The 57671-nt window shown below is 68.8% G+C and carries 56 protein-coding genes and 1 tRNA gene (2 of these 57 only partly in view); 31 read left to right on the forward strand and 26 right to left on the reverse strand.

Annotation, left to right across the window (positions count from 1 at the left end):
• A protein-coding gene (locus OG844_RS29840) for a class I adenylate-forming enzyme family protein (RefSeq protein WP_406394443.1) crosses the window boundary here: on the forward strand, window positions 1-464 show its 3' end. The gene continues 1327 nt to the left of window position 1, outside the view; 464 of the gene's 1791 nt are visible here — the last part of the coding sequence; its start codon lies off the left edge, out of view; its stop codon occupies window positions 462-464.
• Between the two features lie 12 nt (window positions 465-476).
• On the opposite strand, the gene OG844_RS29845 is transcribed toward OG844_RS29840, so the two are convergent.
• Window positions 477-1754 (reverse strand): M6 family metalloprotease domain-containing protein, encoded by a 1278-nt coding sequence (locus tag OG844_RS29845; RefSeq protein ID WP_406394445.1) that lies wholly within the window; start codon window positions 1752-1754, stop codon window positions 477-479.
• A gap of 264 nt (window positions 1755-2018) precedes the next feature.
• Between OG844_RS29845 and OG844_RS29850 the strand changes: the two genes are divergently transcribed.
• On the forward strand, window positions 2019-2681 hold the full coding sequence (locus tag OG844_RS29850) for a TetR/AcrR family transcriptional regulator (RefSeq protein WP_406396307.1): 663 nt from the start codon (window positions 2019-2021) through the stop codon (window positions 2679-2681).
• Between the two features lie 202 nt (window positions 2682-2883).
• Window positions 2884-4413, forward strand: a complete 1530-nt coding sequence (locus tag OG844_RS29855; RefSeq protein WP_406394447.1) for an MFS transporter — start codon at window positions 2884-2886, stop codon at window positions 4411-4413.
• Window positions 4414-4484: 71 nt separating this feature from the next.
• Here OG844_RS29855 and OG844_RS29860 read toward each other — a convergent pair whose 3' ends face one another.
• Window positions 4485-4997 carry a MarR family winged helix-turn-helix transcriptional regulator gene (locus OG844_RS29860; protein WP_406394448.1) on the reverse strand — a complete coding sequence of 171 codons (513 nt, stop codon included), beginning with the start codon at window positions 4995-4997 and terminating at the stop codon, window positions 4485-4487.
• 168 nt (window positions 4998-5165) lie between these two features.
• Between OG844_RS29860 and OG844_RS29865 the strand changes: the two genes are divergently transcribed.
• Window positions 5166-5948: a dioxygenase gene (locus tag OG844_RS29865; RefSeq protein WP_406394450.1), complete on the forward strand. Its 783-nt coding sequence runs from the start codon at window positions 5166-5168 to the stop codon at window positions 5946-5948.
• On the opposite strand, the gene OG844_RS29870 is transcribed toward OG844_RS29865, so the two are convergent.
• Window positions 5896-6477, reverse strand: coding sequence for a GNAT family N-acetyltransferase (locus OG844_RS29870; RefSeq protein ID WP_406394451.1), 582 nt, complete (start codon window positions 6475-6477; stop codon window positions 5896-5898). The genes OG844_RS29865 and OG844_RS29870 overlap by 53 nt on opposite strands.
• Before the next feature lie 147 nt (window positions 6478-6624).
• On the opposite strand from OG844_RS29870, the gene OG844_RS29875 reads away from it, so the two are divergent.
• On the forward strand, window positions 6625-7626 hold the full coding sequence (locus tag OG844_RS29875) for an RNA polymerase sigma factor RpoD/SigA (protein WP_406394453.1): 1002 nt from the start codon (window positions 6625-6627) through the stop codon (window positions 7624-7626).
• Window positions 7627-7740: 114 nt separating this feature from the next.
• On the opposite strand, the gene OG844_RS29880 is transcribed toward OG844_RS29875, so the two are convergent.
• Window positions 7741-8733, reverse strand: a complete 993-nt coding sequence (locus OG844_RS29880; protein WP_406394455.1) for a helix-turn-helix transcriptional regulator — start codon at window positions 8731-8733, stop codon at window positions 7741-7743.
• A gap of 61 nt (window positions 8734-8794) precedes the next feature.
• On the opposite strand from OG844_RS29880, the gene OG844_RS29885 reads away from it, so the two are divergent.
• Entirely contained in the window at window positions 8795-10351 is a 1557-nt protein-coding gene (locus tag OG844_RS29885) for an MFS transporter (protein ID WP_406394457.1), read from the forward strand.
• Window positions 10352-10460: 109 nt separating this feature from the next.
• Here OG844_RS29885 and OG844_RS29890 read toward each other — a convergent pair whose 3' ends face one another.
• Together OG844_RS29890 and OG844_RS29895 are read right to left on the reverse strand one after the other, a co-directional pair.
• Window positions 10461-11207 (reverse strand): DUF6227 family protein, encoded by a 747-nt coding sequence (locus OG844_RS29890; RefSeq protein WP_406394459.1) that lies wholly within the window; start codon window positions 11205-11207, stop codon window positions 10461-10463.
• Window positions 11208-11329: 122 nt separating this feature from the next.
• On the reverse strand, window positions 11330-12385 hold the full coding sequence (locus OG844_RS29895; RefSeq protein WP_406394461.1) for a P1 family peptidase: 1056 nt from the start codon (window positions 12383-12385) through the stop codon (window positions 11330-11332).
• A gap of 177 nt (window positions 12386-12562) precedes the next feature.
• On the opposite strand from OG844_RS29895, the gene OG844_RS29900 reads away from it, so the two are divergent.
• The 6 genes from OG844_RS29900 to OG844_RS29925 all read left to right on the forward strand — a co-directional run bounded on the left by OG844_RS29900 (window position 12563) and on the right by OG844_RS29925 (window position 18123).
• Window positions 12563-13723 carry an MFS transporter gene (locus OG844_RS29900; protein ID WP_406394463.1) on the forward strand — a complete coding sequence of 387 codons (1161 nt, stop codon included), beginning with the start codon at window positions 12563-12565 and terminating at the stop codon, window positions 13721-13723.
• Entirely contained in the window at window positions 13720-16044 is a 2325-nt protein-coding gene (locus OG844_RS29905) for a molybdopterin oxidoreductase family protein (protein ID WP_406394464.1), read from the forward strand. The genes OG844_RS29900 and OG844_RS29905 overlap by 4 nt, the downstream gene beginning before the upstream one ends.
• Window positions 16045-16050: 6 nt before the next feature.
• Window positions 16051-16653, forward strand: a complete 603-nt coding sequence (locus OG844_RS29910; protein ID WP_329210093.1) for a 4Fe-4S dicluster domain-containing protein — start codon at window positions 16051-16053, stop codon at window positions 16651-16653.
• Window positions 16650-17387: a ubiquinol-cytochrome c reductase iron-sulfur subunit gene (locus tag OG844_RS29915; protein ID WP_406394465.1), complete on the forward strand. Its 738-nt coding sequence runs from the start codon at window positions 16650-16652 to the stop codon at window positions 17385-17387. The genes OG844_RS29910 and OG844_RS29915 overlap by 4 nt, the downstream gene beginning before the upstream one ends.
• Window positions 17384-17797, forward strand: coding sequence for a hypothetical protein (locus OG844_RS29920; protein ID WP_406394466.1), 414 nt, complete (start codon window positions 17384-17386; stop codon window positions 17795-17797). Before OG844_RS29915 ends, OG844_RS29920 begins: the two co-directional genes overlap by 4 nt.
• A gap of 122 nt (window positions 17798-17919) precedes the next feature.
• Window positions 17920-18123, forward strand: coding sequence for a hypothetical protein (locus tag OG844_RS29925; RefSeq protein ID WP_351181067.1), 204 nt, complete (start codon window positions 17920-17922; stop codon window positions 18121-18123).
• Between the two features lie 22 nt (window positions 18124-18145).
• Here OG844_RS29925 and OG844_RS29930 read toward each other — a convergent pair whose 3' ends face one another.
• The 6 genes from OG844_RS29930 to OG844_RS29955 form a co-directional block, all read right to left on the reverse strand.
• Window positions 18146-18607, reverse strand: a complete 462-nt coding sequence (locus OG844_RS29930; RefSeq protein ID WP_406394467.1) for an MscL family protein — start codon at window positions 18605-18607, stop codon at window positions 18146-18148.
• 113 nt (window positions 18608-18720) lie between these two features.
• The gene (locus OG844_RS29935) at window positions 18721-19323 is read right to left on the reverse strand and encodes a hypothetical protein (protein WP_406394468.1); all 603 of its coding nucleotides are present in this window, start codon (window positions 19321-19323) and stop codon (window positions 18721-18723) included.
• Between the two features lie 248 nt (window positions 19324-19571).
• Window positions 19572-20420, reverse strand: coding sequence for an S-methyl-5'-thioadenosine phosphorylase (locus tag OG844_RS29940; protein ID WP_406394469.1), 849 nt, complete (start codon window positions 20418-20420; stop codon window positions 19572-19574).
• An 89-nt stretch (window positions 20421-20509) separates the two neighbouring features.
• Entirely contained in the window at window positions 20510-20854 is a 345-nt protein-coding gene (locus OG844_RS29945; protein WP_406394470.1) for an FmdB family zinc ribbon protein, read from the reverse strand.
• Window positions 20855-20920: 66 nt separating this feature from the next.
• The gene (locus OG844_RS29950; RefSeq protein ID WP_406394471.1) at window positions 20921-22201 is read right to left on the reverse strand and encodes an MFS transporter; all 1281 of its coding nucleotides are present in this window, start codon (window positions 22199-22201) and stop codon (window positions 20921-20923) included.
• 341 nt (window positions 22202-22542) lie between these two features.
• Window positions 22543-24111 (reverse strand): potassium/proton antiporter, encoded by a 1569-nt coding sequence (locus OG844_RS29955; protein ID WP_406396308.1) that lies wholly within the window; start codon window positions 24109-24111, stop codon window positions 22543-22545.
• A gap of 243 nt (window positions 24112-24354) precedes the next feature.
• Between OG844_RS29955 and OG844_RS29960 the strand changes: the two genes are divergently transcribed.
• Window positions 24355-27099 carry a penicillin acylase family protein gene (locus OG844_RS29960; RefSeq protein ID WP_406394472.1) on the forward strand — a complete coding sequence of 915 codons (2745 nt, stop codon included), beginning with the start codon at window positions 24355-24357 and terminating at the stop codon, window positions 27097-27099.
• A 58-nt stretch (window positions 27100-27157) separates the two neighbouring features.
• On the opposite strand, the gene OG844_RS29965 is transcribed toward OG844_RS29960, so the two are convergent.
• A complete protein-coding gene (locus tag OG844_RS29965; protein WP_406394473.1) occupies window positions 27158-27739 on the reverse strand; it encodes a 5-formyltetrahydrofolate cyclo-ligase in 582 nt (193 codons plus the stop codon).
• A gap of 105 nt (window positions 27740-27844) precedes the next feature.
• On the opposite strand from OG844_RS29965, the gene galU reads away from it, so the two are divergent.
• From galU to OG844_RS30000, 7 genes are all read left to right on the forward strand, one after another.
• Window positions 27845-28747 (forward strand): UTP--glucose-1-phosphate uridylyltransferase GalU, encoded by a 903-nt coding sequence (gene galU / locus OG844_RS29970; protein WP_406394474.1) that lies wholly within the window; start codon window positions 27845-27847, stop codon window positions 28745-28747.
• Window positions 28748-28752: 5 nt separating this feature from the next.
• Window positions 28753-30063, forward strand: coding sequence for a gephyrin-like molybdotransferase Glp (gene glp / locus OG844_RS29975; RefSeq protein WP_406394476.1), 1311 nt, complete (start codon window positions 28753-28755; stop codon window positions 30061-30063).
• A gap of 129 nt (window positions 30064-30192) precedes the next feature.
• A complete protein-coding gene (moaC, locus tag OG844_RS29980; RefSeq protein WP_351175827.1) occupies window positions 30193-30693 on the forward strand; it encodes a cyclic pyranopterin monophosphate synthase MoaC in 501 nt (166 codons plus the stop codon).
• Window positions 30690-31271, forward strand: coding sequence for a molybdenum cofactor biosynthesis protein B (locus OG844_RS29985; RefSeq protein ID WP_406394477.1), 582 nt, complete (start codon window positions 30690-30692; stop codon window positions 31269-31271). The genes moaC and OG844_RS29985 overlap by 4 nt, the downstream gene beginning before the upstream one ends.
• A 17-nt stretch (window positions 31272-31288) precedes the next feature.
• Window positions 31289-31909 carry a GNAT family N-acetyltransferase gene (locus tag OG844_RS29990; RefSeq protein WP_406394478.1) on the forward strand — a complete coding sequence of 207 codons (621 nt, stop codon included), beginning with the start codon at window positions 31289-31291 and terminating at the stop codon, window positions 31907-31909.
• 124 nt (window positions 31910-32033) lie between these two features.
• Entirely contained in the window at window positions 32034-33191 is a 1158-nt protein-coding gene (gene glpR / locus OG844_RS29995) for a gephyrin-like molybdotransferase receptor GlpR (protein WP_406394479.1), read from the forward strand.
• Between the two features lie 87 nt (window positions 33192-33278).
• A tRNA-Ala gene (locus OG844_RS30000) sits at window positions 33279-33352 on the forward strand.
• Window positions 33353-33425: 73 nt separating this feature from the next.
• Here OG844_RS30000 and xerC read toward each other — a convergent pair.
• From xerC to OG844_RS30055, 11 genes are all read right to left on the reverse strand, one after another.
• The gene (xerC, locus tag OG844_RS30005) at window positions 33426-34658 is read right to left on the reverse strand and encodes a tyrosine recombinase XerC (protein WP_406394480.1); all 1233 of its coding nucleotides are present in this window, start codon (window positions 34656-34658) and stop codon (window positions 33426-33428) included.
• On the reverse strand, window positions 34655-34861 hold the full coding sequence (locus OG844_RS30010; protein WP_351175817.1) for an excisionase family DNA-binding protein: 207 nt from the start codon (window positions 34859-34861) through the stop codon (window positions 34655-34657). Before OG844_RS30010 ends, xerC begins: the two co-directional genes overlap by 4 nt.
• Entirely contained in the window at window positions 34858-36141 is a 1284-nt protein-coding gene (locus tag OG844_RS30015; protein ID WP_406396309.1) for a replication initiator, read from the reverse strand. The genes OG844_RS30010 and OG844_RS30015 overlap by 4 nt, the downstream gene beginning before the upstream one ends.
• 136 nt (window positions 36142-36277) lie before the next feature.
• Window positions 36278-36484, reverse strand: coding sequence for a hypothetical protein (locus OG844_RS30020; protein ID WP_406394481.1), 207 nt, complete (start codon window positions 36482-36484; stop codon window positions 36278-36280).
• Window positions 36485-36578: 94 nt separating this feature from the next.
• On the reverse strand, window positions 36579-36911 hold the full coding sequence (locus OG844_RS30025; RefSeq protein WP_406394482.1) for a SpdD-like protein: 333 nt from the start codon (window positions 36909-36911) through the stop codon (window positions 36579-36581).
• A gap of 23 nt (window positions 36912-36934) precedes the next feature.
• Entirely contained in the window at window positions 36935-37090 is a 156-nt protein-coding gene (locus OG844_RS30030) for a hypothetical protein (protein WP_383800322.1), read from the reverse strand.
• Between the two features lie 18 nt (window positions 37091-37108).
• Complete coding sequence (locus OG844_RS30035; protein WP_384610380.1) at window positions 37109-37300, reverse strand: mobile element transfer protein; 192 nt, start codon at window positions 37298-37300, stop codon at window positions 37109-37111.
• Between the two features lie 14 nt (window positions 37301-37314).
• Window positions 37315-37977: a DUF2637 domain-containing protein gene (locus tag OG844_RS30040; RefSeq protein ID WP_406394484.1), complete on the reverse strand. Its 663-nt coding sequence runs from the start codon at window positions 37975-37977 to the stop codon at window positions 37315-37317.
• 79 nt (window positions 37978-38056) lie between these two features.
• A complete protein-coding gene (locus OG844_RS30045; protein WP_406394486.1) occupies window positions 38057-38239 on the reverse strand; it encodes a hypothetical protein in 183 nt (60 codons plus the stop codon).
• A gap of 77 nt (window positions 38240-38316) precedes the next feature.
• Window positions 38317-39678: an FtsK/SpoIIIE domain-containing protein gene (locus tag OG844_RS30050; RefSeq protein ID WP_406394488.1), complete on the reverse strand. Its 1362-nt coding sequence runs from the start codon at window positions 39676-39678 to the stop codon at window positions 38317-38319.
• Window positions 39679-39683: 5 nt separating this feature from the next.
• On the reverse strand, window positions 39684-40025 hold the full coding sequence (locus OG844_RS30055) for a hypothetical protein (RefSeq protein WP_351175803.1): 342 nt from the start codon (window positions 40023-40025) through the stop codon (window positions 39684-39686).
• Window positions 40026-40384: 359 nt separating this feature from the next.
• On the opposite strand from OG844_RS30055, the gene OG844_RS30060 reads away from it, so the two are divergent.
• The gene (locus OG844_RS30060; RefSeq protein WP_406394490.1) at window positions 40385-41518 is read left to right on the forward strand and encodes an XRE family transcriptional regulator; all 1134 of its coding nucleotides are present in this window, start codon (window positions 40385-40387) and stop codon (window positions 41516-41518) included.
• Here OG844_RS30060 and OG844_RS30065 read toward each other — a convergent pair.
• The gene (locus tag OG844_RS30065; protein WP_406394491.1) at window positions 41502-42293 is read right to left on the reverse strand and encodes an NUDIX domain-containing protein; all 792 of its coding nucleotides are present in this window, start codon (window positions 42291-42293) and stop codon (window positions 41502-41504) included. The genes OG844_RS30060 and OG844_RS30065 overlap by 17 nt on opposite strands.
• Window positions 42294-42803: 510 nt before the next feature.
• Here OG844_RS30065 and OG844_RS30070 point away from each other — a divergent pair.
• The 5 genes from OG844_RS30070 to OG844_RS30090 all read left to right on the forward strand — a co-directional run bounded on the left by OG844_RS30070 (window position 42804) and on the right by OG844_RS30090 (window position 45998).
• Window positions 42804-43790 (forward strand): PIN domain-containing protein, encoded by a 987-nt coding sequence (locus OG844_RS30070; protein WP_406394493.1) that lies wholly within the window; start codon window positions 42804-42806, stop codon window positions 43788-43790.
• Window positions 43791-44007: 217 nt separating this feature from the next.
• Entirely contained in the window at window positions 44008-44547 is a 540-nt protein-coding gene (locus OG844_RS30075; protein WP_406394495.1) for a hypothetical protein, read from the forward strand.
• Window positions 44548-44565: 18 nt separating this feature from the next.
• Window positions 44566-45147, forward strand: a complete 582-nt coding sequence (locus tag OG844_RS30080) for a hypothetical protein (protein ID WP_406394496.1) — start codon at window positions 44566-44568, stop codon at window positions 45145-45147.
• 311 nt (window positions 45148-45458) lie between these two features.
• Complete coding sequence (locus tag OG844_RS30085) at window positions 45459-45755, forward strand: hypothetical protein (protein ID WP_406394497.1); 297 nt, start codon at window positions 45459-45461, stop codon at window positions 45753-45755.
• A gap of 42 nt (window positions 45756-45797) precedes the next feature.
• Window positions 45798-45998 carry a dehydrogenase gene (locus OG844_RS30090; RefSeq protein WP_406394499.1) on the forward strand — a complete coding sequence of 67 codons (201 nt, stop codon included), beginning with the start codon at window positions 45798-45800 and terminating at the stop codon, window positions 45996-45998.
• Between the two features lie 106 nt (window positions 45999-46104).
• Here the strand turns inward: OG844_RS30090 and OG844_RS30095 are convergent, their stop codons facing one another.
• Complete coding sequence (locus OG844_RS30095) at window positions 46105-46656, reverse strand: flavoprotein (protein WP_406394501.1); 552 nt, start codon at window positions 46654-46656, stop codon at window positions 46105-46107.
• Between the two features lie 678 nt (window positions 46657-47334).
• Between OG844_RS30095 and pglW the strand changes: the two genes are divergently transcribed.
• From pglW to pglX, 5 genes are all read left to right on the forward strand, one after another.
• Window positions 47335-51750 carry a BREX system serine/threonine kinase PglW gene (gene pglW, locus OG844_RS30100; RefSeq protein WP_406394502.1) on the forward strand — a complete coding sequence of 1472 codons (4416 nt, stop codon included), beginning with the start codon at window positions 47335-47337 and terminating at the stop codon, window positions 51748-51750.
• 351 nt (window positions 51751-52101) lie between these two features.
• Entirely contained in the window at window positions 52102-53115 is a 1014-nt protein-coding gene (locus OG844_RS30105; RefSeq protein WP_406394504.1) for a MarR family transcriptional regulator, read from the forward strand.
• Window positions 53116-53420: 305 nt separating this feature from the next.
• Complete coding sequence (locus OG844_RS30110) at window positions 53421-54005, forward strand: hypothetical protein (RefSeq protein WP_406394505.1); 585 nt, start codon at window positions 53421-53423, stop codon at window positions 54003-54005.
• A 146-nt stretch (window positions 54006-54151) separates the two neighbouring features.
• Complete coding sequence (locus OG844_RS30115; protein ID WP_406394507.1) at window positions 54152-54514, forward strand: hypothetical protein; 363 nt, start codon at window positions 54152-54154, stop codon at window positions 54512-54514.
• A 40-nt stretch (window positions 54515-54554) separates the two neighbouring features.
• Window positions 54555-57671, forward strand: the 5' portion of a protein-coding gene (gene pglX, locus OG844_RS30120; RefSeq protein WP_406394509.1) for a BREX-2 system adenine-specific DNA-methyltransferase PglX. The gene runs 621 nt beyond the window's last position; 3117 of the gene's 3738 nt are visible here — the first part of the coding sequence; it begins with the start codon at window positions 54555-54557; its stop codon lies beyond the right edge, outside the window.

Consider the following 57671-nt stretch of genomic DNA (forward strand, 5'->3'; position numbering starts at 1 on the left):
GCGGCCAGTCCTTGGTCCGCGGCTACTGGCGCAACGAAGCGGCGACGGCCGAGGCGTTCAGCGGCGGCTGGTTGCGTACGGGGGATCTCGCCGTGGTCCGGGACGGGCGGGTCGCCGTCGTCGACCGGATCAAGGACATGGTGATCCGGGGCGGCGAGAACGTGTACTGCGTCGAGGTCGAGGCGGCGTTGCACGACCACCCCGATGTCGAGGACGCGGCGGTGCTCGGTGTCCCGCACCCGGTACTGGGCGAGGAGGTCGCGGCGATCGTCCGGCTGCGGCCGGGCGCCGAGGCCGGCGTCGAGGAACTACGGGCTCAGGTGGCCCGGAGTCTGGCCGCTTTCAAGGTTCCGGCCCATGTCCTGGTGACGCACGAACCGCTGCCCCGGAATCCGACCGGGAAGATCCTCAAGCGGGAGCTCCGGGAGACGGTCCGGGAGCATGTGCACAGGAGCGAGGGCTGAGCGCGGCGGGTCTCAGGGCCGGGTGATCCGGACTTCGTAGTTCCCGTCGGTGTCCTTCGAGAGGACGGATATGCGTAGGCCGTTGGCCCGGTCGGTGAACACCTCGCCGGGCTCGAACGGGGCGTCGGAGAGTTCGGCGTGGACGTTGGACCGCCGGGTGCAGCCGCCGCTGTCCTCGGTGCTGTCCGCGACGGACACCGGCCCCTGGCCGGTGTCGACGTCGGAGCTCACCTTGTAGATGAGTACACCGGGCCTGCACACCGCTTCGTCGTTGCCCGCCGCGGTGCGGACCTCCATCGCGTATCCGGACTCGGCGCTCAGCGGCACGAAGGCCAGCTTCGTGCCGCCGGTCGTGGCGAGCGGGCCGAGGGTGTGTTCGCTGGTGCCGGGCATGGCCGCGCACCTGATCTGGCTGTCGTCGAGCCAGCCGAGCTTCCACTTGTGCCAGCCCAGGAGGTCGTTGTTGGCGCCCCAGTCCTCGGACATGATGTCCCAGTGGCCCACGGAGCCGCCGCCCTCGATCGTGTACAGGTCGGGCAGCCCGAAGACATGGCCGTTCTCGTGGGGCAGGACCCGGTAGCCGGTTTCCGCGTACGAGCCCGACCCGTCGTCCTGGCGGCTGTAGACGAAGGACGTGTTGGCGAGCGGGACTCCGTCGGCGAGCGGGGCGTCGTCGTTGCCGGAGAACGTGACCGACAGGACGGTGTCCAGCGCGGAGGGGCCGGCGTTCGGGGTGACCAGGACGTTGACCAGGTCGTATGCGGAGAAGTCCACCTTCGGGTCCGCTGTGATCACGAGGTCCTTGACGAGCTTGCGGTAGCCGGGTTCGTACGGTGAGCCCCGCTCTATCCCGTACGCGGAGAACGGCTGGGGCATGCGCAGCCAGTCCTTCACGGGGGCTTCGGGCACATAGGTGAGGCGGCCGTAGGAGCTGGTGCGGAACCAGTCGGACGTCTGCGGGAAGAATTCCGCGAGCCGGTCCTCGGACGGTTCCGTCGCCTCCGCGTCCGGGAAGTCGATCATCAGGTTGAGGGCCTTGATCTCCCCCGTGGAGCGCGCGTATCCGGGCGGTGTCGGCATGCCCTCCGACATCTGCACGCCCATGCCGGCAGGGATCCGGCACGGGGTGAGTCCCGGGCCCCGGGGGGCGGCCACCGGTCCTGCGGAGGCGCGGCTGGGGTCGGGGAGCGTGGAGCTCGCCGACGCCACGGTCGCGATGACCAGAGCTGTTGCCCCGGTGAGGGCGACGGTGCGGCGGTACCTGCGTATCCGGTGGCGGGGCTGCTGCATAGGGCGCCTTGGGGGTCCGCGGCAGTCGGCCGGCCCTGACTGCGCTCTGGCGATCAGCCTGTGCCGGGTCCTGCGGGTCCGCTCGTTGGGTGCGCCGATGGAGGGGTTTTCACCTCCGCATGATATGTGACGCAGGTCACATATGCTCGGGAAATAACCGGGGATCCTTTCCCCGTTTGCATGGGTGTCCCCGGCGAAACGGGGAAGCGGTCCCCGGTTAGTCCGAGGGTCCGCCCACACACCGAAATGGGAAGGGCCGCTGTCGTGGAGACCGTCGCCGAAACCGCCGCCTGCGCCGTGCAGCGCCGTACGTCCCGTCCGCGGGCCGACGCGCTGCGCAACCGGGAGCGGATCGTCGCGGCCGCGCGCGAGATGTTCGTCGAGTTCGGCCCGGACGTGCCGCTCGACGAGGTCGCACGCCGGGCCGGGGTCGGCAACGCCACGCTCTACCGGAACTTCCCCGACCGGGCCGCACTGACCCACGAAGTCGTCCTCGCGGTCACCTCCCGCACCACCGAACGTGCCAAGGAGGCCGTCGCGGCGGAATCCGATCCGTTCGCCGCGCTCAGCCGCTTCGTGCACGCGGCGGCCGACGAACGGGTCGGCGCCCTGTGCCCGATGCTGTCGGGCGGCTTCGACAAGGATCATCCCGAACTGCTCGCCGCCCGCCGAGGCCTCGAAGAGGCCGTCGAAGGGCTCGTGGAGCGCGCCATGTCCGCAGGGCGGCTGCGCACCGACATCGCCGTCGGTGACGTACTCGTCGCCCTCTCCCAGCTCACCCGGCCGCTGCCAGGCATCGCCTGCCCGGACATCGACCGGTTCACCCACCGCCATCTCCAGCTCTTCCTGGACGGTCTGGAAGCTCCTGCCCGCTCCGAGCTGCCCGGATCGGCGGCGACCTTGGAGGACCTGCGCCGCAGGCACTGACGCCGACGGCACATCAGAGACTCAGCAGACTCACGGGGCCCCAGCGGCCGACAGAACACACAAGGAGCAGGTCGGGCCTGACCAGCAGGTCCGACCGCCGGCACAGTGCGCCCTTTCTCCGGCGCCGTAGGCCCGTTCCACCGACCCACGACCCTTCACGACGACTCTTCGCGTCCACGCGCGTCCTTAGGTGGCTACTCCCATGTCCAAAACAGCCGACACGCTGCTTCCGGATCCCAGTCGCTGGAAAGCACTGGCCTTCATCGCCCTCGCCCAGCTGATGGTCGTCCTCGACGCGACCATCGTGAACATCGCCCTGCCCTCCGCCCAGACGGACCTGGGCATCTCCGAGGGCAACAAGCAGTGGGTCATCACCGCCTACGCGCTCGCGTTCGGTGGGCTGCTGCTCTTCGGCGGACGCATCGCCGACCTCTGGGGACGCAAGCGCACCTTCGTGGTCGGTCTGCTCGGTTTCGCCGCGGCCTCCGCGATCGGTGGCGCCGCGCAGGGCGAGGCGATGATGTTCGGCTCCCGTGCCCTGCAGGGTGCCTTCGGCGCGCTCCTCGCACCGGCCGCCCTGTCGCTCCTCGCGGTGATGTTCACCGACGCCAAGGAGCGCGCCAAGGCCTTCGGTATCTACGGGGCCATCGCCGGTGGCGGTGGCGCGGTCGGCCTGATCCTGGGCGGCTTCCTGACCGAGTACCTGAACTGGCGCTGGACCTTCTTCGTCAACATCCCCTTCGCCATCGTTGCCGCCGCAGGTGCCTACTTCGTCATCCGTGAGCCGGCCGGCGGCCGCAACCGCTCGCCGCTCGACATCCCCGGTGTCGTCCTGTCCACCCTGGGCCTGGTCTCGCTGGTGTACGGCTTCACCCGCGCGGAGTCGGCCGGCTGGTCGGACTCGCTGACCATCGGCATGTTCGTCGCGGCCGCGGTGCTTCTCCTGGCCTTCGTCGTCACGGAGTCGCGCGTCAAGTCCCCGCTCCTGCCGCTGCGCGTCCTGACGGAGCGCAACCGCGGAGGGGTCTACCTCTCGCTGGGTCTCGCCATCATCGCGATGTTCGGGCTCTTCCTGTTCCTGACGTACTACCTGCAGGTCGCGAAGGGCTACTCGCCGGTCAAGACCGGCTTCGCGTTCCTGCCGATGATCGCGGGCATGATCGCCGGTTCCACGCAGATCGGCGCCCGGCTCATGACCCGGGTCCCGCCGCGGCTCCTGATGGGCCCCGGCTTCCTGGTGGCGGCGATCGGCATGCTGCTGCTGACCCAGCTGGAGATCGACTCCTCGTACGCGGGCGTCATCCTGCCGGGACAGCTGCTGCTCGGCCTCGGTATGGGTACGGCGTTCATGCCGGCCATGTCGCTGGCCACGCACGGCATCGAGCCGCGTGACGCCGGTGTGGCCTCCGCGATGGTGAACACCTCGCAGCAGGTCGGCGGCGCCATCGGTACGGCGCTGCTGAACACGATCGCGGCAGGCGCCACGACCGCGTACATCGCCGACCACGCCGCAGGTGCCTCCGACCCGAAGCTGCTCCAGCTCCAGGCCATGGTGAGCGGCTACGCCAGCGCGATCTGGTGGGCTGTCGGCATCCTCGCCGCGGCCTCGGCGATCGCTCTGACGCTGATCAACACCGGGCGTCCGGGCACCGGAGCCACCGGCTCCGGCGGGTCGGCCGAAGGTGCGGACGGCTTCGAGGGCGAGCTCAAGATCCCGGTCGTCGCTCACTGAGCCGGTGCGGGCGCGACGGTGTGACGCCTGAAGCCGCCTGACTCCGGCCGGATCATCTGCCCTGGTTCCGCTCAGCGGAGCCAGGGCAGATCCGCGTCCGTGTCCTCCGGCTGCAGTCCGGTGGCGATGACCTGCATGATCTCGCCGAGGTTGCGTACCTGCTCGGGGGTGAGACGGGCGAACATCGCCTGGCGCACGGCGTCGACGTGGCCCGGTGCGGACCGCGCGAGCATCTCGTGGCCCTCGTCGGTGAGGACCGCGTTCTGGCCGCGCTTGTCCTGGGGGTGCTCCTCCCGGCGGACCCACCCGTTCTTCTCCAGCCGGGCGACGGCGTGCGAGAGCCGCGAGCGGGTGATCTTGGCATCCTTGGCCAGCTCGGTCATCCGCTTCCGGCGCCGGGGAGCCTGGGAGAGGTGGACGAGCAGTCCGTAGTAGATGTGCGGCATACCGGCATCGCGCTGCAACTGGCGGTCGAGGTGATCCTCCAGGAGCGTGGTGGCCTGGAGGTACGAGCGCCAGACGCCCTGCTCCTCGGTGGTGAGCCAGCGGGGCCCGCCGGTGGATGCCGTGGTCATGTACTTCACTGTACGACCTTTTCTTGAAAGTTTAACTAAATAGAGCTAAGGTCTCCCGAGGTTGGAACTTGAAGATTCAAAGAAATGAGCCGTCGAGTTCCCGGTGCCTGTGGCAGGTATCCGCCTCCGGTGCCTGTAGAGAACACATACCTTGGTCGGCCGAGGAATGGGAGTGCCATGACTGACACCGCGGAGCGCATGCCCGCCCTCTATCTCTCGCACGGCGCACCGCCGCTCGCCGACGACCCTGTCTGGCCCGGCGAGCTGGCCGCCTGGTCGGCCGGGCTGCCGCGGCCCAAGGCGATCCTGATGGTCTCCGCGCACTGGGAGGAGGCCCCGCTCGCCCTCGGTGCCACCGAGACCGTCCCGCTCGTCCACGACTTCTGGGGTTTCCCGGAGCACTACTACCGAGTGCGCTACGCGGCCCCGGGGGCCCCGGCGCTCGCGGACGACGTCCGCAAACTGCTGCGCGGTGCGGGCATGCCGGTCCAGGACATCGGTGACCGCGGCCTCGACCACGGGGCGTACGTGCCGCTGGTGGAGATGTTCCCGGGCGCGGACATCCCCGTACTCCAGATCTCCATGCCGACCTTGGACCCGCAGAAGCTGATGGACATCGGGCGCAAGCTCGCCCCGCTGCGCGACCAGGGTGTACTGATCGTCGGAAGCGGCTTCTTCACCCACAACCTGGCGGCGCTGCGGCACCCGGGGGGCGGGATCCCCGGATGGTCGGCGGAGTTCGACGACTGGGGGCACAGGGCGCTCCAGGCGCAGGACATCGACTCACTGCTGGACTTCGAGAGCAAGTCGCCTGCGGGCAGGCTGGCCCATCCGCGTACCGAGCACTTCGCGCCGCTGTTCGTGGCGCTGGGCGCGGCGGAGGGTGAGCTCGATCAGGGGCGCAGCGTCATCGAGGGCTTCTGGATGGGGCTGGCGAAGCGTTCGGTGCAGTTCGGCTGAGGAGCGGCTTCTCGTACCAGGACACGTCCCAGTAGCGGCCGAACTTGCGGCCCACCTCGGTGTACGTGCCGACGTGGCGGAAGCCGAAGGCGTCGTGCAGCCGTGCGGACGGCTCGTTGGGCTGGGCGATGCCCGCGTAGGCGCGGTGGATGTCCTCGCCGGCCAGGGCCTCGAACAGGGCCTTGTACAGCAGTGTGCCTATCCCGCGGCCCGTGGCGCCGGGTGCGCAGTAGACGCTCACCTCGACCGACGTGCTGTACGCCGCCTTGGGGCGGTACGGGCTGCTGGTGGCATAACCCAGGATCCCGGTCGCGTTGTCAGCCGTGGAGCCCTCCTGGGCAACCAGGAGGCGGTACGGGCCGTCTTCAGGGTGGGAGCGCAGCCACGGCAGCCTCTCGTCCGGAGTGAACGCGGCCGTATCGAATGTGAGCGCCGTCTCACGGACGTAGTGGTTGTAGAGGTCTGTGAGAGCTTCCAGATCGGCGTCTGTGCCGGGCCTGACCTGCACTTCTGTCGGTATGCGTGGCATCGGTCCTCCTGCTGGGGCCGACAGGGTACTGCATGATCTCGAAAGCGAACGGTCGCGGTGGGAATTCTGTCCGGATTCCAGTCGTTGTTTCCATCGGATGCAGGGCACCCGAAAGGGTGTCGCGACCAACTGACTAAGGGAGCACGCATGGCAACCCGTGCCGTCGCCCGACGTTCGTCCGCCACCAGCGGCGGGACCACCCGGGCGAGCAGCGTTCGCGCCGTGGGCGGGGAGATCGCCGATCGCGACCTGGTCGGCATGTACCTGGACGAGATCGCCCGCACACCGCTGCTCGACGCCGCCAAGGAGGTCGAGCTCTCGCAGACGATCGAGGCGGGCGTCTACGCCCAGCAGATCCTCGACGGTGAGGTGGAGAGCAAAGCCGGCGGAGCGAAGCGCAAGGAGCTCGAGGCGCTGGTCTCCGAGGGCGAGCGCGCGAAGGACATATTCATCCGTTCCAACCTCCGGCTCGTCGTTGCCGTGGCCCGGCGCTACCCGCGAGCGGGCCTGCCCCTGCTCGACCTGATCCAGGAGGGCAACGCGGGCCTGGTGCGCGCGGTCGAGAAGTTCGACTACGCCAAGGGCTTCAAGTTCTCCACGTATGCGACGTGGTGGATCCGGCAGGCCATCACCCGCTCGATAGCCGACCAGTCCCGCACGATCCGGCTCCCCGTCCACCTCGTGGAGGAGCTCGGCCGGATCCGCAGGGTGCAGCGCGAGTTCAACCGCGAGCACGGCCGCGACCCGGAGCACTCCGAGATCGCAGCCGAGCTGGACTCCAACGCCGAGCGCGTCGGCAACGTCCTGGACTGGGCCCGTGACCCGGTCAGCCTCAACATGTCCGTGGACGACGACGGTGACACGCAGTTCGGTGACCTGCTGGAGGACACCTCCGCGGTGTCGCCCGAGCAGTCCGTGATGACGCTGCTGCGCAGCGAGGAGCTCGAGGACCTGATCGGCAAGCTCGACAACCGCACCGCCTCCATCATCCGGATGCGGTACGGAATCGAGGACGGCCGTGAGCGGACCCTCACCGAAGTGGGCAAGCAGCACGGTCTGACGCGGGAGCGGATCCGCCAGATCGAGAAGCACGCACTACTCGAATTGAAGCGAATGGCTCACGACACGGGCTTTGACGCTGCGGCGTGAGCCAATAACCCGTAACCTCCCAATCAAGCCGGTTCGCACCGGCCCGACGACCGGTCCCGTACCGGTCCCATGAGCTGAGTCCCGGCGCCCACCCCCCCCGGCGCCGGGGCTCATTCATTTCTGATCCGCCCCGGGCCCGGCCGCCGACGACGCGCGGGTCAGGCGGGCGCCCAGATCGCTCAGGTAGGTCACCAGCGACGACGGCCCGTGCGCGGTGAACTCGCAGTCCACCAGGGCCAGCCGCAGCGCCACCCACTCCAGCGAGTCCGAGGAGACCGAGCGCAGTCGGCAACTGCGCTCACCGGTCGGCTCCGGAACGCCGAGCGAAGCGGGCAGCCGCGCCGTCACGAAGTCCACCGGGGCCAGGAACGTCACGTCGATGCGCAGATCCGGCTGCATCCGGGACATCGACCGGGCGAAGAACTCCGCGGCGTCCCCGCTCTCGGTGGGCAGCTCGCGCGGGGTGAAACGGGCCCCCGTGGCGAACGGGTCGCTCACCCGGTCCACCCGGAAGGTGCGCCAGTCCTCACGGTCCAGGTCGTAGGCGACGAGGTACCAGCGGCTGCCCGTGCTGACCAGCCGGTACGGTTCGACCTGCCGTTTCGACGCGGTGCCGTCCCCGGACCGGTAGGCGAAACGCAGCTGCTCCCGCCCGGTGACCGTCGAAGCGATCACGGTCAGCGTCTGCGGGTCGATGGTGGATCCGTCGCCGCGGGTGAGGGGCACGGTGGCCTTCTGCAGGGACGAGACCCGGTGGCGCAGCCGTGAGGGAAGGACCTGCTCCAGCTTGGCCAGCGCCCGTACGGATGCCTCGTCGACGCCCTCGATGGCATGCCCTGCCCCGGCCCTCAGCCCCACCGCGATGGCCACCGCCTCCTCGTCGTCCAGCAGGAGCGGGGGCATGGCAGTGCCCGCGACCAGGCGGTAACCGCCGACCGAGCCGCGCGACGCCTCGACCGGATAGCCGAGGTCGCGGAGCCGGTCGATGTCGCGGCGGATGGTGCGCGGGCTGACATCGAGACGCTCGGCGAGCTCGCTTCCCGGCCACTCGCGCGGTGTCTGGAGAAGCGACAACAGATTCAGCAGTCGTGCCGGGGTATCCGTCATGCGTCCAGGATGCCGGTCCAACAGGACACGACCTGACCTAATGGGTCAGTAGTTTCTTCCTATGACTTCTTCCGAATCCCTGCCGTCCGCGGCGGCCGGCCACGCAGCACCCACGGAGCCGGTGGCGCCGGCGGACCGGCGCCGCTGGCTCGCACTCGCCATCGTCATGACCGCCGCCTTCATGGACCTGGTCGATGTCACGATTGTCAACATCGCCATCCCGAGCATCACGCGGGACACCGGCGCCTCGTTCTCCTCGATCCAGTGGATCACCGCCGGATACGCCCTGGCCTTCGCGGCCGGCCTGATCACCGGCGGCCGGCTCGGCGACATCTACGGCCGCAAGCGGCTCTTCCTCATCGGCATCGGCGGCTTCACGATCGCCTCGGCCCTCTGCGGCTTCGCGGCGAACCCGGAGATGCTGGTCGCCTCCCGCATCCTGCAGGGCGGAATGGCCGCACTGATGGTGCCGCAGGTGCTGTCGATCGTGCACGCCACCTTCCCGGCACACGAGCGCGGCAAGGTCTTCGGCCTCTTCGGTGCGATCGTCGGGCTCGGCGCGGTCTCAGGGCCTCTGCTGGGCGCGCTGCTCACCGAGTGGAACCTCTTCGGTCTGCAGTGGCGGCCGATCTTCCTGATCAACCTTCCGGTCGGTATCGCAGGGCTGATCCTGGGGCGCAGGTTCATCAGTGAGTCCAAGGCACCGAAGGCACTCCGTCTCGACCTGGTCGGTGTGGTCCTGGTGACGCTGGGCCTGCTCATGCTGCTCTACCCGCTGACCCGCGGTCGCGACCTGGACTGGCCGGTGTGGGGCCACGTTTCGATGGCCGCCAGCCTCCTGGTGTTCGCGGGGCTCGTCGCGTACGAACGCCAGAAGGCGCGCAAGGACGGCTCGCCGCTCATCGAACTGTCGTTGTTCCAGGTCAAGAGCTTCGCCGCGGGTGTCGCCGTGCAGCTGACATTCGGTATCGCCCTCGGCATCTTCTTCCTGGTCTGGACGCTCTACATGCAGATGGGCCTCGGCTGGAGTGCGCTGCGGGCCGGTGCGACCGGAATCCCGTTCTCGATCGCCGTCTCCGTGGCCGCCGGTATCTCCGTACAGAAGCTGGTGCCCCGCTTCGGCCGCAAGGTTCTCCAGGCGGGCGCGCTGCTGATGATCGCCGGGCTGCTGCTCTACATCGGGGAGGCGGCGCGGTACGGCATGGGCATCACAGCCTGGCAGATGGCCGCGCCCCTGGTGATCATGGGTGTGGGCATGGGGCTGATCGTTGCCCCGCTGACGGACGCGGTGCTCTCCGGGGTGCCGAAGGAGCACTCCGGATCGGCTTCCGGACTCATCAACACGGTGCAGCAGATGGGCACGGCCCTGGGGCTCGGCCTCGTCTCGGTCGTCTTCTTCGGATCGATCAGTGACCGGCTGGCCCCGGAAGCGGTGGGCCCGGCGTTCGTGGACGCGTTCCAGGACTCGCTGTGGTGGGTGGCCGGAGTGCTCGCGGTGATCTTCGTGGTGATGTTCGCCCTGCCTGCCACGCCGCAGGTGCACCTGGAGGGCGGCGGTGAGCCGGAGGCCCCGGCACCGGACGGCGGCATCTTCAAGGAGCCCGCGCTGGCGAGCTGATCCCGTCGATCCACTGACGTCCACGGCGGCCCGTACCTCCCGGCCGGGAGGTACGGGCCGCCGTGCGTGGTGCATCCGTGCCACTCGGCCGACTGCGCACGGGCGACGGTCAGCAGATTCGGGTGCGGCTCTCCATGGCCCGGCGGGCGGATTCCTCGTCCCCGTAGACCTCGCACATGTGGCGGCCGTCCGGCGTGGCCGTGTGCTCGACCTCCCACAGGCTCGTCTCGCTGCCGTCCAGGAGCAGGAAGGCGTGCTCGTAGAGCGTGAAACCGGCGTCCCGACCCTCGACGCGGCACTGGCGTCCGAAGATCTGGGTGATGTGGTGGGCGAAGGCGGCCCGGAGCAGTCCGGCCGTCTCGGCGCCCGGGTGGTCGCTGTTCTCAGCGCGGCGCAGGACGCGGCGGGCATGGTCCGCCGAATTGTCCGGAGCGTACATACGGGGCAGTGGGACCGGGGGCGCCGCCATCAGCAGCGTCGGGACCTCCAGGTCGGACTGGAGGCCCTCGTCACCGAAGGCCGATGTGTCCCAGAAGCCTCCGGCCAGCCGTGCGGCGGCGATCCGGGCATCGCCCTCGTCGTCGTACAGCTCGTGTCTGCGGGGGGAAGCGGGGTCCCGGCCGCTGCCGTGCACCAGCTCCCACAGAGTCAGTGCGGTGCCGTCGGAGAGAAGGTAGGTGTGTCTGTGGGTCTCGCGGTGGAGGGCCGCACTGTGGTGGGACGAGTGCAGCGCGCTGCTGTGCGCGAGCGCCGTCCCGAGCCGGTCGATGGTGCTGTCGGACAGGTCGAAGGAGTTGAGGGCGCATCGCAGGAGTCGCTCGAGGTGCTGCTCGGTTGTCTCGTACGGATCGCTCAAGGTGCAGTCTCCAGGCCGTCGCCGCGCGTTACTTGATGCGTGCATAACGTAGTCCCTGGGTCTGACATCGTGACCGGGGTTCGCGAAAAACGTACGGCGCACGCAGAAAGTTCCCGGCCTTCTCAGGCGGTGCCGTAGAGGTCGCTGTACGAGGGGAACGCGCCCCCCGGGCCGTCGACGCCCCGGGCCGCCCGTACGGCCTTCACAATGGCGCGGGCCAGCACGTCAGCACCCGCTGCCAGGATGTCGTTCAGCTCCGCCACGGGCTCAGGGGGCAGGGGAAGCCGTTCCGTCGACAGGGCGAAAACGGTGTCCCCGTCGCTGAGCAGATGGACCGGCCGCACGGCGCGTGCCATGCCGTCGTGCGCCGTCCCCGCGAGCTTCTGCGCCTGGGCGCGGGTGAGGGCGGCGTCGGTGGCGACGACGGCGATCGTGGTGTTGAAGGGGCCTCCTCCCTTCGCCTCCCTGAGCTCCTCCAGGCGCAACCGGGCGGCCTCGTGAACTCCGGGCGCAGGGTGCGCCGGGGGCTCGCCCGCGCCGTACTCCCCGTACAGCACCCCGGTCCGCGGATCGACCACGGAGCCGGCCGCGTTCACCACGACCAGGGCGGCGACCGTGGCCCCCGAGGCCAGCCGCACGCTCGCCGTGCCGACACCCCCCTTGAGCTGTCCGGCCACCGCGCCCGTGCCCGCACCCACCGTGCCCTCGGGGACCGCCGCCCCCGGTTCCGATGCCGCGGCCGCCTCCACCGCGGCGTGGCCGGTCGCTGCGTCGGGCCGGGCCCGCCAGTCGCCGCCCCGGCCCAGGTCGAACAGGCAGGCGGCGGGCACGACCGGGACCACGTGGGCGGGGTCGGGGCCGACCCGGACGCCGCGCCCACGCTCCTCCAGCCAGGCCATCACCCCGGACGCGGCGTCCAGCCCGTACGCGCTGCCGCCGGTGAGGACCACCGCGTCGATCCGCTGCACCAGATTGCGGGGGTCGAGGGCGTCGGTCTCCCTGGTGCCCGGGCCGCCGCCGCGTACGTCGACGGCGGCAACGGCGCCACCCGCGGGAGCCAGGACGACGGTGGTCCCGCTCAGTGCGCCCTCGCCGGGAACCCGGGCATGGCCGACACGGATCCCGTCCACGTCCGTCAGCGCGTCCAGCGGTCCCAACGGGCTCGGTTCCTCGGCCATTCCGGGCTCCTCGTGCTGTGCGGCGGTGCCGTGTCCCGGCGAACGTACCGGTGATTGCGGGGGAGGGGGAAGGTGCGGCCGCAGCCGGTCCGCAGGCCGGGGCCGCACGGGCGACTCGCTCACCCTACGGATGCTCATAACAGGACCAAACGTGCCATCCAGCCCTACGGTGGCCGGGTGACCGAGCCACCAGAAGAGCCCCCGGCATCAGAGCAGTCCGACCCCGGTGCCCGCACAGGCTCTCCCGGCGGGACGGACGGCCGGAACCCGGGACCCGCCTCCGCCCTCGCCGCGAAGGCCGCGGGCATCGTCCCGCGGTCCGTCAACGCCCGGGCCGCACTGGCGGGTGTCGTCGTCTCCGTCATGCTGATCCTCGCGATCGTGCTCGGCAGCCGCCTGCTCCACAACTTCGACTCGGCTCTCCTCCCGTACGCCGTGGCCACCGTCTTCCTCGCCTTCGGCGTCGCCTACCGCTACACGGTCTGGATCTCCGCCCCCGGCGCACGCCGGCTCCTCACCCGCGGCTGGGGCAGCCTGTTCTCGGCCGAGAACTTCCGCAGGGCCCCCACCGCCCTGCCGAAGATGATCGCGACCTACCTGGGCTTCCAGAAGTTCCTCGGCGCCCGGTCGCACGCACGGTGGGCCGCCCACCAGCTGATCTTCTGGGGCTGCATCCTCGCCTCGCTGATCACCTTTCCGCTGACCTGGGGCTGGTTCACCTTCACCTCGGGCAGCGGCTCGGGCCCCGGCTACGAGATGCGTATCTGGGGCTTCAAGATCCTCGGCTTCGACTCGCTGAACATCCTCGGCTGGCTGATGTTCCACGGCCTCGACATCGCCGCCGTCATGGTCATCCCCGGGGCGGCCTACTTCCTCTGGCGCCGGATGAAGGACCGTGGCGCCATCACCGGTCAGCGCTTCGCGTACGACATGGTGCCGCTGCTCGCCCTGATCGTCATCTCCGTGACGGGCCTGCTGCTCACCTTCTCCTCGCTCTTCCTGCACGGCGGCGGCTACCAGTTCCTGGCGATCCTGCACATGGTGTCGGTGGTCTTCACCCTCATCTACATCCCGTTCGGGAAGTTCTTCCACATCGTGCAGCGCCCGGCGGCGGTCGGGATGCAGCTGTTCAAGTACACCGGCCGCCAGGACGACCAGGTCTTCGCCTGCCGCCGCTGCGAGGAACCCATCGACACCGGGCCGTACGTCGAGAACCTGCGCGGGACCATGCGCGACCTCGACCTCGGCTTCGACGCATGGGCCGAGTACTGCCCGCGCTGCAAGAGGGTGCTGCGGGGCAGCGCCTACCTCTCCCAGGTGAAGAAGGGCTTCAAGTGACCGCGGATCCACGCGCAGCCGACCGCCGCACGGCCGTGCCCCTCGACCCCTCCCTCGCACCGCCCGGCACCCGCGGCTTCCGGGACGCGGGAGGCATTCCGGCCGACCAGTGGCGCGCCGACCAGGACGGCGAGACTCTCGTCCCCACCCACTGCTGCTTCTGCGGTGTCCAGTGCGGGATGTATCTGCGTGTCGACCGCGGCGGCAAGGTGTTCGGAGTCGAGCCCCGCAACCACGACATCAACCGGATGCGGCTCTGCCCCAAGGGCATCAACGCGTACCAGCAGGTCAACCACCCCGACCGGCTCACCGCCCCGCTCATGCGCCGCTCGCGCGACGAGGACTTCCGCGAGGTCTCCTGGGACGAGGCGCTCGACTTCACCGTCTCCGAGATCAAGCGCATCCAGCAGGCCCACGGGAATGACGCCTTCGGGCTTCTCGGCGGCGCCAGCCTCTTCTCCGAGAAGACCTATCTCGTCGGCAAGTTCGCCCGGGTCGCACTCAGGACCCGGCACGTCGACTACAACGGCCGGCTCTGCATGGTCAGCGCCGCCGGCGCCAACAAGCTCGCCTTCGGCATCGACCGGGCCGGCAACCCCTTCTCCGACATCCTGCTGACGGACTGCCTCCTGATTGCCGGGTCCAACGTCGGCGAGTGCTTCCCCGTGCTGACCCAGTACGTCTGGGGAGCACGGGACCGCGGCGCCACCCTCATCGTGATCGACCCGCGCGAGACGGCGATCGCCCGCACCGCCGACATCCACGTCGCGCTCAAACCCGGCACCGACTCCGCCTTCTTCAACTCCGTGCTCAGCGTGATCATCGACGAGGGCCTCACCGACGAGACCTACCTCGCGGCCCACGCCACCGGCTGGGACGAGGTCCGGGCCAAGGCCGCCGAGTACCCGCCGTCCCGCGCCGCCGACATCTGCGGCGTCCCCGCGGAGCAGATCGTCCAGGTCGCCCGTGCCTTCGCGAGGGCACCCAAGGCCATGGCCTGGCACGCCCGGGGCATCGAGCACCACACGCAGGGCGTCGAGAACTGCCTCACCGTGATCAACCTCTGCACCGCCACCGGCCACATCGGCAAACCCGGCGCCGGCTACGGCACTCTCACCGGGCAGGGCAACGGGCAGGGCGGCCGCGAGCACGGCCAGAAGTCCGATCTTCTGCCCGGAGGGCGTTCGATCCTCAACGAGGAACACCGGCGCCAGATCTGCGAGATCTGGGGCATCGAGGAATCCGAACTCCCGGCCGCGGGGACTTCGATGATGGAAATGGTCTGGCAGATGCAGCGCCGCGAGATCCGCGGACTCATCGGCATCTGCAACAACCCCTTCGTCTCCCTCCCCAACTACCGCGTGGTCAAGGAGGGCTACGACGCCACGGAATTCCACGCCCAGTTCGACTTCTTCCTCTCCGAGACCGCGGCCAACGCACATGTCGTCTTCCCCGTCACGACCTGGGCCGAGGACGACGGCGTCATGGCCAACGCCGAAGCCCGTGTGGTCAAGCACAACAAGGCGCAGGACCCGCCCCCCGGTGTACGGACGGACACCTGGGTGATGTGCGAACTCGCCCGGCGCCTGGGGGCCGGCGACAAGTTCACGTTCGCCGACTCCCGGGCGGTCTTCGACGAACTGCGTATCGCGTCCGCCGGGACCGTCATCGACTACTACGGCATCACCTACGAACGCCTGGAGGAGACCGGCGGCATCGCCTGGCCGTGCCCCTCGACCGACCATCCGGGCACCCCGCGCCTCTTCGAGGACGGCAAGACCTACCACCCCGACGGCAGGATCCATATGCAGGTCGTCGAATGGCACCCGCCGATGGACCCGTACGACGACGAGCACCCCATGTCCCTCACCACCGGACGCACTGTCGCCCACTTCCTCTCCGGCAACCAGACACGCCGGCTGGGCGCCCTCGTCGAGCAGACCCCACGGCCCTGGGCGGAGGTCCACCCCTCCCACGGCTTCCGCAACGGCGAACCCGTCCGTGTCGTCACCCGGCGTGGCAGCGAAGTCTTCCCCGCGCTGGTCACCGAGGCGATCCGCCCCGACACCGTCTTCATCCCGTACCACTGGCCGGTTCCCACCTCGGCGAACGCGCTCACCATCGATGCCCTCGACCCCCGTTCCAAGATCCCCGAGTACAAGGTGTGCGCCTGCCGGATCGAGCACGCCGAAAAGATCGACGAGGTGCCCTCGCCCCCCGTCGCGCCCGGCCATGTCGCCTACCCCGAGACCCAGGTGTCCCGGACCGACCCGCTGCCGCCCACTTCTCCTCAGGGCCGTGGCACCTCGGACAGGAGCTGAAGCCGCATGATGGGCAGAACGATCTTCATCGACCCGGGGCGCTGCATCGGCTGCCAGGCGTGTGTATCCGCCTGCCGGGAGTGCGACTCGCACCGCGGCAAGTCGATGATTCACCTCGACTACACCGACGAGGGCAGCTCGGTCGCCTCCCTTCCCACGGTCTGCATGCACTGCGAGGACCCCGTGGCCCCCTGTGCGGAGGTCTGCCCCGCCGACGCGATCCTGGTCACCGCCGACGGTGTGGTGCAACAGGCCGACACCACCCGCTGCATCGGCTGCGCGAACTGCGTCAACGCCTGCCCCTTCGGCGTCCCGAAGATCGACCTCCAGGCGAAGCTGCAGATGAAGTGCAACCTCTGCTACGACCGCACCGCCTACGGACTCGCCCCCATGTGCGCCACCGTCTGCCCGACCGGAGCGCTCTTCTACGGAACCCTCGAGGAGCTCCAGGCCGAGCGGCCCGGCGTCCAGGTCGCCGACACCTTCGTCTTCGGCGAGAGCGAGGTCCGCACCGGTGTGGCCATGGTCGTCCCCGCGGACCGGGTCCAGTGGCCCGTGCCCGGTGGACTTCCCGTCGTCGAGATCAACGGTAAGGACGTCCGCCGATGAGCGTCACCGAACAGCAGCCCGGCAGCGACCGGAACTCCGGCGGTGACCCCCGTGCGGCACTCCACGACCGGATCGCCGCCGACTCGCTCACCACCCGGCGCGACTACCTCAGGATCGTGACCACCGTGTCCGGAGGCCTCGCGCTCGGCGGACTGGGGGTGTCGGGCGGGATCCTCCACCGTCACGGGGACGAGGAGGACGGCAAAACCCCCGAGCCGAAGCAGATCGCCACGCAGCTGCTGCCCGGCCAGTCCCTCACCTTCCGCTACCCCGGGGAGGAGGACCGGGCAGTCGCCGTACGGATGGACGACGGCACCCTCGTCGGCTACTCCGCGATCTGCACCCACCTCGCCTGCGCCGTCCTCTGGCGCAACGACCGGGGCACGGAGGGGGAGCTCTACTGCCCCTGCCACGAAGGCGTCTTCGATGTCCGGACCGGCGAGGTCACCGCGGGGCCGCCGCCCCGCGGACTGCCCAAGGTGGTGCTCACCGAGCAGAACGACGGCAGCATCTGGGCCGTGGGCACCACCCGTTCCGGGGAGAGCGTCGAGCAGGGGCTGTGCCGTCAGTTCGGCGAGGACCGCCCGGACCTGGCGGCCCGGATCGGCTGCCCCGGTGTCAGCGACGGCGTGGAAGCACCACCCCCGGCGGCCCCGCCAGGTGCAGGTGTGCCGGGCGCCGAGCCGTCAGGCAGCGCCACCGGCGGGACCGGAGCCACGGGCGGGCGGTCATGACGAACCCCCGACAGCCCTCGGAGCGCCCGGAACCGGGTGCCGACCAGGAGACCTCCGGGCACCGGTACCCCGAGTACCGGCCGGGCAGTGCCAGCCCCGAACTGAACCGACCCGTACGCGAGCGCTACCCCCAGATCCGCGCCACCAGCGGTTACGGCGACCCGCGGGTGGCGCACACCGGCCCCGGCCCCGGAGCAGGCAGCGACCAGGAACCCGAACGCTCCTCGAAGCTGACGACCCGGCTGGCTCTGGCCATGACCGTGGTCGTCGGGCAGCTCTGGGGCCTGACGGTGCTGATCGACGAATGGATGGAGGGCAACACGGGAACGGCCTGGTGGGGCGCCGGTTTCCTCAGCCTGTCGTTCCTCGTCGTCCTCGGCCTGTGGCTGCTCGATCCGAAGGACCGATGAGACTCGAACGGGAGACCAGGTAGGGCTGGACCCGAAGGACCCGAAGGACCGATGAGACTCGGACCGATGGACAGGTGAGGCCGGACATGAACGACCGGTGAGCGTCGCCGTACCCTTGACGTATGAGTACCGCCCCCGCCTCCGGACCGCGAGAGTCGAAGCCGTCGCAGGAGCCCAGGCCCAAGCCGCCTCTGATCTTCGACGATCCCCTGGACACGCAGTCCGCGGACGATACGGACCAGGGGTGGGGCGAGCGGGCTCCTGCCGGTGGCAGCGCCGCCGATCTGGCCCGCTTCCTGGACGAGAAGCCGCCCCACCACGTGTGATCCAGTACGTGGGACCCGTTGGCTACGGCTGGTCGCGCCGGGATACCAGAGCGTCGCGGATTTCCTTCAGCACCTCCAGTTCGCTCACCTCCATCGTTTCCTGAACGCCTTCCTTGGCTGCCTGTGCGGCTGCCCGCCTGGCGAGGTACTTCGCCATCGGCATCACCATCAGGAAGTAGACGACGGCGCCGGTGATCAAGAAGCTGAGTGCGGCGCTCAGCACCGAGCCCCACAGGATCTCGATCCCGTCCATCCTGCCGGTGTCCGGATCCACGACACAGGGCCCTCGGAGACAGGAGCTGTACTTCTCCAGGTCCTGGGTGCCGAAGGCTCCCACCAGCGGATTGATGATCCCCTTGACGACCGCGTTCACGACGTTGCTGAACGCGGCACCGATGACGACGGCGACCGCGAGGTCGATCACATTGCCGCGCATCAGGAAGGCTTTGAACCCGTCCAGCAGACTGACCTTCTTCTCGCTCACGGATGAACCCTCCTTCGTGTGTGCCGCATGGGAAGCGAACTGCCCCGCCCCATAAGGCGCCGCAAGGCGACACTGTCCAATCGGACATTTCCGTCGACAGAGTTGTCGGAAGATCAGTTCCGGTCGGCATGGGACACCACCACCGCGAGACGACCCGTAACGCCGGCACCCACCAGGGCCGCTGCGGTGTCCCCTTCCACGGACAGGACCACCAGGGCGCCACCTCCCGCAGGTGTCGCGCCGTCGCCGTCCGTCCCCGGGTATCCGTGCCCGACGTCATCCGTGGCGCGCGGCACGTCCTCCACCTGTACGTCCTTCGCCACCACCCGGGCAACGGGATCCCCGTCCTGTGCGGCGATCACATCGACGCGGTCGCCCGCACGCAGCAGCCGCACCGTCGCGGCATCCGCGATCCGTACCGCCGCGGACACCCGTCGCACCGGACGCCGCTCCGGAGCCGGAGGCGCACCGCCCGAGACAGCGGTCGCGCCTGCGGTACCCCCCGCCCCCGGCCCACCGGTCGCCGAAGCGCCGAGGCCCGAAGCGGCGAGCGCGGCAGAGGCCAGGGCGAGTCCCGCCGCCATCGCGCGGCGCTGCCCGCGTATCACCCGGCGCAGCCGTCCGGCACGGCTGCCGCGCACGCGCAGGGGGTCGAACGGCGGCACCCCGCGGGGTGCGGGAGGAGCCGGACGGGTATCGGGAACGGACGGGAGCATGGCCAACACCACCTGCCGTGAAGGAAATACAAAACGTGAGGGGAGTCCGGCGGGCGCAGCCGCCGGACTCCCCTCACGATCCACCCTTCGCGGAAATTTCGCCGGGGCCTGTGGACAGCCCTCACGTTGTGGATAAGCCGGGCACCCGTACGAGCTAATCCTGCTCGGTCGGGCACGCGTAAAGGCTGTGGCGGCCCGCTCGGGCACGCAGCTGACTGGGGCGGCTCGGTTCGGGCACCGCCGGCGAGCTAAGGCAATGCGATTCCGGTGTCGAGTCCGTCCAGCGCGCGCAGGCACGCGCAGTCGCGTTCCGTGTTCGCAGGCAGCGCGGCCACCGCGTCGAACAGCACCGACCGCAGCCGGTCGACGTTGGCGGAGAACACCTTGAGCACCTCCCCGTGACTGACGCCCTCGCCCGCCTCGGCCCCCGCGTCGAGGTCCGTCACCAGCGTCAGCGTCGTGTAGCAGAGCCCCAGTTCACGGGCGAGCACCGCCTCCGGATGCCCGGTCATTCCGACCACCGACCAGCCCATCGCCGCATGCCAGCGTGATTCCGCCCGGGTCGAGAAGCGAGGTCCCTCCACCACGACCAGGGTGCCGCCGTCCACCGGCTCCCAGTCGCGTCCCCGTGCGGCCGCGAGTGCTGCCTGGCGTCCGTGGGGGCAGTACGGGTCGGCGAAGCCGAGATGCACCACGTTCGGCTGGGCTCCGTCCGCGCGGGTCTCGCCGTCGTAGTACGTCTGCGTGCGGGCCTTCGTACGGTCCACCAGCTGGTCCGGTACGAGCAGGGTCCCCGGCCCGTACTCCGGGCGCAGCCCGCCGACGGCGCACGGGCCGAGCACCTGGCGTACGCCGACGGAGCGCAGCGCCCAGAGATTGGCGCGGTAGTTGATGCGGTGCGGCGGGAGGTGGTGGACGCGCCCGTGACGCGGGAGGAAAGCCACCCGGCGGCCCGCGATCTCGCCCAGGAAGAGGGAGTCGCTCGGAGCCCCGTACGGGGTGTCCACCCGGACCTCGGTCACGTCCTCGAGGAAGGAGTAGAAGCCCGATCCGCCGATGACCCCGATATCCGCTGTACCCGTTTCTGCGTTCACCATGCGGTCACACTAACCGGGCGGACACGACCGGGACCCCGCCGAGTCGATCGACGGGGTCCCGGTGAAGCGTGTGGTGTACGTGTGCGGCCTCAGGCAGCCGATGTGCCGCTCGACGACGAGGCCGACGAGGACGACGAGGAACTTGACGCGGCGGGCTTCGAGTCCGAACCCGACGACCCGGACGCGGACGTCGACGTGGCGGACGCGGAACCGGATGCCTTCGCGGGCGACGTCGCCGGCGTGCTGCTCGACGAGGAGCCGCGGCTGTCGTTCCGGTAGAAACCGGATCCCTTGAAGACGATGCCGACCGCCGAGAACACCTTCTTCAGGCGTCCCTCGCAGTTCGGGCACACGGTCAGGGCATCATCGGTGAACTTCTGCACCGCCTCGAGGCCCTCGCCGCACTCGGTGCACTGGTACTGATAGGTCGGCACTTGCTCCTCCTGGCACTCTCACTCAGTGAGTGCTAACGACGTTCCATACTGACGTATTCCGAGCGATCAGTCCACCGTGACCGGCTCGCGGTGACCGATCCCACGTGCCACCGTCCGCCCCCGGTACCTCGGTGCCAGCCGTGAGCGCAGGGCCAGCAGGGTTGCCAGCGCCAGCGCCGTTCCCAGTAGCGGCACCACGAATCCGGTGCTCGCACCGTGCGAGTCCGCAAGCTGTCCGGCCACGGTGACAGCGGCCGCTTGGCCGAGCGCCACAGCGCCCGTCAACCAGGTGAAGGCCTCAGTCCTGGCCGATGCCGGCACCAGCGCCTCGACCAGCGTGTACCCGCTGATCAGCGCCGGAGCGATGCACAGACCCACCAGCAGCCCGAGACCGGCCAGCAGCGGCACGGAGTGCACCGCCCAGAGCCCGGAAGCGGTCAGGGTCAGGGCCACGTAGCCGACGATCAGCCGGCGACGCGGACTGCTCTTCCAGGCGATGGCCCCGCAGGCGATCCCGGCCAGCATGTTGCCGGCCGCGAAGACCCCGTACAGCAGCCCGTTCACTTCCGGCCTGCCGATCTCCTCGGAGAACGCCGTCAGCGAGACCTGCATTCCGCCGAAGACGGCGCCGATCCCCAGGAAGGTGATGGCAAGTACCCGGACCCCCGGTACGGACAGTGCGGAGCGGTGCGGCTCGGCGGCGGTCGCGGCGCTGCGGGGGGCGGGCTGGGTGGAGCGCTGGGCGGCGAAGAGAACTCCGCCGACCAGCGTCAGCGCGGCCTCGGCGATCAGCCCGGCCGCCGGGTGCACGCCGGTGCACAGCGCCGTCGCGAGGACGGGGCCGACGACGAAGGTGAACTCGTCCGTCACGGACTCGAAGGCCGCGGCGGTCGACATCAGCGGGGAGGCGGGCCGCCCCGGGGCGGCCCCGAGCCGGGCCGCCCAGCGGGCCCGGACCATCGGCCCGATCTGCGGGATGGAGGCTCCGGCGGGTACGGCCGCCAGGAACAGCGCCCACAGGGGTGCGTGCGCCAGGGCGAGCACGGTGAGGACGCCCACGGACAGTGAGTGCACCAGAACGCCGGGCAGGAGCACGGCGCGCTGGCCGAAGCGGTCGGCGAGCCTGCCGCCCTGCGGTGCGAACAGTGCCATCGAGACACCGGAGACGGCGGCGACAGCGCCCGCGCTGCCGTACGAACCGGTGGTGTGCTGAACCAGCAGCACGATGCCGATGGTCAGCATCGCGAAGGGCTGCCGGGCCGCGAAGCCCGGGAGGAGGAAGGTCCACGCACCGGGGGTGCGCAGCAACTGCCCGTAACCGGGGCGGTCGGAGACCGTGGATGCCACGGTCCTTGCCTTTCTGCCGCCTGGTAGCCGTGCTCCCGGGTGCCGCGTCACCCGGGGTGCGCGGCTCGTGCGGGAGCTGCCGAGAGCTGTCCTCTTCGCGCGGAACTGCGGTAGATGCCGGGCGCTCGCTCCAGAGATGAGATGGAAGCGAAAAGGGCGCCACGACCGCCATACGGGTCGCGCCAGCTCTGCATCAGGCAGAGGTGGTCGATCAAGACTGGTCGATCAATGTGGTCGATCTAGATTAAATCAGGTGGATCTTCGGTAGCAATCCTTCATCCTACAGGCTGCGCGTCGTATGTGCCTGTGATTGCACACGAGGCACGCGTCACCACCTCCGATCAGTGGTGCGTTCGCGTGTCCTCGTGCTTGCCGCCCTTGCCCAGCCTCTTCGCGAGCTTCATCACGTGGGGCATCTCCATTCCCAGGGACCCGTTGTCCCGGGGGCCTGTCGTGCCGAGCCAGCCGGCCAGCTTGCCGCCCTCGCCGACCGCCCGCAGCCGTGCTTCCGCCGCGTCCCGTACCGGGTCGGTCGCCACCACCAGCAGCTCGTCCCCGCGCCGCAGCACGGTGGACGGCGCGGGCACGAAGCTCTTCCCGTCCCGCACGACGAGGGTGACGGCGGCTCCGGCGGGCAGTCGCAGCTCGCCGACCTCGACCCCGTGCATCTTCGACCTCCCCGGGATCGCGACGGACAGCAGGTGCCCCCGCAACCGCTCCAGGGGTGCCGACTCGATGCCCAGGTCGGCGGCCTCGGACGGGTCCTCGCCGATCTTCAGGGCTCTCGCGAGCCAGGGCAGGGTCGGGCCCTGGATGAGGGTGTAGACGACGACGAGGACGAAGACGATGTTGAAGATCTTCGTGCTGCCCTCGATCTCGGACACCATGGGAATGGTCGCCAAAATGATGGGCACCGCGCCGCGCAGCCCGGCCCAGGACATCAGGGCCTTCTCGCGCCCCGGCAGCCGGAACGGCGCCAGGCTGATGAAGACGGACAAGGGCCTCGCGATGACGGTGAGCACCAGTCCCACGACCACGGCGGGCCAGAAGTCGTCGCCCAGGTCGTGCGGGGTGACGAGCAGGCCGAGCAGGACGAACATGCCGATCTGCGCCAGCCAGCCGAGCCCGTCGGCGAAGCCCCGGGTGGCCGGCCAGTGCGGCAGCTTGGAGTTGCCGAGGACCATCGCGGCGAGGTAGACGGCCAGGAATCCGCTTCCGTGAGCCATCGCGCCGGCGGCGTACGCGGACACCGCGATGGCCATCACGGCGATGGGGTAGAGGCCGGACGCGGGCAGCGCGACGTGACGCAGCCCGAAGGAGCCGAGCCAGCCCACCGCGAGCCCGATGACCGCACCGATGGTCAGCTCCAGGGCTATTTCGCCCACCAGCACGTACCAGTGCTCCACGGGGCCGACCGTGGAGAACGCCACCACCAGGATGACCACCGGGGCGTCGTTGAAGCCCGACTCGGCCTCCAGTACGCCCGTTATCCGGGACGGGAGCGGGACCTTGCGCAACACGGAGAAGACGGCCGCCGCGTCTGTGGAGGAGACGACCGCGCCGATGATCAGTGCCTGTCGCCAGTCCAGGCCGACGAGATAGTGCGCCGCGCTCGCGGTGACGCCCACGCTGATGCCCACCCCGACGGTCGACAGCATGGCCGCTGCCGGCAACGCGGGTTTGACTTCTTTCCACTTCGTGCCCAGTCCGCCTTCGGCCAGGATGACGACCAGCGCGGCATAGCCGATCACCTGGGTCAGCTCGGCGTTGTCGAACTTGACGTCGAAGATGCCGTCCTGACCCATGGCGATCCCGATGCCGAGGTACAGGAGCAGGCTGGGGAACCCGCTGCGGGACGAAATGCGTACGGCCGCGACAGCGACCAGCAGGACGAGCGAGCAGACGAGCAGAAGTTCGTTGAGATCGTGGACAGTCAGGGTCCGTTCCTTCCCCGCGTACGCCTTCCGGATCGACCTCCGGGGGCCAGTACTTCGTTACCTTACCTAATCTTTAACGTTTTCTTGACGCCTTCGAGTGTTCGTGCGAGCGGTGCGCAAATGGATGCATCCCCATACCGCGTCCGAGTGGCTTCGGCGGGGCGCCTATGGTTGCTCCTGCACTCCCAGGACCACCCTGCCCCTCGAAGGACAGCGATGCCCGCCAACACAACCGCCCCTTCCGGTTCTTCCGATGCGAAGAAGCCCGGCAGGAAGAAGGGGCGACGCGCCCGCCTGTTCGTGATCGTCCTGGTGCTGGCGCTTGTCGCGGGTGTCGGGTATGGCGCGTTCTGGTCCGTTTCCACGGTTCGGGCCTCGTACCCGCAGACGACCGGTTCGATCGAGCTCAAGGGTCTTACCGGCAACGTCGACGTCAAACGCGACAGTTACGGGATCCCGCAGATCTACGCGGACTCCGACAGCGACCTCTTCCGCGCCCAGGGCTTCGTCCACGCGCAGGACCGCTTCTGGGAGATGGACGTCCGCCGTCACATGACGTCCGGGCGGCTCTCCGAGATGTTCGGCTCCGGCCAGGTCGAGACCGACTCCTTCCTGCGCACGCTGGGCTGGCGCAAGGTCGCCCAGGAGGAGTGGGACACGAAACTGGACGAGGACACCAAGAAGAACCTCCAGGCGTACGCGGAGGGGGTGAACGAGTACCTGGACGGCAAGGACGGCAGGGACATCTCCGTCGAGTACGCCGCCCTCGGACTGACCAACGACTACAAGCCCACCGAGTGGACCCCCGTCGACTCGGTCGCCTGGCTGAAGGCGATGGCCTGGGACCTGCGCGGCAACATGCAGGACGAGATCGACCGCTCGCTGATGACCAGCAGGCTCAGCGCCAAGCAGATCGAAGAGCTCTACCCGGCCTACCCGTACGAGAAGAACAAGCCGATCGTCCAGCAGGGTGCCGTCTCCCCGGTCACCGGCACGTTCGAACCGAAGGCCGAGCCCTCGGACAACATCGGTTCGAGCACCCCCGAGGGCGCTGCGCAGGGCCTCAACACCCAGCTCTCCGCGCTCTCCGAGACCCTCGACGAGATCCCGGCGCTGCTCGGCCCCAACGGCAGCGGCATCGGCTCGAACTCCTGGGTCGTCTCGGGCAAGTACACGACGACCGACAAGCCGCTGCTGGCCAACGATCCGCACCTGGCGCCGCAACTTCCCTCGCTCTGGTACCAGATGGGGCTGCACTGCCGGGTGCCTTCGGAGACCTGCCGGTACGACACCGCCGGTTACACGTTCTCCGGGATGCCCGGTGTGATCATCGGCCACAACGCGGACATCGCCTGGGGCTTCACCAACCTCGGCGCGGACGTCACCGACCTCTTCCTGGAAAAGGTCTCGGGCGAGGGCTACCAGTACGACGGCAGCATCAAGCCCTTCGTCACCCGTGAGGAGACCATCAAGGTCGCCGGCGGCCGCAGCCGGCACATCACCGTGCGCGAGACGAACAACGGCCCGGTGGTCTCCGACCGCAGCAGCGAGCTGGAGAAGGTCGGCAAGAAGGCGCCCGTCACCAACTCCGCCCCGGACCGCGGCGACGGCTACGCGGTCGCGCTGAAGTGGACCGCGCTGGATCCCGGAAAGTCGATGGACGCGGTCTTCGAGCTCAACCGGGCCAAGGACTTCAAGACCTTCCAGGCGGCCGCCGAGCACTTCGAGGTGCCCTCGCAGAACCTCATCTACGCCGACGAAAAGGGCAACATCGGCTACCAGGCTCCCGGCAGGATCCCCGTTCGCAAGACCGGTCAGGGCATGGTGCCGAGCCCCGGTTGGACTTCGGAGTACGGCTGGGAGAAGGAGCCGGTCCCCTTCGACGAACTGCCGTACGAGTACAACCCGGAGCGCGGCTACATCGTCACCGCCAACCAGGCCGTCATCGACAAGAAGTACCCCCATCTGCTCACCAATGACTGGGGCTACGGCGCCCGTAGTCAGCGGATCAACGACCTCATCGCGTCGAAGATCAAGGGCGGTGGGAAGATCTCGACCGACGACATGCAGAACATGCAGATGGACAACCAGAGCGTGATCGCCGCGAGGCTGGTGCCCGACCTGCTGAAGATCAACATCTCCGACAAGAACGTCCGCGAGGCGCAGAAGCTCCTGGAGAACTGGGACTTCCTCCAGGAGCCCGACTCGGCGGCGGCCGCCTACTTCAACAGCGTCTGGCGCAACATCCTGAAGTTGGCCTTCGGCAACAAGCTCCCCAAGGAGCTCCGCGCCGAGGGTGACTGCCTGAGCGTGCCGCCCGCCTCCGGCACGGGCCCGGTGGACGAGCAGGTCAAGCTTGTACGGGAATGCGGTCAGCGCGCCCCGGACGCCGCCCAGCCGGACGGCGGCGACCGCTGGTACGAGGTGGTCGAGTCCATCCTCGAGGACAAGGACAACGAGTGGTGGAAGGCTCCGGCCAGGGGCCGCGAAGAGGCGATCGACGACCGTGACGAGCTCTTCGCCCGCGCCATGGAAGACGCCCGCTGGGAGCTGACGGCCGAGCTCGGCAAGGACATCACCACCTGGAGCTGGGGCCGGCTGCACCAGCTGACCCTGCGCAACCAGACGCTCGGCACCGAGGGCCCCGGCCTTCTGCAGCGGGCCCTCAACCGAGGTCCCTGGCACCTCGGCGGCGGCGAAGCGGCGGTCGACGCCACCGGCTGGAACGCGGCGGGCGGCTACGACGTCATCTGGGTCCCGTCGATGCGGATGGTCGTCAACGTGGGGGACTGGGACAAGTCCCGCTGGATCAACCTGACCGGGGCCTCCGGGCACGCGTTCAGCGCTCACTACACCGATCAGACCGACAAGTGGGTCGAAGGAGAGCTGCTCGACTGGTCCTTCACCAGCAGGGCGGTCGGGCAGTCCACGGTCGACACCCTGACGCTCAAGAAACCCTAGGCGGCACCCGGGGGTTCCTGGACCACGCCCAGGAACCCCCGGCGACGCCACGGAACACCTAGATGGTGAAGCGCCGCGCTCCGGCCGGTGTGACCACGGCATCCACGGGGTGGTCGTGCGGTTCCTCCGGAACCTGCGCGACCACCTCGCCGTCGTACAGAAGGACGACGAGGGCGGGGTGGGCTCCGGCCGCCGACAACCGGGCCAGTACCCGGTCGTAGCTGCCGCCGCCCCTGCCCAGCCGCATCCCGCGCCGGTCCACCGCGAGCCCGGGCAGCAGGACCACGTCGGCGTCGAGGACCGCGGCCGGCCCCAGGCGCGGGCCGTCCGGCTCCAGCAGCCCCCGGCCCGCGGGCAGGAGGTGTTCGGCGCCCTCGTACGCCGCCCAGTCCAGGTCGTTGTCGGCCATGAGCACCGGCAGCAGCACCCGTACGCTCCGCTCCCGCAGGGCGTCCAGGAGCGGGCGGGTCCCGGGCTCACGCCCCACGGACACATAGGCGGCGACGGTCCGGGCCCCGTCGAGCTCCGGAAGAACGAGTGCGGCCGAGGAGAGAACCGCGGCAGCGTTTTCGACGTCCTGAGAGGTCAGGAGCCTTCGCGCGGCGAGCAGTTCGTGCCGCAGGGGCGCCTTTCCGGACATGTCATGGTTCAAAGGGTGCTCGCATAATTCTCGTATGGGGTCGTATGTGTACGAAGTTAACCGGACGCTCATCTTCCGCCCATACGTACCCGTTAGAGTCTGCACATGACTCAGTCGCGCCCCAGGATCAGCAAAGCCGTCATTCCGGCTGCAGGTCTCGGCACCCGGTTCCTGCCGGCCACCAAGGCCACTCCCAAAGAGATGCTGCCTGTCGTCGACAAGCCCGCCATCCAGTATGTCGTCGAAGAGGCGGTCGGAGCAGGCCTCTCCGACGTCCTGATGATCACCGGTCGGAACAAGCGTCCTCTGGAGGACCACTTCGACCGGAATTACGAGCTGGAGTCCGCGCTGACCCGCAAGGGAGACGCCGAACGGCTCTCCAAGGTCCAGGAGTCCAGTGACCTGGCCACCATGCACTACGTCCGTCAGGGCGACCCGCGCGGCCTCGGCCACGCGGTTCTGTGCGCCGCGCCGCACGTCGGTGACCAGCCCTTCGCGGTCCTCCTCGGTGACGACCTCATCGACCCGCGCGACCCGCTGCTTGCCCGGATGGTCGAGATCCAGGAGCGCGAGGGCGGCAGCGTCATCGCGCTGATGGAGGTCGACCCTTCGCAGATCCACATGTACGGCTGCGCGGCCACCGAGGCCACCGCCGACGGTGACGTCGTACGGATCACGGGGCTGGTCGAGAAGCCCGACCCGGCCGACGCACCCAGCAACCTCGCCATCATCGGCCGCTATGTCCTGGACCCCGCGATCTTCGGCATACTCCGGCACACCGAGCCCGGCCGCGGGGGCGAGATCCAGCTCACCGACGCACTGCAGCTGCTCGCCGAGGACGAGAAGGTCGGCGGGCCTGTGCACGGCGTCGTCTTCAAGGGCCGCCGCTACGACACCGGTGACCGCGGCGACTACCTGCGTGCCATTGTCAGACTCGCGTGCGAACGTGAAGACCTGGGCCCGGACTTCCGGACCTGGCTCCGCAGTTACGTCAACGAGGAGTTGTAGACAGCTTGAGCACCACGATCTGGTCGGTGGACGAGCACCTGGACGACATCCTCGCCGCGGTGCGGCCGTTGGAGCCCATCGAGCTCCAGCTGGCCGACGCGCAGGGCTGTGTCCTGGTCGAGGACGTCATGGTCGAGGTTGCTCTGCCGCCCTTCGACAACAGCTCGATGGACGGATACGCCGTCCGGGTCTCCGATGTCGAGGGTGCCAGCGAGGAGTTCCCCGCCGTCCTGACCGTCATCGGCGACGTCGCGGCGGGCGACGGCGGACTCGCCGACGGCCGGTCGGTCGCCCCCGGCGAGGCGGCCCGCATCATGACCGGCGCCCCCCTGCCCGCGGGCGCCGACGCGGTTGTCCCGGTCGAGTGGACCGACGGGGGCACGGGTGGCGGCCCGGCCGAGTCCATGCGCGCCCACAGCGACGCCCCGGAAGGGGCGAGCGGTGAGGTCCGTGTGCACCGCCCCGTCGAGGCCCGCGCCCACGTCCGGGCCCGGGGCAGCGACGTCCAGCCGGGAGATCTGGCACTGCGCGCGGGATCGGTCGTCGGACCGCCGCAGATCGGGCTGCTCGCCGCGATCGGCCGCTCGGCGGTGAAGGTGCGGCCGCGCCCACGCGTCGTCGTGCTCTCCACCGGCAGCGAGCTGGTGCAGCCCGGTGAGGAGCTGACCGGCGGCCGGATCTACGACTCCAACAGCTTCGCGCTGACAGCCGCAGCCCGGGATGCCGGGGCCATCGCCTACCGGGTGCCGGCAGTCGCCGACGACGCGGAGACGCTGCGCGCCACGATCGAGGACCAGCTGATCCGCGCGGACATCGTCGTCACGACCGGCGGCGTGAGCGTCGGCGCGTACGACGTGGTCAAGGAAGCCCTGTCCTCCGTGGGGGACGAGGACGACCCGGGCAGCGGCATCGACTTCCGGAAGCTGGCCATGCAGCCGGGCAAGCCGCAGGGATTCGGCTCGATCGGCCCCGACCACACCCCGCTGCTGGCGCTGCCCGGCAATCCCGTCTCCTCGTACGTCTCCTTCGAGTTGTTCGTACGGCCGGCGATCCGGACCCTGATGGGGCTGAAGGACGTCCGCCGTCCGACGGTCCGTGCCACGCTGAGCACGGACAAGGCGCTCGCCTCGCCGTCCGGCAAGCGGCAGTTCCTGCGGGGTACGTACGACTCCGAGGCGGGCACCGTCACCCCCGTCGGCGGTTCCGGATCGCATCTCATCGCCGCCCTCGCCCAGGCGGACGCGCTGATCGTGCTGCCCGAGGACGTCACCTCCGCGGAGCCCGGCGCGGAGACCGAGGTGATCCTCCTCCGCTGACTTCCGTGCGGTGGCGGTACGGTATCTGGCGCTGTGCCTTACCGGGGGAAGCCCCCCCGGACCCCCGGCCCGCCCGCACGTGCGTGCGGCCGAGCGGGCAACCGGCGCCCTACCGCTAGGCGGAGTGAGTTGAGTACGCAGAACAGGCTGACGCACATCGATGAGGCGGGCGCGGCCCGCATGGTCGATGTTTCGGAGAAGGACGTCACGGCGCGCGTCGCCCGGGCCAGTGGCCGGGTCCTCGTGTCGCCGCGTGTGATCGAGCTCCTCCGGGGCGAGGGCGTCCCCAAGGGCGACGCGCTCGCGACCGCGCGGATCGCCGGAATCATGGGGGCCAAGCGCACCCCGGACCTGATCCCGCTCTGTCATCCTCTCGCCGTCTCCGGCGTGAAGGTCGACCTGAGCGTCACGGACGACGCCGTGGAGATCCTCGCCACCGTGAAGACCACCGACCGCACGGGGGTCGAGATGGAGGCGCTGACGGCCGTCTCGGTCGCCGCGCTGACGGTGATCGACATGATCAAGGCGGTCGACAAGAGCGCGGTGATCACGGATGTCCGGGTGGAGGCGAAGTCGGGCGGCAAGTCCGGCGACTACCGCCGCCCCGCACCGGAGGGGGCGGACGCATGACCGTGCCCGACAACGATCCCTCGGCCACCGTTCCGCCCGCACCGGAGCCGGCCGGGCCGTCCCCGTCCGGCGCCGCGCTCACCGCCCCCTACGCCGCACTCGTCGTGACCGCGTCCAACCGCGCGTCGGCCGGGGTCTACGCGGACAAGGGTGGCCCGATCATCGTCGAGGCGCTCACGGGTCTCGGATTCGCCGTGGACGGCCCCCAGGTCGTCCCGGACGGCGACCCCGTCGAGGCGGCCCTGCGGGCCGGCGCGGCAGCCGGCTACGACGTGATCCTCACCACCGGCGGTACGGGCATCTCGCCCACCGACCGGACCCCCGAGGCCACCCGACGCGTCGTCGAACGCGAGATTCCGGGCATCGCCGAGGCGATCCGTGCCGAAGGCCGGGACATGGTGCCCACGGCAGCGCTCTCGCGGGGCCTCGCAGGCATCGCGGGCGGCACCCTCATCGTGAACCTGCCCGGTTCCACCGGCGGGGTGCGCGACGGCCTCGCCGTCCTGAGCAGGCTTCTGGTGCACGCCGTCGACCAGGTGCGCGGCGGCGATCACCCCCGACCGGGGAGCTCGAACTGAACGTCCCGACCTGGCCGGTGATCCTGACCGACGGCGAGATCACCCTCCGCCCGATAAAGCTGCGTGACCAGCGCGTGTGGCGTGAGGTCAACCGGCGCAACCGTGACTGGCTGCGTCCCTGGGAGGCGACCGTCCCGCCCCCCGCGCCCGGCGCCCCGGTTGCCCAGCGACCCACCTACCGTCAGATGATCCGTCATCTGCGCTCCGAGGCGAACGCGGGCCGGATGCTGCCCTTCGCCATCGAGTTCGAGGGGCGTCTCGTCGGGCAGCTGACGGTGGCCGGGATCACCTGGGGATCGATGTGCTCGGGCCATGTCGGCTACTGGGTGGACCGGGATGTGGCGGGCCGAGGCGTCATGCCGACCGCGGTGGCGCTCGCTGTCGACCACTGTTTCCGCAACGTCGGTCTGCACCGGGTCGAGGTGTGCATTCGGCCCGAGAACGGCCCCAGCCGGAGAGTCGTGGAAAAGCTCGGATTCCGTGAGGAAGGGCTGCGCCCCCGCTATCTCCACATCGACGGTGCGTGGCGGGACCATCTGATCTTTGCCCTCACCGCGGAAGAAGTCCCTGACGGGATGCTCCGGCGTTGGCGCAGAGTGCGGCCGACGGCGCCGCACACTCCCGGGGAAATGAAATAAGTGTTCGAAATTGATCGCTCTCTGAGCGCTAACGAACCCACTCGCGTCGACTGCTGATCTGAACAATCGCAAAAAAAGTCCGTGATATCAGCCGGATCGAGCGACACACCGGGCCAATTGGCGGATGCCGCCGTGCAAACCCCTCTACGGTGTGAGCGTGAGCAGCAGCGGCCTCATCTACGCAGTCATTGTCGGGGCCTGGGCCGCCTACTTGGTGCCGATGTGGCTCCGCAGGCAGGACGAGCTCAATGAGGCCCGTCCGACGGAACGCTTCAGCACCGCCATCCGGCTGCTGTCCGGACGGGCGGCGATGGAGCGCCGGTACGCCAAGGAGCTGCGGGAGCGCGATGCCGAGGAGGCGCCCGGCGACGTCGACCCGGATGCCGTCACGGACCGATTGGGTTCCGTGGACGTCCGGGCCTTTTCCGCGCCCCCGGCGCACACGGAAGCCCGGTTGCACGACCCGGTGCGCGAGCGTCCCGACCCCGAGCGCCGTGCGCAGGGGGCGCGGCCCGCGCCCGTGCAGCGCGCGCGTACGTCGAGTGCGGAAGCCGAGCGCGAGCGGCGTGCCCGGCGCTCGAAGGTGCTGGCGCGCCGTCGGCGTACGACCATCGTCCTGTTCCTGGCGTTCACGCTCGGCACGATCGTCGCGGCGGTCGGCGGACTCCGCTTCCTGTGGGCGCCCGCCGTCCCGGCCGTGCTGCTGAGCACGTACATCGTGCATCTGCGGGCCCAGGAGCGGCGACGGTTCGCCTTCACCATGGACCGTCGGCTGGCCGAGGTCGCCGCGCAACGGCTCCGGGAGAACCGTCCCCGCAGGCACCAGCCCGCGGCGACGGCTCCCGCCGAGCCCGACGAGGAGCCCGAAGGGCGCGACGCCCATCCGGTACCCGCCCCCACGGTCTCCCCGCAGGAGGCAGGACGCCGCGCCCTCGTCGAGCAGACGGACCACGCGGAGTGGGTGGACCAGCAGCGCGAACGAGGGCCGGCCCAGGGCGACAGCTGGGAGCCGGTCCCGGTCCCCCTCCCGACCTATGTCACCGCCCCGGTGGCCCCGCGCGCCTCGGGCGGCGTGGAGGTCGGCGACCCGGACACCTGGAGCGCCGCCCGCTCCAGCACGGCGGAGCCCACCCAGGCGGGAACGGCGCAGCCCGCCGAGCCCGCGGCGGACCCGGCGCCGCGCCGACGCGCCAACCAGCCCCGCCGCTCCCGCGACCGGGGCCGGACGCCTCTCTTCGACCAGTACGACGACGGGGACCGGCCCCGTGCGGCCAACGAGTGAGACCGGTGGCGACGCCGACTCGGCTGACCTGCGGCATATGGATTTCCGAGCACCCCGGTGGGGGTGCTAAAGTTTCACTCGTTGCAAGGGCCTGTGGCGCAGTCTGGTAGCGCACCTCGTTCGCATCGAGGGGGTCTGGGGTTCAAATCCCCACAGGTCCACCGCAGCTCAGAGCCCCTACCGGGGAAATCCGGTAGGGGCTCTTTGGCGTCGTACAGCAGCGGAGTACAGCAACTACTTCCCGTGTGGAGTGCTCGGCGCTCCCAGATGCTTCCCGAGCTTGCGCAGCGCCTTTCGCGTCGCTTCGGAAGGTACGTGCGTATAGACCTCCATCGTCACGGCGATCTTGCTGTGCCGAAGGATCTGCATCGCGATCCGGGGGTGCACGTCGAGGGCGGCCAGGAGCGAGCCGCAGGTATGCCGGGTGTCGTGCAGTCGGATGCGCCGGACACCTGCTTTGGCAGAGCGGGCGGTGAACGAGCGATTGAAGTTACGGGGCTCGATGGGCGTCCCGTAGCGAGTGGTGAACACGAAGTCGGAGCCGCTCCACAACGGGCCCGCCGCGTGCCTGGCCACCTCCTGCTCCTTGTGCCGGAGTTCCAAGGCTGCGACGCAGATCGCGGGCATCGGCAGCATGGCGGCGGAAGCTTCCGTCTTTGTCTCGTCGTGCACGAGCTGCCGCCGGATGCGCTGGAGCTGATGTTGAACGGTGATCTCGCCCGCATCGAGGTTCACGCTGTCCCAGGTGAGCCCCAGCACTTCGCCACGCCGGAAGCCGAGGACGAGAATCAGCACGTACGCGGGATACAGCGGATCACCAGCAGCTCGGGCAGCTTCGAGAAACTGCCTGGCCTCCTCCACGGACCAAGGGTGACGCTGCGTCCTGCGGGCGGAGCGAACCTTGACCAGCCCGGCCACGTTCTTCGTGATCAGTTCCTCGGCCATGGCGTTGGTCAGCGCGGACCGCAGAATGGCGCGGGCATCCTGGACCGTGCGACGTGAGGGAACCTGTCGGCAGCACTTCCCGACGGCGCAGCATCGCGGGTCATCGCGCTTGGAGTCCTTGCCTTGCGCGCAGCACTGGCATTGTTCGAGGAGCCCGTTCACCCAGGCCCGCACGTCACGCACGCCGAGTTTGTCGAGCCGCTTCGAGCCGAGGCCGGGCACCAGGTACAGACGCACGTGCATGGCGTACGTCTCGGCGGTCTTGGGCTTGAGATCCGGCTCCACCACCTCCTTGAGCCAGCGAGCGAGATACTGCGCAAGCGTTGGGACGGATGTAGCGACAGGCCCTCTACTGGCCTCCCCGTGAAGTTTGATCCACTTGGCGTGAACCTCCTCGCGAGTCTTCCCGTAGACGTACTTCCGCTGCTTCCTACCGTCCGGGGTCTCCACCCAGACGTAGGCGGCGAAGCCGTTCCTGTACGGGTAGATGGACCCCTCACCGTTGGCGCGCTTGCCGGTCATGCTGCCCACTCGTCGGCATCGGCGGTGACACGCTGGACGTACTCGTCCACCCAGGCCGGGAGGATGCGGCGGTTGCCGCCGACCTTCACCGAACGGATCTCTCCGGTGAGCACGAGCATTTTGGTCTTGGACAGGCCGAAGCCGAGCATGTCGGCGACCTCGGCCGTGGTGTGCCACCTTCGCTCGATCACAGTGGTGGTCATGACGCGATCGTTCCTTCCGGGTCGGGTGTGCTGGAGGCGGCGAGCCATTCCTCGCCGCGGGTGAGGCCGGTTCCGGCGAAGTTCCAGTGGGCGAGGACGAGGGTGGTGTCTTCACCGTCCGGATCGGCCGGCGCGGGGGTTTGGTCACCGTGGGCGATGGCGGCTTGCAGGCGTCGCCATTCGGCACGAGCGGTGCGCAGGGCGCCGAGGGTGGTGGAGTAGCGGCGGGTTTTGGTGGAGAAGTGGCCGCGGAAGCCGAGCATGTGCGCCCAGGCCCGCAGCCGGAGGTCTGCCAGGTCCTTACGTGCTCCTAGAGCCCAGGCGGTCCGGATCATCTGGCGGGCGTGGTCAGTGAGGGTCATCTGGGCGAGTTCGGCGAGGAACTTCAGGGGGCGGTCGAGGGTGCCGGTCGCGGTCTCTGCTCCCTTGGTGGCGTACTTCGCGATGTACGCGGCAACGGCCAGTTCGGTCAGCTCCGTGTTGCCGTCGAAGTCCGCGGAGCGGATGGGGCGAATGTCGAGCTGTCGCCCGAAGGCGAACTTGTGGATGCGGCCGTCGACGAGGGGGCCGGGCACGTTGGCGGCGGTGGCGGCGGCGCGGATGGCGTCGGTGAGGAGGTCGGGGGTGGCCCAGGCCGGGGGCGGCGTGTCTCCGCCGTCGGGGCCGTCGAGGCGGATCACGGCGTGGAAGTGGATGGCGCCGCGGCGTTGGTATTCGGCGACTTTGGCGAAGGAGACCCGGGCGTGTTCGGCGAAGTCGCGTTGGGTGAGCCCGGCGCGCTTGGCGACTTCCCGGCGCAGGTAGATGGAGAACCGGGCCCAGATCTTGGAAGCGTGCGCGTTCCACAGCACGGCCGCTTCGTAGTCGTACGAGGAAGCCGCGAGCGGGGTGCCTAACTGGGGTGCGTCGTCGGGGTGCCGGGTCCCGCAGCGGCAGCGCCCGGAGGCGGGTTGGTTGTGGACCGGGCCGAAGCTGGGGGCGGTGAAGGTGGCGAAGACGCGGGGGTGGGTGGCCACGCGTTCGGGGGTGCCCTTGCCGCCGCGCAGTCCCGCGGTGATCAGCTGGTACGTATCGCGCCGGTAGGTCTCTGCGCAGGCCGGGCAGCGGCTGGTCCGGCGGTTGTTGCAGCGGACCAGGAGGTTCCCGGCGGGCAGCTCCGAGGAGTGGAGCTCGGACAGGATTTCGCCGGTGGCGGGGTGGATGTCGGTGCGCTGTCCGTCGAGGCGGATCGGGGTGGTGCAGCCGCCGAGGCCGCGCAGTTGGCGCATGAGGCCGGGCATGGTGCCCAGGCGGGCGAGGAAGGCGAGTTCACCCACCGGGGGCGGTGTGGTCGTCGTGGTCACTGTGGAGTCCTCCTCTCAAAGGCGAAGGCCGGGACACCGGGCCGGAAGGCGCGCAGTGTCCCGGCCGTAGGGGTCAGCGGTGGGTGAAGGCGGCGGCGGCCGCGGTGTCGAGGAGGGTCCGCAGGGGCGGGGTGGTGCCGGTGCCGTGGCACGTGCGGCAGTGGGCGGTGATCGTGCGCCGGTTGCCGTTGCGGTCACGGCCGCCGAGAGTGATGGCGGCGGAGGCGAAGCCGTCGCAGGCGGGGCAGATCCGCACGCGGGCAGGGGTGGGCTGGGCCATGATGGGTGTTCTCCTTTTCGGTCCTTTGGGTCGGGAAGGGGCAGGGCTCTCCGGGCGGCGGATGCTTGGCGGTTGAGGCCGCCCGGAGAGCCGGTCAACGACGGGGCGGGTTGTTGAGCAGGGAGCGCAGGACGACCGCGCAGACAGCGACCGAGGCACCAGTGATGGCGACGGCGAGCAGCAGCGAGACCAGGACCGCGCCGACAACGAGCACGACCGCAGCACCACCACCAACGACGGCGAGGACACCGGCCGGAGACAGCCGCACAGCAGCACCGGGAGCAGCCGGAGCGACGGGCGCCGGGGTGGTGTGCTGGCAGGCGCAGGCCGCGGTGTGGTGCTGCTCGACCGGGGCGGATGCGGTGGTGATGAGCGGGGTGACGATGCCGGTAGGCAGTGGGTTGACCGGTACGCGAGGGCGGATCATGGCGAGTTCCCCTTTCGGGCGGGTTACTTGACGGCGGTGTCGATGACGGGGGACAGCAGGCTGTCGGCGAGGAGGTAGCCGCCGAGGAGGAGTACGGCGACGAGCCAGGCCGGGGGGCGGAAGAGCTTGATCCCGAGCCAGCCGACGACGATCAGGGCGAGCCACAGAGGGACGTCCACGGGGATCAGTCCTTTCGGTCAGCGGGTGCGGCAGCGGTGGGTGCGGGCGGCGAGCTGGGCGGCGGGCTGGCTCGAGTAGTCGGCGGACCAGCCGCAGTCGTCGTTGGAGCAGACAGCGGCGTGCTTGGTGCGGCCGTGGCGGTCACGGTGGGTGCCGATCTGCACCGGGCCGATCCGCATCACGGAGTGGAAGAAGTCACGGGCAGCCATCAGAGGTCTCCTTGTCAGGCGAGGTGGGTGGCGAGCTGGTCAGCCATCGGGCCGGGCAGGCCGAGACGCTCGCGCAGAGTGTCCGCGTCGATCGGGTGGCCGGTCGCAGAGCGGTGGGCGTCGGCGAGCTTGCGGGCGTGGTCCACCAAGGCGGGCGGAACATCCGGCGGCGGGGCGAGCAGGGCCGGAACCGGTTCGGCAGCCTCGACCGCATCCGGGAGCGGCCCGGGTTCGGGGGCCGGATCGGCCGGCATAAATTCCGGAGCGACCGCGGGCGCAGGCTCGGCAGTGGTTTCCGGGTCGGTGGGCGGGGTGTGGACGAGAAGGGTTCCGCCGAGGAAGGCGAGCGCGGGCCATCCGGCGACGAGGATGCGGAGCCAGGCGGGGACGTTGGTCAGGTCGAGGAGTCCGGCGGTGGCGACGTTCGCACCGAGGGATGCGGCCAGTGCGACGACGAACCACGTCCATGCGGCGCGGGTCGGCTCCCCGGTGCTGCGGAGATTGCGCAGGCGCCGCCAGGCCGCGACCAGCAGCAAGTCCACCGAGATCGGGTAGGCCCAGGCTTTCCAGCCGTCTTGTCCGGCTGCTGCGGCGATGTCGTGCAGGTGGGCGAAGGACAGGGCACCGGCGATCACGGCTTGCACGAGGACAGCGTCCGGGCGGATCGAGCGGGTCATGACTTCACCTCCTTCGCTGGGGTATTGGGGCCAGGGCCGGGCGGGGAGCCATGTCCTGCCGCCCGGCCTTGGCGGGGATCTACTCGGGGGCGTGGCCGGTGCCGAAGCAGGTCAGGCAGAGCGCTTCCTGCCGGTCAGCGGAATCACGCTTCTTCCGGCTGCCGATCTGGAAGGACTCGGAGACCTGCCCGGCCTTCTTGCACTCCGGACACGGCTTCTTCTTCGCAGCAGGTGCGGGGCGGGTCCTCTTGGCGGCGGGCATGGTGTCCTCCCTTGGGCATGGCGGGGCTAGGGACTTGGCGCGGGGCGGTCGCGCCGACCGAGGGTGCGAGGGATGGGTCAGGCGGCGGCGGGGGTGCTGGCCGGGGCCGGGATCTTGACCAGGGACACGTGCGGCAGGACGGGCCGGAACGCGGCGAGTCCGTCGAGTGCCGGCGTGCGGTGAGCGTGGGTGTTGCAGGCGTTCACGGCCTGGCGGAGCGTGGTGAACGGGGTGCGGATGCGGACCCAGCCGCCGGAGGAGTCACCGGCCACGGCCATGCCGGGGCGTTCGATGGGGATCTGTGTGGTGGCCACGACCGCATCGGGTGAGATGTCACCGAACGCCATCTTGGCGGAGGCTTCATCGTTGACCCGGTGCGAGACACGGCCGGTCAGCTGGGCACGGAGCATGGTGATGCCGTCACCGAGTTCCGCGCCGAAGCGCTGCCCGCAGATCTCCACATAGATCCCCGCGGCCCGGCCGAGCTGGACCAGGCGGACCAGGGCGGTGATGATCCGCTCGCGCCGCTTCTTCTCCGCCGACGTGGAGAACAGGGCGAGTTCTGCCACCTCGTCGACGAGGAGGACGACCGGGACCGGCCGCAGATGATCCGGGAGTCCCCAGATGTCGGCGGTGATCTCCCCGTCCGGGGTGTCCGCACTGATCCGCTGTTCGCGGCGGATCACCTGGTAGGTGTCGGCCATCCGCACAACGAGCGCTTCCAGGAGCTCGGCCGCGTCGTCGGGGTTGTCGGCCAGGGCGGAGAACCGGCGGGCGAGTGGGGCGAGTTCGACTCCTTCCTTGCAGTCGATGCCGACCAGGGCGACATGGAGCGGTGCGAGTTCCTTGACCAGCTGGCGTTGGTAGACGGACTTCCCGGACTTGGTGGCCCCGAGGTTCAGGGCGTGGGGAACCTCCTGGTAGTCGCGGTAGTGGACCTCTCCGTCCTCCCGCAGTGCGACCGGGACACGCAGCCCTTCCCGTTCGAGCTTGGCGGGCATCTGGACCCGGTTGAGGACGTCGTAGCCGGTCATCCGTAACTCGATGACACCGGACTTGAGTTCCCGGGCGGTGATGCCCTGCATGGCGAAGGAGTGCCGTAGCCGGTCCGTGGATGCCGTGAAGTCGAACGCGTCCTGACCGGGCCGCATCTTCAGCCGCAGCACCAGTCCGGTGCGGGTCGGTCGCATCCGCAGAATCCGCGGGACACGGGAGTTCGGAGCCGGTCGGTTGGTCATCCTGGCGAGGGTGAGCCGGAGCCGGGACGGCGGAACGGTCAGCCCGCACGCGTCCATGACCGACGCGTACCGGAAGGCCACCCGCACCAGCGCGAACAGGATGCCGAACGTCATCCAGTACCAGGCCGGACGCTGCCACCGCAGAACCAGCACGGCGGCGACCAGGAGCACACCCACGATCAGGAGCGCTGTCCCTGACATGGCGATCAGGCCTTGGTCGTGGACGGGGTGACCAGGGCGACGGCACGGAATGCGATACCGAAGCGCTTCTCACCGTTGAACGTGTTCTCCCAGTCACGGGCCTTGAGACCCACGACCTTGATCGGCATGCCCAGCGTGACACCGGCCGGGACACCCGTCTCCGGGATCGAGACGGTGTAGAGGTTCGCCTCACCCTCGTCCGCGATGGTCAGGCCGACCGTCATCATCTTGGCCTTCGTCTCGCGGTCGACCGCGATCTCACCCGTCTCCTTGTTGATCACCTTGTGCTTCGGCTCCACCGCGACGAACACAACGGCGGTCGAAAGATCAATCTTGAATGCTGACATGATGGAAGCTCCCTTGTAGGGGCGGAAGCGGCGACTTGCTTGGCGGTAGGGCGCCGCTTCCTGCATGTGAGTACTTCGAGCCCTGTCGGCAGCAGCCGCGGGGCTCTTCGTTTCCCATCTGGTGCGCACCAACAGGTTGCATCTGGTGCGCACCAGATGTCAAGCGGGTGGTGCGGTTGGTCGCCTCAACTCGCTTTGCTGTGACTCTTCTAGAGAAGCGCCTCGTTCAACTGGGCGGTAGCCAACAGGGGTTCACCGCGATCTTGTTAACGTCTCTGTTAACCCCTGCCTGCCTGCATTGATGTGAGGCATGCTGCTGTGAAGGCTTGGCGGACCAGTTGCAGGGGCGGCGGTGCGGAGTGCTCAATCGACTGAGGGAAGCAAGAGGAGCGCGACAGTGGTCGCAAGCGCGGCTCATCCACGAGCTTGAGCAATACGCGCGAAGGCACGCTCTCGGAATCGGCTCGACTGCCAGCCTGCGCGTCTACGTCTCGGAGTGGGAGAACGGGAAGCGCTCAATCAGCGAGCGCTACGCGAGGATCCTGCGACCGGTGCTGGGAGTCACGGACGAGGAACTATTCGGCCGGCATGCTGCCCCAGAAGCGCCGCCCGCGGTTGATGGCTACGTCGATCTGATCACCCGGATCGACTCGGCGCGCAGTGTCAGCCTGACCATGGTGAATACGTTCATGGACCAGACAGAGCTACTACGCACCGTGGATCGCCAGATGGGCGCCGCATCTCTCATAGATCAGATGACAGGCCACCTTGCGACCTTGGAAGACGCGCTCACGTTTGCAGTGCTTCCCGAGACTCGTCGCCCCGTAGCTCTGGCACTGGCCGGAGCCGCCACCCTTGCTGCTTGGCAAGCACTCGATGCCGGAGGTGTCGAAAGGGCCTGGCGGAACTACGAGTTAGGGAAGCGAGCAGCCCAGGAGGCTGGCGAACCGATGTACCTCGCTCACGCCACAGCGGAGCAGGCGTACGTGCTTAACGACGCGGGGAGGCCTGAGACGGCTGTCGCCCTCGTGCGAGAGGCTCAGCGCTTGGGCGGCAACCAGGTGTCACCGCGCCTGCGGGCGTGGCTGTACGCGGCCGAGGCGGAGCTCTGTGCCAAGGCTGGGTTGCCAGACGAATGCCGACGGGCAATCGACCGAGCCGTGGCTTGCCTCCCGGACGGCGAGGAAGCCCGCGACCCAGACATGCTGAGCATCTTCTTGAACCGTGGCCATCTGGCGCGATGGCGCGGGAACGCTCTGGCGCTACTGGGAGACGATGACGCGCTCGGCAGCCTGTACGAGGCCCTAGACGCAGCGGACCCAACGTTCATCCGGGCCACTTCAGGTCTGCGCTGTGATCTTGCCCAGGCGCACCTCGCGCGTGAGGAACATGCCGAAGCTCAGGAGCACCTACAGCAGGCTCGCTTGTTGGCCAATCGAACCGGGTCTGTTCGATACCGACGACGCGTCGAGCAGCTCACGCAGAAGCTGTAGAGGCGCCTTCTCCACGAGAAGCGAGCAGGTGCAGCAGGGCGACCAACGTTCCTGAGCCCATCAACTCATCCCTGGCCATCAGCCGCGGGATGTCCGAGAGCGGCACCCATGCGATGTGCCCAGCTTCCTCAACGTCCGTGGGATCACCTACGTGCTGTGCGCCCTTGCCCACGTAGATCTCATGCGGCGAATCGACCATCCCGATCATGGGCTGATAGGTGACGACGTGATCGAGGGCGTTCGGTCGCCAGCCGGTCTCTTCTTCTACTTCCCGGAGCGCGGCGGCGTGGGGGTCCTCACCCTGGTCCACAATGCCGCCGGGAAGCTCCCAGCCCCACTTGTCCGCCACGAAGCGGTAGCGCCAGAGCATGAGGACACGGTCTTGGTCGTCGACCACCGCTGCGATCGCCACATGGTGGAGCCGCACGACGTGATGCTCGAAGCGCTCAACGCCCGGCGGTTCAACGTCGACCAGCGTCAGTTTCACCCAGCGGTTGTCATAGACCGTGCGCTCGCCATGAATCTGCCACGGCTCCAGGTCCTCGGGCCGCTCAATGCTCACGTCAGTCGACGGCACCCGGTAGGAGCTACGGGCGCTGGACTCGATGACCTTCTCGGCGACGAGCTTCGCCAGCACAGTGCGTAGCTGTGTCCTGCCGATGTCGAGGTCCTTCTCCAAGGTGCGCTCAGACGGCAGCTTCTCGCCGGGCTTCAGCTTCCCGGAGGTGACCCACTGGCGAATCGTGTTGTAGACCCGCGCCGACTTCGGTCCCATCCCCTGAGCACGCTCCTTGATGTCATCAACTGGCGTGCACCAGCGTAGCCGCCGGGGCTGACCGTCAACAGGTGACGATCACACGGCCGGTCATGGGGTGAGTAGAAACCTTCTCTACGGGTTCAAGGCGCCGCGCAAGCGCGGCGCGCGCCGCAGCCCCCGGCCGGGGGCTGCCTCTGTCTCCGCCCGGCTGCCCTCGGCCGGGCGGCGGCGCACCGAGCGCGACACCAGCCCGAGAGAAACGGCCGGCACGGGGGTGTGGGGTACCCCGCTGTGGCTGGGGCGGTCGGCTCCACGGCTTTAGCCACCTCCCCGGTTCGGGTCCCGCGTCGAGCAAGACCAGGGGGCCACTCGTTCAAATTCCGGGCAGGATCACAGCCTGCCCGAGTTGCCAGCCAGCGTACGGCCCCCTGATCATGCTCGACCCCAAACCGGGCAGGACACCGGCCAAACCCGCTCCACCGACCTAATTGCCCATCCAGTTCAACCCGATTCCCGTACCCTTCTGTCGTGCTTAGACTTCTCATAGACACATCGGTATGGCTTGACTTGGCCCGGCGGCGAGACGGTCAGCAGATGATCGTTGCCATACGTGTCCTGAAGCATCAAGAGAAACTTGAGCTGTTGGTCCCATCGCTAATTCTCGACGAGTTCGAGAGAAACCGGCCGAGAGCTGAGAGTGCCGCAACGCAGAGCGTCCGCGAGAGATTTCGACTCCTGAAACAAGACCTCCAGGAGTATGGCGACGAAGACGCTCGACGCTGGATATCGGAGATGGCCCACCAGATCCCTTATGTGGCAGAAGGGTCCCTTCAAAACTTCTCCGAAATATTCGAGCTCCTGAAGCAGGGAAGGAAGCTCGAACCAAGCGCTGGCGAATATGCGGCCGTGGTGAAGCGAGGCCTTGAGAAGAAAGCGCCGCTCCATCTAAATAAGAACAGCATCGCCGATGCCTTGCTTGTCGAGCTATATAAATCGACGATCGAGCAAAGTGGCGAGACGGGTGAAGTCTTTTGCTTCGCAACCTCGAACCATGACGACTTCTCGTTTCCAAAGGGTGACCATCGGCAGCCGCATCCGGATCTGGAAGGCATTTTCAATCAGGTTCGATCTCGTTATATCTATGGAGTAGACGGCCTGAACTCTCTGATGCTGAGCTACTTCGGTGATGACTTTGCCGAGCTGGTCGAGGAAATAGATCTGGTTAGGACAGATGCACGTTCCCTCGCCGAGATCTTGAAAGCGGAAAACGAGTACTTTGAAAAGATCTGGTACGTTCGAAAGTTGATCCTTCAGGAGAAGCTTGAAGCCGGTGATGATGAACCGCTGGATCCTGGCTTGGAAGATCAGATGATCGCTGCTATGCGGGACATTGAGGCGCGATACGGCAGAGACAACGTGGGTCCATGGGACGACTGGGGCTGGGGGTTTGTTCACGGCAAGCTCTCTGCCCTGAGGTGGGTTCTCGGAGAGGAGTGGGACTTCCTAGATACGTAGGCGACGCGACCCTGACGCGCGACAGGTGAGACCAATGGTCGAGGGACCACCTGGGCGGACCTGATAGGAATGAGGTCCTGCAGACCCGCTCTGCCTCGCGGCATCCGAGTGAGCCTCCGCGGGCTGCCGCGCGGTTGCAATGCGGTGCCCTTCTTCTTCTGCTAGACCTCGTATCGAGGCGCAGAGGGCAAGTGATAGGGAGGTGGCAGTGGCACACGTGTCAGATGCTGTCGCTGAATCTCAGGGGATGATTTCTCACTTCTGTGGTACTGCAGTTGCCATTGCAGCGCTGACCGCGACGCTGTTGGGGATGAACGGTGCCGAAGTTCCCCTGGTCGTAGCGACAGGCGTACTAGCGGCGGTGATCTGCACCTTTTGGGCTAGTAGCTACTTATGGGACAAGCTTGTCGCCGCCGATGAGCGCCTTGACGCTGGGGCCACGCCGGGAAGTGAAACCGAGCCTGCACCTCTGGGGCGGGCTATTACTGCGGGGGCCCAGCTTGCGATCACCATCCAAGGGGTGGTGCTCGGTCTCATCTTTTCGCTCTCGGATCAAGGTGATGTGACGGTCACCTCCAAGGTGGCGGTAATCGCTCTGGGGGCGGGTGTAATCTTTGGCATTTTGCTGATTACCGTTTCAGGGGACAGCATTCATGGGCCCAGCACCCACGCGTTCGTAATTTTGCTGTTCTATTTGACGCTTTGGGGTCTTGCTTACGGTCTCATTAGTATCGTTTCTGTCGTCGTTTTGAGCTAGCAGGAGTGAGGTTGATGCGTGATCGGGGCCGAAAGTCAACTGGAAGTTCAATCCGTTCTGACATTTGACCCAGATGCTCTTATTGCTATTGCCGATTTTGTTGGAGAAGTGCAGGGCGCGGGTGAATTGCACAGTCACCTTTCCTTGGCGGCTGCGGAGTACGCAGTTGCCGCGGGGCGGGGAGTGGGGTACGAAGTCGTAGTGGATGGACGATCGGCCACTCTTGCGATTTTGCACTATAATTGCAAGTCTCAAACACGCATTTGCAGACGGCCGGAATCCCCGCCCGCTTTGGATTTTCAAGACATGACAGTGTTTTCTGCCGACGCGTATCGGCTAGGGCTTATTATCGGCGACTTTGGGAATCTTGAGAATTCTCCCCAACTTCTTTTTGGTGCCATCTCGGAATTGGAAGGTAGGTATGTAGATTCTCAAATTACTAATAATGCGAAAAAGTCGATGATTCTGCGCCAGCAAGGGCTTCTCTGGTTCCTCCAGTTGGCCACCGCGGAGTACCCTGGATACCTTTACTCAAGTGCTGAGGATTCCATTTCAGCGGCGGCTCATGGCATCGGTTTTCCACTTGAACGCAAGTATTAGCAGCGCCCTGTGATCGGGCCCTCCGGACGTATTCGAGCTCCCTGAGTCTGAGGGCGCAGCCGCAAGTGTTCCCGGCAACCGGCGGCACCGGGTAAGAGTGCGGACCGATCGAACTCACGAGGCAGGCCGCGTGCCAGATCCGTGCCAGATTGTGCGGTCAGCCACGGTCAATCAGAGTGCTCGGAAGCGTCAGCGCTCCCTTGAGGGACAGCCGCGCTCTGCCTCTGTTGACCAGCTGAAGCGGGCTTGAGGTTGTCGCCAGGCTTACAGCGCAGTAGTCGCGGGCTCTCTCGGCAGGTCATGATCTGTCCATGGACGAATACAACTGGCCAACGCGCCGCCCCAACGTGCCGGGGCAGTCGCCGGAGGAAGTCTGGACGGCAACGCTTGCAGCTCTCCCCCTGAGGGCCCCCATCGCAGGAGAAGTGATTGCACGTCAGCCCTTCGGCGTCTTCATTCGGGTCGACGGAGTTCCGAACGCCGTGGCGCTCGCCGAGATCACTGCTATGCCCGAAGGGATGGGACTGCCCGTTCTCGGGGGACGCATCCGCGGTGAGGTCATCGACCACCTTGAGTACAACCACCAGTTGAGAGTTCGGCTGCACTGATCAGGGCAGCGCTTGAGTGGTGCTCGGGCTAGTGTGCAGCGCATGACCAGCGACGCTCCGGTCTGCCCCGAGTGCAGGCAGCCCCTGAAGTCAGGTGGCGTCGTGCTCACCAGGCGCGAGGACGACGGCCGGCGGACCTGCCGATCGCTGTGGCGGTGCGCCAGTCAGCACGTCTGGTGGAACTGGGCGGATCGGCCGGGCGACCCCTTGGAGATCTGCCCCGTGCCGGAGTTGTTCCGCTGACATCCAACGCTCACATCAGCGCCCGCGGACTGCTGGGGCATTGGGCGGCTACAGATGACACTCGTACGCGCGGCTGGGCTGCCAAGGGTGAGTTGGAGCGAACTCCCTAAAGCGGGTGTCGAGCAGACTGGGTCGTCACCTGCTGGAGGGACTCCACGATTGTGGACCATGGCAGCTCTCGAACTTCTGGGCCCTCGCGCGGTTCGTACAGTGGCCAGACGTCAGGACCGTAGACAAGATCTACGTCCGCCTTTCGCAGCGTCTCGATGTGCCCCTGCCAGGCAGGATGTCTTGCATGCGCTGCGTTGACCCGGGGGAACACCACGACGGGGGCACCGATCGTGCCGAGCGCCTCGCTCACCTGCGTTAGGGCTTGGTTGTCGGCGACGCCCGTCGCGAGCTTGGCGATGTAGTTCGCACTCGCGGGTGCGACGACGTAGCAGTCGGCGACCGGGTGGGGGCGGGGCTCAGTCGGCAGGCGAGGCGTATCCCGCACCGGCAGGCCGGTCAGTGCCTCCAGTCGGTCCAGCTCGCCGTTTGCCCTCAGCCATCGGCCGGCGTTCGGCGTCAGTGTCACGGCTACCCGCCAGCCGAGGGCTATGGCTGGCTCGACCAGGCCGGTGCGTAGTTGCTCGACTCCGTCGGCTGCCGTACCCACGACTGCCAGCACTCCGCGACTGCCTACGCTCACCGTTCACCGCCCCGTATCGGTCCGCCCCAGGGCCAGCAGTACAGCAGAGAAGTACCGCAACCACAGCGACTATCAGCAACCGTTGCTGGCCCCCAGCACCCGTGTGGGAACGTCAACAGCCCTCAGCGACCACTGTGCCGATAGTTCGCATCGAGGGGGTCTGGGGTTCAAATCCCCACAGGTCCACGCACGTCAAAGCCTCTACCGGGTTCACCTGGTAGGGGCTTTGAGCTGTTCTGGGGCTGCTGCTCCGGATTCTGCCGGCCCAGGTGCTTGCCCGGCCTCCTCCGTGCCGTCGGTGCCGCCTCGGGCGGGGGTGTGCGATGGCCTCCACGGTCACGGCGATCTGCCGTGCCGAAGGATCTGCAGGTGCCCGTCCGCTCGCGAAGCGGGATCATTTTCGCCCCGCATCGCCGCCGCCGATTCGCCCTCAGCCCGATGCGGTTCAGTGGCGAAGTACATCGGTCGGAGAGCCCGGCGCGGCTTTCGGCGTCCTGCGGCAGTGTCGCCCGGCACTCGCGTACGGACGTATCGCAGCCCTTAGGATGCCTGTCGTGGCAGGGGCGAGGCCAGGCACGGCATTCGTGGGGTGACGAGCTACTCCGACCACCCTGCCCACGCCTATCAGATCCAGGAGATCTCCCGGTGACGCCAGTCGAGCGGCCGTCCGCCCCGAAGCCCGGTCCTCCTGCGCGCCGTGAGCACTGGTATCAGCCGCGCCGCTCGGGATTCCGGTGGGAGCAGGAGGGGCTGGACCATGTGCGGCAGTTGATGCCGCAGGCCGAGCCGTACCGGGCGTGGGCGACGTTCCAGTTCACCGGGGACTCCGGCCGGGTCAACGAGAGCGACCTGCTGATCGCTGTACCCGGAGGGCTGTATCTGCTGGAGTTGAAGGGCCATCCGGGGCGGGTGGTGAATCACGGGGACACCTGGCAGTTCCACGCCGACCGGGTGCGGACCTTGAAGAACCCGCTGCACCTCACGGATCTCAAGGCCAAGGAGCTCAAGGGCCGCCTCGAGCGCGCCGCCCGAGCCATGAAGGAGGACCCGAGGCGGATTCCCTACATCAAGCCGGCGGTCTTCCTGCACGACCCGGACCTGGTGAGCGAGCTCGACGAGTTCCAGCGCACCGCCGTCTTCGGGCGCAACGACGGCTCCGGTGGGCTGCCGAAGATCTGGGACGATCTGCTGGGTCTGCCGCCCGAGCGGGAGAGCTGGCGGGTCACCCCGCAGACCAGCCGTCTGCTCGAAGAGCTGATGAAGCGGATCGGCATCAGCCACTCGACCGCGCATCTGCGTTTCGGTGACGGCTGGCGGATGGAGCCGCGGGCCCTGGACGCCGGGCCCGGCTGGGAGGACCGGCTCGCCGTACGCGACGACGGCCTGGCCCAGGAGAGCGGCCGCGTACGGATCTATCTGGCCGGCGAGGCGTCGTCCGAGCAGCAGCGGCGCCGGGTGGACCGGGCGGCCCGCCGTGAGTACCAGGTGCTGCAGGGCATCAACCACCGCGGCATCGTGCAGGCGGTACAGATCCGGGAGCACCAGGGCGGTCCGGCGATCCTGTTCCGGCACCGCGAGACGGATCTGCGTCTGGACGCCTATCTGGACGCGTACGGTGGCCGGCTCACCCCGGTGGTGCGCCTGGACCTGGTGCGCCAGCTCGCCGAGGCGGTGCGTTACGCCCACAATCGTTCCCTCTACCACCGTGCTCTGTCCGCACGTTCGGTGTACGTCTCCGCGCGCGAGGACGGCACCGATCCCGTTCTCCGGATCGCGGACTGGCAGACCGCCGCCCGTGACTTCGAGACCTCGTTGCACCGCTCACTCGGGGACACCCCTCTGGACGCGGGCCTGATCGCGGACATCGCCCAGGTGTATCTCGCTCCGGAGACCGACCAGGAGTTCGCCGACCCGGTCGATCTCGATGTCTTCGGTGTGGGAAGCCTCGCGTATCTGCTCCTCACGGGCCGTCCGCCCGCCGACCGCCGCAGCACCCTGGTCGACCGGCTGGCCGCCGAGGGCGGACTCCACCCGTACGCGGTCGCCGACAGCATCTCCGCCGCTCTGGACGCGGTGGTCTTCCAGGCGACCGCCGCCGATCTGCAGGGGCGGCTGGCCTCTCCGGACGACTTCCTGCGTCTCCTGGACGCCGCCGAGGCCGATGCCGCACCGGCCGAGCAGCCGGGCGGCGCGGTCGCGGACCCACTGACCGTGCTGCCGGGCCAGCCCCTGGACGACACCTGGACGGTCACCCGGGTCCTGGGCACGGGGGCCACCGCCCGCGCACTGCTGGTGCGGCGCACGGCGGACGACGGAACGGCCGAGCCGGATTCTCCCCGTGTCTTCAAGGTCGCCCTGGACCGTGAGAAGGACGCACGGCTGTACGCGGAGGCCGAGGCGCTCAAGGAGGTCGGCGGTGGCCGCATCGCCAAGCTGCTCGCGGAACCGCGTGAGCTGGCCGGCCGTACGGTGCTGGAGATCGAGTACGCGGGCGGTTTCCGCTCGCCCGCGGACCGGGATCCGGTCAGTCTCGGGTCGCGGCTGAGGGGTCAGGGCTCGCTGGGGTACGACCAGTTGGAGCGGTTCGGCAACGACCTCTTCGACGCCCTCGACAGTCTGGCCGCCCGCGGGGTGCGCCACCGGGACATCAAGCCGGACAACCTGGGCCTGTTCAAGCGCAACGACGGTTCCTGGCAGCTGATGCTGTTCGACTTCTCCCTGGCCGAAGCCCCCGACCAGGACATCCACGCGGGCACCCGCGGCTATCTCGACCCGTTCCTCGGCGGCAGCCGCCGTGCCCGCTACGACGATCACGCCGAGTGGTACGCCGCCGCCGTGACACTCCATGAGATGGCTTCGGGTGAACGCCCGGTGTGGGGCGACGGCCAGAGCGACCCGCTCACCGTGACGGACGCGGAGCTGTACGTGGCCCGCGAGCTGTTCGACCCGGCGCTCAGCGAGGGGCTCACCCGCTTCTTCGAGCGAGCCCTGCACCGGGATGTCGACCAGCGGTACGACAGCCTGCGCCAGACGGCGGAGGCGTGGCGGCAGCTGTTCCGTACGGCGGACTCGGCGCGCCCGGCCACCACTCAGGCCACGGTGGGCCTGACCGCCGAGGCCGTCGAGGACGCCCGCGAGCAGGCTGCCGCGGCCGCCGGTCTGGCCACGCCGCTGGAGGCCGCAGGGCTGTCGCCGCGGGCCGTCTCGGTCGCCGCCGGTCTGGGTGCGGCGACGGTGAAGGCCCTGCTGGACATCCCGCCCCACACGATCTCCCGTGCCCGGGGCGCCGGCAACGTGATCCGCAAGGAGCTCAACCGGCGCCACCGCCAGTGGACGCACGACCTGCGGAAGAAGCCCGTTTCAAGGGCCGCGGCGACCGTCGCGGCGGACGCGCCCGAAGAGGCGCTGGAGTCGGTGGACACCCTGGCCGCCCGGCTCACTCCGGTGGAGGGCAACCGGCGTACCAAGCCGCGCCCCGACGTCGTACGCACCACCCTGCAACTGCCGGGCGCCGACCGGCTGGACCCCTGGCCGGCCCAGCCCGCCATCGCCAAGGCGCTGGGCATCAGCCAGCCCACCGTCTCCCAGCATCAGCTCGCGGCGACAGAGCAGTGGGCGGAGCTGCCGTGGCTGCGCCGGATCCGCGACGAGCTGGTGACCATCCTGTCCGAGCAGGGCAGGGTCATGACGGCCGAGGAGCTGGCCACGGAGCTGCGCGCCCGGCACGGCGCGGGTGACGCCAGTCCCGCCGACACCCTGGGCATGGCACTGGCCGTGGTGCGGGCGGCTGCCGAGACGGAGGCCCGCAAGCGCGCCGAGGACGCCGGCACCGCTGCCGAGGTCCCGGCCCGGCTCACCGTCCTGCGGCGTGCCGGGCGGGTCGTCGTGGCCCTGGAGGACCAGCCGGGCGCCGACGACCCGACGCCTGTGGAGCTGGCGGAGTACGCGGCCCGTCTCGGTGAGGCCGCGACCGTCGTGGCGGCCCGCGATCCGCTGCCGGGCCGGGCGACCGTGCTGCGCGAGCTGCGTGCGGTGAGTCCGCCCGAGGGGATAACGCCGCTGGCCGACACCCGGCTGGTGGCGCTCGCCGCTGCCCTGGCGCCTGGGGTCGCCTTCTCCCCGCGCCTCGAACTGTTCCCGCTGGACCTGGACCTTCCCCGTGCCCTGCGCATCTCGCAGGCTCCGGCAGGGGTGCGTGCCCATGTCGGTATCAGTGCCGCAGATTTGCTGGCCCGGGTCCGGGCCCGTTTCCCGGGCCTGGCGGTTCTGGCCGACACCACCTATGTCGAGCTGGAGGAGGCCCTTGTCGAGGCCGGCTTCCCGCTCGGTTACGACCAGGAGCGCAAGCGTTTCCTGCCGCGCGTCCAGCTGGTGCCCGGGAGCCGCCACGAGGTGTCGGTGTCCGCGCTCACCAGCACGGGCACGCTGATCGCCGCCGCGCAGAGTGACGTGGCGCAGGGCCGTGACCCGCGCAAGGTGCTCGCCGCGCGGCTGGAGACGTCCCACCGGCGGGGCGGTTTCCTCGCGTTGACCCTCAAGGGCGCGGAACTGCCGGGTGTGGAGGCGAGGCTGGCCTCCCGGTACGACGTCGTACCGGTCGCGCTCGACGAGCTGTTCCTGACCGCGATGCGGGAGTTGGCCGAGGAGCAGGGGGTGCGGTGGCAGGCCCTGTTGAAGGCCGACGCCACGTTCGCGGCCTCCGGTGTCATCGGGGCGGCGCTCGCTTCCTACACCCGTCTCGCCGCCGAACGCGTCGCCACCCGCGTCACCGCTCTCGCCGAGCAGTCGGGGCCGCGTGCCGTCCTCCTGGCCCACCGGGCCGGGCTGGCCGCACGGTACTGGGAGGCCGGCGGCCGGGAGCTGCTGGTCACCTTGCAGGAGGCCGCCCGCCGCCCCGCGGACGCCCCGCACGGTCTGTGGCTGCTCGTCCCGGCGGAGGACCCGCAGGCGACTCCGGCCCTGGACGGCCGCACGGTGGACGTCGTGGACCGGGTGAGCGAGTGGGCGGTGCTGGACGGGCTGTCGCTGCGGGAGCTGCGGGGCCTGGGTCCCGGGTCCTGAGCTTCGGGATCCGGGAGTCGGGACCCGAGGCCCCGGGGTCGAGCTCCGGGAGTGGCCGGTTCACTCGTTCGTGGGTACGAGGAGGGCGCCGGGCCCGACGCTTGAGCTTCGGGATCCGGGAGTCGGGACACGGGTTCCGGGACCCGAGCGCCTTCTTTCACAGGTGGGTAAAAGAAGGTGGGGTAAAACCTCCCCCACCTCCCTGACCCGTCACGGCCAGCAAGTATGACTAATCGTGACCGAGTTGCGGCGGAGCGTCGCGACTGCTTACGGTGCGACAACTGAACGACCCCGACGCGGTGTTAGTCGCACCGGCCGGGGTCTCACCCCAAGATCGAAAAGAGCGATCTCGTGGCTACCCAGAACAGTAGCGCCGCCCTGCGCGCGCCCGCATCCGCGCCCCACGCCCATCGCGGCTACGGCAAGCACTCCGCCCCGGACCAACGCCCGCCCCGTCAGGACGACTTCATGCTCCTGTCCGAGCGCGAGCGGTACATCGCCGGATACGTCGACCGGCTGCCCGAGGGTGCGGCCATGGACATCAAGTCGCTGGCGAAGAACCTCCCCCTGTACGGGCAGATGGCCGTCGGCACGGCCCTCAGGGCCCTGGCGGTGGCCGGGCACCTGCGCCGCGTGCTGTGCCGGATCGAGGTCGACCACCAGAACCGCTGGGTCACCCGCACCTTCTGGTCCCGCACCGCCCGCGACAACGAATGGTGGACCACCCATCTCGCAGCCGAGAGCGACCGGGTCCCCGAGGAGGCGGCAGCGACGCCGCCCGTGCCGGATCGGGTCCCGTGCGCACCGGACGAAGTGGCCGCCCCCGTAGGCGCCTCCCCCGCACCGGCCGGAGCAGCCGACCCGTCACCCGTCCCCTGCGTACCGCAGCAGCGAACCCCGGACCCCGCCCCGGACGTGCCCTCTCCCGCCTACCTCGCCCTGGCCCGACTCGGCAGGACCGAGCCCCGCCTCGCCCTCTCGGCCGACGACTGCCAGGCACTGGAGGCACTGGCCGCCGAGTGGTTCGCGCGCGGTGTGGACGCCACCTATCTCACCCACGCCCTGACCGCCGGCCTTCCCGCCCGGGTCGACTCCCCGGTCGGTCTCGTACGCCGCCGCCTCCAGGACAAACTCCCGCCCCACCTGCCCACGACCCCGGCCCCGGCCGCGTCCGGTACCCCGGGCCGCCGTCTGCTGGTGGAGTGCACCGAATGTGGCGCCCCGGGACCGTCCGAAGCCATCCTCGACGGCCTCTGCCGCTCCTGCCGTCAGGCGCCGCGAGAGGAAACCGCAGCCGAACCGGCCATCGAACGCGACATCCAGGTCCACATGAAGGCTCTCCGCGACGGGCTCCGGCTGCCCTGAGCCGTGAGCGGCAGAGAGAAGTCCACCCGCCCTGACAGGCGCGGTCGGCGCTGGGCTTCGGGCGGCTGAGACCGTCCGCCGCTCATCGTGTCCCGTCCCTGTTCACGCTCCCGGCGTCGCCCAGGTGACCTCCGTCGGACCGGCTCGGCCGCACTCTCCTCGCGGCCCGTGTACCTACACGTGCGGTCCTGCTGGTCATAGGACCGTCCCCCGACGTATCCCGCGCCGAAGATTGCCGGGCACCGGCAATGCGGCGAGATCTGCCGCGCAGCATGATGGTGCCCGCCGGAGAAGGGGGACGTTCAGTGGAAGCGACCACCGCCCGCAGTGTTGCCCGTGCGCGCCTGGGATCGGGCCTGGTCGTGGCGGTCCTGCTCCTGCCCTTCGGCAGCTACGGACTGGCCCGGACGGGGGCGGTTCCCGAAGGCACACCGATCGTGCTCGGCCTGCTCACCGGGATCGCCGGCTTCCTGCTCCTTCCCGCACTCTGCGAGGAGCAGGCACCGTTCCAGCACTCGTCCTCGCGCCTGACCGCGCGCACCCTGACCGGCGCACGGTCCGTCGATCTGAACCGGATCACCACGGTCCGGCTCCTGACGACCTTTTCGTACGGCAGTACCTACCGCACCGTGGTGGTGCGCGACATTCATGGCGTGCGCCTGGGAATCACGACCCGCAGAAGCCTCGGGAAGCTGCGCCGGGCGATCGAGAAGGCGGAGGCGAACGCCGCACGGGGTGCCCCCGCGCCCCGGGTGACCCGTGCGGCCCGGGCACACCTGGCCCCTGCCCCGGGGCGAGGGCTCGTCGTCCACACGGTTCTCGCCTTCTTGTTCACGACGGTGTCCGGCAGCCTGTACGTCTCTGTTCTGCTGATACTCGGCGGGCAGTGAGCCTTCCCCCGCAGTGACGTACGAGCTCGTGGGACCCGCTGGCGGCGACGACCCGACCCGTGGGCACGCAGCAGGGCCGCAGTGGTCGTCCCGTACACGTCGGTTCGGGCGCCTCCGACCGGGCACGACCGTGGCAGCCTGCCGCCATGTCAGCAGAGGCGCGCGAGCACACAGGCCGTCGCTATGCCGTCCAGTTCCACTACGCCCTGCCCGACGACGCCTGGGCCGTGGAGCTGAGCGAGGCCGTGCCCGCTCCGGCCGCGCGGGCCGAGAACCCTGACGCGGACAGGCACCTGCCCGGAGCCGCCTTCCTGGTGGCGTTCGTCCCTGATGAGGATCCGAACGCGGAACCGGCCGTCCACATCCACAGCCATGACGGACACGTCGTCCCCTACGCGATCACGCGCTGGTTCATGGAGCAGGTGGCCGATCACGTTGATCGCTGCGGCACGGCGATTCCGAGCTGGCACGATGGAGGGACGCGCACTCCGAGTACGCGTACGCCGTGAAGCCGCGGCAGAGCTCGTAGGGGATGGAGAGGTTTCGCCGGTGTCGTCCGAGGAAGACCGTACGGGGGTCGCGTCGCTTGATCACGCCGCCCTGCTCAAGGACCTGCAGAAGCAGGTCGCGCTCCTGGAGGACGACCTCCGGAAACGTACGGAGACGGAGCAGGAGTACGCGACGGCCCTGCACGCCGAGTACGACCGGGCCCTGGAGTCCGAGCGCACGGCCTCCATGTACGAGACATGGCGTGACGAGCGCGTCGTGCAGATCGCCGCAGCCTGGGTCCTGGCGTGCGTCTTCGTCCGCTTCAGCGAGGACAACGGGCTGATCCCCGACGCGTGGCTCTCCGGCCGGGGTGACCGGCTGGCCGAGGCGCAGGACCGGCACGACGACTTCTTCCGCCGCAGCCCGAAGCTGAACGACCGCGACTGGCTGACCGAGTCGTTCGGCGCCCTCGCCGACGCGCACCGGACCGCGGCCGGCCTCTTCGAGCGGGGCCACAACCCGCTGTGGGAGGTGACGCCGTCCTACGAGGCGGCGACCCGGCTGCTGGCGTTCTGGCGCGAGCGCGGTGCGGACGGCGAGGTCCGCTACGACTTCACCGACCCCGAGCTGGACACCCGCTTCCTCGGCGACCTCTACCAGGACCTCTCCGAGTACGCCCGCAAGACCTACGCCCTGCTCCAGACCCCGGTCTTCGTCGAGGAGTTCATCCTCGACCTGACGCTGGACCCGGCCATCGAGGAGTTCGGCCTCGACCCGGTGTGGAAGCACAAGCCGGCCGGCTGGGACGGCGAGGAGGACCCGGACGGCCAGGTCCGGGGCCTGCGCTGCATCGACCCGGCGTGCGGCTCGGGGCACTTCCTGCTCGGCATGTTCAAGCGGGTACTGGAGAAGTGGCGCGAGCTGGAGCCGGGTACGCAGGACTGGGTCCTGATCCGCCGCGCCCTGGAGTCGGTGCACGGCGCGGACAAGAACCCCTTCGCGGCCTCCATCGCGCGCTTCCGGCTGCTGGTCGCGGCGCTGAAGGAGTGCGGGGTCCGGGAGCTGCGGGGCGCGCCGGACATGCCGATCCGGGTGGCGGTGGGGGACTCGCTGCTGCACGGGCGGGGCGCGGAGGGTGTGACGGAGACCCTCGATACGTTCATGGGGGAGCGGGAGGCGTTCTACTACCGCACGGAGGATGCGGGGGAGTACGCGCGGGAGGTGGACCTGCTGGGGCGCGGTACGTATCACGTGGTGGTGGCGAACCCGCCGTACATCACGGTGAAGGACAAGCAGGAGAACGCCAACTACAAGGCCGCGTACAGCGCTTGCTACCGGCAGTACGCGTTGTCGGTGCCGTTCGCGCAGCGGATCTTCGAGCTGGCGGTACGGGCCGGGGGTGGCGAGCGGACTGGTGGCTTCACGGGGCAGATCACCGCGAATTCCTTCATGAAGCGGGAGTTCGGGAAGAAGCTGATCGAGGAGTTCTTCCCGAAGGTCGACCTGACGCATGTGATCGATACGTCGGGGGCGTTCATTCCGGGGCATGGGACGCCGACGGTCATCCTGGCGGGGCGGAACCAGAACCAGCTGCAGGCGGACAAGGTTCGGGCTGTGCTGGGTGTGCGGGGGGAGCCCAGCCAGCCGGAGGATGCTTCGCGGGGGTTGGTGTGGCAGGCGATTGAGAGGCAGGTCGGGAAGCCGGGGAGCGAGTCGGACTGGGTGAGTGTGGCCGAGAAGCAACGATCTGATTTCTCCGCGTTTCCCTGGAGTCTGTCTGGTGGCGGAGCATCGGAAGCAATGGGCATCCTGGGACAAGCCCCACGCGTGCTTGGCGGCGTTCTCGGCAGGCCAATCGGCTTCGCGAGCTTTCCTGGACAAGACGAAGTCTTCTTCCTTTCTAAGCAGTGGTTTCGCCAACGCCCTGATGCACGCTGTTTGGAACGTCGGCTAGTCGTTGGTGAAGTGGTGCGGGACTGGGACACGGCGGCTGAAACCCCCGCGCTCGTGCCATACGGCACTGAACACGAACCTGTTGCCTACGAGGCGAGCACAACGTGGGGACGACACCTGTGGGCCATGAAGACCGTACTCGGCTCGACCACAGGATTTGGGGGCCAGACTCGTGCAGAGTCCGACGAGCCTTGGTGGACTTGGTATCGATGGGTGAAAGCGCGATACAGCACACCACTATCAATTACGTTCGCCTTTGTGGCCACGCATAACCACTTCGTGCTGGACCGGGGTGGGAAGGTGTTCAAGCAGTCCGCGCCGGTGATCAAGTTGCCGGAGGGGGCCAGTGAGGAGCAGCATCTGGAGTTGCTGGGGGTGCTGAACTCTTCTGCGGCTTGCTTCTGGTTGAAGCAGGTAAGTCAGGGCAAGGGGAATCGGGGCGGCGAGCGTTCGACAGGGCGCTGGGCTTGGGAGGAGTACTTCGAGTTCACCGGCACCAAGCTGCAGGAGTTCCCTCTTCCCGCCTCGCTCCCGCTCACCCTCGGCCGCGAACTCGACACGCTTGCTCAAAAGCTGGCCGAGCACGAGCCGTCCGCTCTCACGGCCGCTGTTGTTCCGACCCGCGCCGCACTCAAGGAGGCTTCCGCCGCCCAGGCCAAGATTCGCTCCCAGATGTTCGCGCTCCAGGAGGAGCTGGACTGGACCGTGTATGGGGCTTATGGGCTTCTGGCGCCGACAGAGGTCGCCCGTGCCACCTTCCCAGATGTTTCTGCCGGTCTGACGGACGGATCTATCCCCCAACTCTCTCTCGGTCAACGCGCTTTCGAGATTCAGATGAAAAGTCATGCGCCGGATGATGAGTCCCAGAACGCCTGGTTCAGACTGCACAGGTCCACTCCGGCTATCGAGATTCCTACGGACTGGCCCGAGCCCTACAGGAACGTCGTCCAGGCCCGCCTAGACCTCATCGAGTCCAACAAGGACATTCGCCTCATCGAGCGCCCCGAATACAAGCGCCGCTGGTCCACCGAGCCCTGGGAGAAGCGCGAGGCTGCCGCCCTGCGTGCCTGGCTGCTGGATGCCGCCGAGCACGCGGACCTCTGGTTTGAGGAGCGCAACGAGTTCACCGCGCCCCGACCTCTCACCGTGAACCAGCTCGCCGATGCCCTCCGCCATGACGAGGACGTCCAAGCCGTCGCCGCCCTCTACGCAGAGGACCACCTC

Source organism: Streptomyces sp. NBC_00887 (assembly GCF_045207585.1).

Coding starts and splice junctions, on each gene's coding strand:
- OG844_RS29845 (WP_406394445.1), bottom strand. CDS start 1,754: ATGCAGCAGCCCCGCCACCGGATACGCAGGTACCGCCGCACCGTCGCC.
- OG844_RS29855 (WP_406394447.1), top strand. CDS start 2,884: ATGTCCAAAACAGCCGACACGCTGCTTCCGGATCCCAGTCGCTGGAAA.
- OG844_RS29865 (WP_406394450.1), top strand. CDS start 5,166: ATGACTGACACCGCGGAGCGCATGCCCGCCCTCTATCTCTCGCACGGC.
- OG844_RS29870 (WP_406394451.1), bottom strand. CDS start 6,477: ATGCCACGCATACCGACAGAAGTGCAGGTCAGGCCCGGCACAGACGCC.
- OG844_RS29875 (WP_406394453.1), top strand. CDS start 6,625: ATGGCAACCCGTGCCGTCGCCCGACGTTCGTCCGCCACCAGCGGCGGG.
- OG844_RS29880 (WP_406394455.1), bottom strand. CDS start 8,733: ATGACGGATACCCCGGCACGACTGCTGAATCTGTTGTCGCTTCTCCAG.
- OG844_RS29885 (WP_406394457.1), top strand. CDS start 8,795: ATGACTTCTTCCGAATCCCTGCCGTCCGCGGCGGCCGGCCACGCAGCA.
- OG844_RS29895 (WP_406394461.1), bottom strand. CDS start 12,385: ATGGCCGAGGAACCGAGCCCGTTGGGACCGCTGGACGCGCTGACGGAC.
- OG844_RS29910 (WP_329210093.1), top strand. CDS start 16,051: ATGATGGGCAGAACGATCTTCATCGACCCGGGGCGCTGCATCGGCTGC.
- OG844_RS29915 (WP_406394465.1), top strand. CDS start 16,650: ATGAGCGTCACCGAACAGCAGCCCGGCAGCGACCGGAACTCCGGCGGT.
- OG844_RS29920 (WP_406394466.1), top strand. CDS start 17,384: ATGACGAACCCCCGACAGCCCTCGGAGCGCCCGGAACCGGGTGCCGAC.
- OG844_RS29925 (WP_351181067.1), top strand. CDS start 17,920: ATGAGTACCGCCCCCGCCTCCGGACCGCGAGAGTCGAAGCCGTCGCAG.
- OG844_RS29935 (WP_406394468.1), bottom strand. CDS start 19,323: ATGCTCCCGTCCGTTCCCGATACCCGTCCGGCTCCTCCCGCACCCCGC.
- OG844_RS29940 (WP_406394469.1), bottom strand. CDS start 20,420: ATGGTGAACGCAGAAACGGGTACAGCGGATATCGGGGTCATCGGCGGA.
- OG844_RS29960 (WP_406394472.1), top strand. CDS start 24,355: ATGCCCGCCAACACAACCGCCCCTTCCGGTTCTTCCGATGCGAAGAAG.
- OG844_RS29965 (WP_406394473.1), bottom strand. CDS start 27,739: ATGTCCGGAAAGGCGCCCCTGCGGCACGAACTGCTCGCCGCGCGAAGG.
- galU (WP_406394474.1), top strand. CDS start 27,845: ATGACTCAGTCGCGCCCCAGGATCAGCAAAGCCGTCATTCCGGCTGCA.
- OG844_RS29985 (WP_406394477.1), top strand. CDS start 30,690: ATGACCGTGCCCGACAACGATCCCTCGGCCACCGTTCCGCCCGCACCG.
- glpR (WP_406394479.1), top strand. CDS start 32,034: ATGCCGCCGTGCAAACCCCTCTACGGTGTGAGCGTGAGCAGCAGCGGC.
- xerC (WP_406394480.1), bottom strand. CDS start 34,658: ATGACCGGCAAGCGCGCCAACGGTGAGGGGTCCATCTACCCGTACAGG.
- OG844_RS30010 (WP_351175817.1), bottom strand. CDS start 34,861: ATGACCACCACTGTGATCGAGCGAAGGTGGCACACCACGGCCGAGGTC.
- OG844_RS30015 (WP_406396309.1), bottom strand. CDS start 36,141: ATGCCCGGCCTCATGCGCCAACTGCGCGGCCTCGGCGGCTGCACCACC.
- OG844_RS30020 (WP_406394481.1), bottom strand. CDS start 36,484: ATGGCCCAGCCCACCCCTGCCCGCGTGCGGATCTGCCCCGCCTGCGAC.
- OG844_RS30025 (WP_406394482.1), bottom strand. CDS start 36,911: ATGATCCGCCCTCGCGTACCGGTCAACCCACTGCCTACCGGCATCGTC.
- OG844_RS30035 (WP_384610380.1), bottom strand. CDS start 37,300: ATGGCTGCCCGTGACTTCTTCCACTCCGTGATGCGGATCGGCCCGGTG.
- OG844_RS30040 (WP_406394484.1), bottom strand. CDS start 37,977: ATGACCCGCTCGATCCGCCCGGACGCTGTCCTCGTGCAAGCCGTGATC.
- OG844_RS30045 (WP_406394486.1), bottom strand. CDS start 38,239: ATGCCCGCCGCCAAGAGGACCCGCCCCGCACCTGCTGCGAAGAAGAAG.
- OG844_RS30050 (WP_406394488.1), bottom strand. CDS start 39,678: ATGTCAGGGACAGCGCTCCTGATCGTGGGTGTGCTCCTGGTCGCCGCC.
- OG844_RS30055 (WP_351175803.1), bottom strand. CDS start 40,025: ATGTCAGCATTCAAGATTGATCTTTCGACCGCCGTTGTGTTCGTCGCG.
- OG844_RS30065 (WP_406394491.1), bottom strand. CDS start 42,293: ATGGGACCGAAGTCGGCGCGGGTCTACAACACGATTCGCCAGTGGGTC.
- OG844_RS30085 (WP_406394497.1), top strand. CDS start 45,459: ATGGACGAATACAACTGGCCAACGCGCCGCCCCAACGTGCCGGGGCAG.
- OG844_RS30090 (WP_406394499.1), top strand. CDS start 45,798: ATGACCAGCGACGCTCCGGTCTGCCCCGAGTGCAGGCAGCCCCTGAAG.
- OG844_RS30115 (WP_406394507.1), top strand. CDS start 54,152: ATGTCAGCAGAGGCGCGCGAGCACACAGGCCGTCGCTATGCCGTCCAG.